59 protein-coding genes (1 of these 59 only partly in view) are annotated in these 54,027 nt (G+C 66.4%); 40 read left to right on the top strand and 19 right to left on the bottom strand.

Features of this window, described 5'->3' with window-relative positions; genetic code table 11:
• Positions 1 to 23: 23 nt before the first annotated feature.
• From AC5O77_RS02560 to AC5O77_RS02545, 4 genes are read right to left on the bottom strand one after another with little or no spacing between them, the layout of a single operon-like run.
• Complete coding sequence (locus AC5O77_RS02560) at positions 24 to 452, bottom strand: DUF2894 domain-containing protein (protein WP_478058336.1); 429 nt, start codon at positions 450 to 452, stop codon at positions 24 to 26.
• Complete coding sequence (locus AC5O77_RS02555; protein WP_014037471.1) at positions 382 to 1,020, bottom strand: OmpA family protein; 639 nt, start codon at positions 1,018 to 1,020, stop codon at positions 382 to 384. Before AC5O77_RS02555 ends, AC5O77_RS02560 begins: the two co-directional genes overlap by 71 nt.
• Positions 1,017 to 3,281: a DUF802 domain-containing protein gene (locus tag AC5O77_RS02550; protein WP_494506416.1), complete on the bottom strand. Its 2,265-nt coding sequence runs from the start codon at positions 3,279 to 3,281 to the stop codon at positions 1,017 to 1,019. The genes AC5O77_RS02555 and AC5O77_RS02550 overlap by 4 nt, the downstream gene beginning before the upstream one ends.
• A 10-nt stretch (positions 3,282 to 3,291) precedes the next feature.
• Positions 3,292 to 3,945, bottom strand: a complete 654-nt coding sequence (locus tag AC5O77_RS02545; RefSeq protein ID WP_478058334.1) for a DUF3348 family protein — start codon at positions 3,943 to 3,945, stop codon at positions 3,292 to 3,294.
• Between the two features lie 144 nt (positions 3,946 to 4,089).
• Between AC5O77_RS02545 and AC5O77_RS02540 the strand changes: the two genes are divergently transcribed.
• The 4 genes from AC5O77_RS02540 to AC5O77_RS02525 all read left to right on the top strand — a co-directional run bounded on the left by AC5O77_RS02540 (position 4,090) and on the right by AC5O77_RS02525 (position 7,049).
• On the top strand, positions 4,090 to 5,007 hold the full coding sequence (locus AC5O77_RS02540) for a M14 family metallopeptidase (protein ID WP_125895728.1): 918 nt from the start codon (positions 4,090 to 4,092) through the stop codon (positions 5,005 to 5,007).
• Between the two features lie 84 nt (positions 5,008 to 5,091).
• Positions 5,092 to 5,502 carry a hypothetical protein gene (locus AC5O77_RS02535; RefSeq protein ID WP_494506415.1) on the top strand — a complete coding sequence of 137 codons (411 nt, stop codon included), beginning with the start codon at positions 5,092 to 5,094 and terminating at the stop codon, positions 5,500 to 5,502.
• A gap of 2 nt (positions 5,503 to 5,504) precedes the next feature.
• Positions 5,505 to 6,197 (top strand): hypothetical protein, encoded by a 693-nt coding sequence (locus AC5O77_RS02530; protein ID WP_032129974.1) that lies wholly within the window; start codon positions 5,505 to 5,507, stop codon positions 6,195 to 6,197.
• Positions 6,198 to 6,293: 96 nt separating this feature from the next.
• The gene (locus AC5O77_RS02525; RefSeq protein ID WP_494506414.1) at positions 6,294 to 7,049 is read left to right on the top strand and encodes a DUF3307 domain-containing protein; all 756 of its coding nucleotides are present in this window, start codon (positions 6,294 to 6,296) and stop codon (positions 7,047 to 7,049) included.
• 49 nt (positions 7,050 to 7,098) lie between these two features.
• Here AC5O77_RS02525 and AC5O77_RS02520 read toward each other — a convergent pair whose 3' ends face one another.
• The 7 genes from AC5O77_RS02520 to AC5O77_RS02490 form a co-directional block, all read right to left on the bottom strand.
• Positions 7,099 to 7,491 (bottom strand): diacylglycerol kinase, encoded by a 393-nt coding sequence (locus tag AC5O77_RS02520; RefSeq protein WP_032129972.1) that lies wholly within the window; start codon positions 7,489 to 7,491, stop codon positions 7,099 to 7,101.
• A gap of 82 nt (positions 7,492 to 7,573) precedes the next feature.
• A complete protein-coding gene (locus tag AC5O77_RS02515; RefSeq protein WP_478058332.1) occupies positions 7,574 to 8,200 on the bottom strand; it encodes a hypothetical protein in 627 nt (208 codons plus the stop codon).
• A gap of 49 nt (positions 8,201 to 8,249) precedes the next feature.
• Positions 8,250 to 8,786, bottom strand: coding sequence for a Cif family virulence factor (locus AC5O77_RS02510; RefSeq protein WP_317217369.1), 537 nt, complete (start codon positions 8,784 to 8,786; stop codon positions 8,250 to 8,252).
• Positions 8,787 to 8,858: 72 nt separating this feature from the next.
• Positions 8,859 to 9,206: an RcnB family protein gene (locus AC5O77_RS02505; protein ID WP_049423027.1), complete on the bottom strand. Its 348-nt coding sequence runs from the start codon at positions 9,204 to 9,206 to the stop codon at positions 8,859 to 8,861.
• Between the two features lie 161 nt (positions 9,207 to 9,367).
• Positions 9,368 to 10,399 (bottom strand): ACR3 family arsenite efflux transporter, encoded by a 1,032-nt coding sequence (arsB, locus tag AC5O77_RS02500; protein WP_494506422.1) that lies wholly within the window; start codon positions 10,397 to 10,399, stop codon positions 9,368 to 9,370.
• Between the two features lie 14 nt (positions 10,400 to 10,413).
• Positions 10,414 to 10,917: an arsenate reductase ArsC gene (locus tag AC5O77_RS02495; RefSeq protein WP_478058331.1), complete on the bottom strand. Its 504-nt coding sequence runs from the start codon at positions 10,915 to 10,917 to the stop codon at positions 10,414 to 10,416.
• 15 nt (positions 10,918 to 10,932) lie between these two features.
• Entirely contained in the window at positions 10,933 to 11,262 is a 330-nt protein-coding gene (locus tag AC5O77_RS02490; RefSeq protein WP_478058330.1) for an ArsR/SmtB family transcription factor, read from the bottom strand.
• 17 nt (positions 11,263 to 11,279) lie between these two features.
• Between AC5O77_RS02490 and arsH the strand changes: the two genes are divergently transcribed.
• Positions 11,280 to 12,008, top strand: coding sequence for an arsenical resistance protein ArsH (gene arsH, locus AC5O77_RS02485; protein WP_478058329.1), 729 nt, complete (start codon positions 11,280 to 11,282; stop codon positions 12,006 to 12,008).
• A gap of 120 nt (positions 12,009 to 12,128) precedes the next feature.
• Here arsH and AC5O77_RS02480 read toward each other — a convergent pair whose 3' ends face one another.
• Positions 12,129 to 13,064, bottom strand: coding sequence for a pepsin/retropepsin-like aspartic protease family protein (locus tag AC5O77_RS02480; RefSeq protein ID WP_494506413.1), 936 nt, complete (start codon positions 13,062 to 13,064; stop codon positions 12,129 to 12,131).
• A gap of 307 nt (positions 13,065 to 13,371) precedes the next feature.
• On the opposite strand from AC5O77_RS02480, the gene AC5O77_RS02475 reads away from it, so the two are divergent.
• The 4 genes from AC5O77_RS02475 (at position 13,372) to AC5O77_RS02460 (ending at position 19,460) form a co-directional block, all read left to right on the top strand.
• Entirely contained in the window at positions 13,372 to 18,030 is a 4,659-nt protein-coding gene (locus AC5O77_RS02475; protein ID WP_494506412.1) for an RHS repeat-associated core domain-containing protein, read from the top strand.
• 94 nt (positions 18,031 to 18,124) lie between these two features.
• Positions 18,125 to 18,544: a hypothetical protein gene (locus tag AC5O77_RS02470; protein WP_125895737.1), complete on the top strand. Its 420-nt coding sequence runs from the start codon at positions 18,125 to 18,127 to the stop codon at positions 18,542 to 18,544.
• A gap of 180 nt (positions 18,545 to 18,724) precedes the next feature.
• On the top strand, positions 18,725 to 19,114 hold the full coding sequence (locus AC5O77_RS02465) for a hypothetical protein (protein WP_180838515.1): 390 nt from the start codon (positions 18,725 to 18,727) through the stop codon (positions 19,112 to 19,114).
• 10 nt (positions 19,115 to 19,124) lie between these two features.
• Positions 19,125 to 19,460 carry a DUF6984 family protein gene (locus AC5O77_RS02460; RefSeq protein WP_494506411.1) on the top strand — a complete coding sequence of 112 codons (336 nt, stop codon included), beginning with the start codon at positions 19,125 to 19,127 and terminating at the stop codon, positions 19,458 to 19,460.
• Positions 19,461 to 19,505: 45 nt separating this feature from the next.
• Here AC5O77_RS02460 and AC5O77_RS02455 read toward each other — a convergent pair whose 3' ends face one another.
• Positions 19,506 to 19,880, bottom strand: a complete 375-nt coding sequence (locus AC5O77_RS02455) for a hypothetical protein (protein WP_478058327.1) — start codon at positions 19,878 to 19,880, stop codon at positions 19,506 to 19,508.
• A gap of 566 nt (positions 19,881 to 20,446) precedes the next feature.
• Here AC5O77_RS02455 and AC5O77_RS02450 point away from each other — a divergent pair.
• A complete protein-coding gene (locus AC5O77_RS02450) occupies positions 20,447 to 20,776 on the top strand; it encodes a hypothetical protein (RefSeq protein WP_494506410.1) in 330 nt (109 codons plus the stop codon).
• Here the strand turns inward: AC5O77_RS02450 and AC5O77_RS02445 are convergent.
• On the bottom strand, positions 20,770 to 21,174 hold the full coding sequence (locus AC5O77_RS02445; RefSeq protein ID WP_494506421.1) for a ribonucleotide reductase subunit alpha: 405 nt from the start codon (positions 21,172 to 21,174) through the stop codon (positions 20,770 to 20,772). The genes AC5O77_RS02450 and AC5O77_RS02445 overlap by 7 nt on opposite strands.
• Positions 21,175 to 21,368: 194 nt before the next feature.
• Between AC5O77_RS02445 and moaA the strand changes: the two genes are divergently transcribed.
• From moaA to AC5O77_RS02350, 19 genes are all read left to right on the top strand, one after another.
• Entirely contained in the window at positions 21,369 to 22,349 is a 981-nt protein-coding gene (gene moaA / locus AC5O77_RS02440) for a GTP 3',8-cyclase MoaA (RefSeq protein ID WP_006371556.1), read from the top strand.
• 8 nt (positions 22,350 to 22,357) lie between these two features.
• Entirely contained in the window at positions 22,358 to 23,353 is a 996-nt protein-coding gene (gene moaCB, locus AC5O77_RS02435; RefSeq protein WP_494506409.1) for a bifunctional molybdenum cofactor biosynthesis protein MoaC/MoaB, read from the top strand.
• Complete coding sequence (locus AC5O77_RS02430; protein WP_494506408.1) at positions 23,353 to 24,606, top strand: molybdopterin molybdotransferase MoeA; 1,254 nt, start codon at positions 23,353 to 23,355, stop codon at positions 24,604 to 24,606. Before moaCB ends, AC5O77_RS02430 begins: the two co-directional genes overlap by 1 nt.
• Complete coding sequence (locus AC5O77_RS02425) at positions 24,606 to 24,866, top strand: MoaD/ThiS family protein (RefSeq protein ID WP_006371550.1); 261 nt, start codon at positions 24,606 to 24,608, stop codon at positions 24,864 to 24,866. Before AC5O77_RS02430 ends, AC5O77_RS02425 begins: the two co-directional genes overlap by 1 nt.
• Before the next feature lie 3 nt (positions 24,867 to 24,869).
• A complete protein-coding gene (locus tag AC5O77_RS02420; RefSeq protein WP_110712542.1) occupies positions 24,870 to 25,370 on the top strand; it encodes a molybdenum cofactor biosynthesis protein MoaE in 501 nt (166 codons plus the stop codon).
• Between the two features lie 138 nt (positions 25,371 to 25,508).
• A complete protein-coding gene (gene mobA, locus AC5O77_RS02415) occupies positions 25,509 to 26,057 on the top strand; it encodes a molybdenum cofactor guanylyltransferase (protein WP_180838509.1) in 549 nt (182 codons plus the stop codon).
• Positions 26,054 to 26,419 (top strand): hypothetical protein, encoded by a 366-nt coding sequence (locus AC5O77_RS02410; protein ID WP_012511276.1) that lies wholly within the window; start codon positions 26,054 to 26,056, stop codon positions 26,417 to 26,419. The genes mobA and AC5O77_RS02410 overlap by 4 nt, the downstream gene beginning before the upstream one ends.
• Before the next feature lie 145 nt (positions 26,420 to 26,564).
• Positions 26,565 to 27,983: a NarK family nitrate/nitrite MFS transporter gene (locus tag AC5O77_RS02405; protein WP_494506407.1), complete on the top strand. Its 1,419-nt coding sequence runs from the start codon at positions 26,565 to 26,567 to the stop codon at positions 27,981 to 27,983.
• Positions 27,984 to 28,055: 72 nt separating this feature from the next.
• A complete protein-coding gene (locus AC5O77_RS02400; protein WP_494506406.1) occupies positions 28,056 to 31,799 on the top strand; it encodes a nitrate reductase subunit alpha in 3,744 nt (1,247 codons plus the stop codon).
• Positions 31,799 to 33,343 carry a nitrate reductase subunit beta gene (gene narH / locus AC5O77_RS02395; protein ID WP_478058321.1) on the top strand — a complete coding sequence of 515 codons (1,545 nt, stop codon included), beginning with the start codon at positions 31,799 to 31,801 and terminating at the stop codon, positions 33,341 to 33,343. The genes AC5O77_RS02400 and narH overlap by 1 nt, the downstream gene beginning before the upstream one ends.
• On the top strand, positions 33,343 to 34,023 hold the full coding sequence (gene narJ, locus AC5O77_RS02390; protein ID WP_049423010.1) for a nitrate reductase molybdenum cofactor assembly chaperone: 681 nt from the start codon (positions 33,343 to 33,345) through the stop codon (positions 34,021 to 34,023). The genes narH and narJ overlap by 1 nt, the downstream gene beginning before the upstream one ends.
• The gene (narI, locus tag AC5O77_RS02385; RefSeq protein WP_494506405.1) at positions 34,020 to 34,727 is read left to right on the top strand and encodes a respiratory nitrate reductase subunit gamma; all 708 of its coding nucleotides are present in this window, start codon (positions 34,020 to 34,022) and stop codon (positions 34,725 to 34,727) included. Before narJ ends, narI begins: the two co-directional genes overlap by 4 nt.
• 3 nt (positions 34,728 to 34,730) lie before the next feature.
• Entirely contained in the window at positions 34,731 to 35,630 is a 900-nt protein-coding gene (locus AC5O77_RS02380; protein ID WP_494506404.1) for a peptidylprolyl isomerase, read from the top strand.
• Positions 35,631 to 35,653: 23 nt separating this feature from the next.
• The gene (locus tag AC5O77_RS02375) at positions 35,654 to 36,985 is read left to right on the top strand and encodes an MFS transporter (RefSeq protein ID WP_494506403.1); all 1,332 of its coding nucleotides are present in this window, start codon (positions 35,654 to 35,656) and stop codon (positions 36,983 to 36,985) included.
• Positions 36,986 to 37,127: 142 nt separating this feature from the next.
• Entirely contained in the window at positions 37,128 to 38,342 is a 1,215-nt protein-coding gene (locus AC5O77_RS02370; protein WP_478058318.1) for a coproporphyrinogen III oxidase, read from the top strand.
• 11 nt (positions 38,343 to 38,353) lie between these two features.
• Positions 38,354 to 39,130, top strand: coding sequence for a helix-turn-helix domain-containing protein (locus tag AC5O77_RS02365; RefSeq protein ID WP_478058317.1), 777 nt, complete (start codon positions 38,354 to 38,356; stop codon positions 39,128 to 39,130).
• A 19-nt stretch (positions 39,131 to 39,149) separates the two neighbouring features.
• Positions 39,150 to 39,893: a molybdate ABC transporter substrate-binding protein gene (gene modA / locus AC5O77_RS02360; RefSeq protein ID WP_049423005.1), complete on the top strand. Its 744-nt coding sequence runs from the start codon at positions 39,150 to 39,152 to the stop codon at positions 39,891 to 39,893.
• Positions 39,894 to 39,896: 3 nt separating this feature from the next.
• Complete coding sequence (gene modB / locus AC5O77_RS02355) at positions 39,897 to 40,580, top strand: molybdate ABC transporter permease subunit (protein WP_006371078.1); 684 nt, start codon at positions 39,897 to 39,899, stop codon at positions 40,578 to 40,580.
• Positions 40,570 to 41,238 carry an ATP-binding cassette domain-containing protein gene (locus AC5O77_RS02350; RefSeq protein ID WP_478058316.1) on the top strand — a complete coding sequence of 223 codons (669 nt, stop codon included), beginning with the start codon at positions 40,570 to 40,572 and terminating at the stop codon, positions 41,236 to 41,238. Before modB ends, AC5O77_RS02350 begins: the two co-directional genes overlap by 11 nt.
• Positions 41,239 to 41,599: 361 nt before the next feature.
• Here the strand turns inward: AC5O77_RS02350 and AC5O77_RS02345 are convergent, their stop codons facing one another.
• The 5 genes from AC5O77_RS02345 to AC5O77_RS02325 form a co-directional block, all read right to left on the bottom strand.
• Positions 41,600 to 43,129 carry a diflavin oxidoreductase gene (locus AC5O77_RS02345; RefSeq protein WP_478058315.1) on the bottom strand — a complete coding sequence of 510 codons (1,530 nt, stop codon included), beginning with the start codon at positions 43,127 to 43,129 and terminating at the stop codon, positions 41,600 to 41,602.
• Entirely contained in the window at positions 43,126 to 43,554 is a 429-nt protein-coding gene (locus AC5O77_RS02340) for a PAS domain-containing protein (protein ID WP_005409905.1), read from the bottom strand. The genes AC5O77_RS02345 and AC5O77_RS02340 overlap by 4 nt, the downstream gene beginning before the upstream one ends.
• Before the next feature lie 134 nt (positions 43,555 to 43,688).
• Positions 43,689 to 44,162 carry a hypothetical protein gene (locus AC5O77_RS02335; protein ID WP_494506402.1) on the bottom strand — a complete coding sequence of 158 codons (474 nt, stop codon included), beginning with the start codon at positions 44,160 to 44,162 and terminating at the stop codon, positions 43,689 to 43,691.
• 672 nt (positions 44,163 to 44,834) lie between these two features.
• Positions 44,835 to 45,149 (bottom strand): AzlD family protein, encoded by a 315-nt coding sequence (locus tag AC5O77_RS02330; RefSeq protein ID WP_494506401.1) that lies wholly within the window; start codon positions 45,147 to 45,149, stop codon positions 44,835 to 44,837.
• Positions 45,146 to 45,877 carry an AzlC family ABC transporter permease gene (locus AC5O77_RS02325; protein ID WP_014037422.1) on the bottom strand — a complete coding sequence of 244 codons (732 nt, stop codon included), beginning with the start codon at positions 45,875 to 45,877 and terminating at the stop codon, positions 45,146 to 45,148. Before AC5O77_RS02325 ends, AC5O77_RS02330 begins: the two co-directional genes overlap by 4 nt.
• Positions 45,878 to 46,004: 127 nt before the next feature.
• Here AC5O77_RS02325 and AC5O77_RS02320 point away from each other — a divergent pair, with 127 nt between their 5' ends.
• The 11 genes from AC5O77_RS02320 to gspD form a co-directional block, all read left to right on the top strand.
• Positions 46,005 to 46,469 (top strand): Lrp/AsnC family transcriptional regulator, encoded by a 465-nt coding sequence (locus AC5O77_RS02320; RefSeq protein ID WP_478058313.1) that lies wholly within the window; start codon positions 46,005 to 46,007, stop codon positions 46,467 to 46,469.
• A gap of 476 nt (positions 46,470 to 46,945) precedes the next feature.
• Positions 46,946 to 47,626 carry an STN domain-containing protein gene (locus AC5O77_RS02315; protein ID WP_478058312.1) on the top strand — a complete coding sequence of 227 codons (681 nt, stop codon included), beginning with the start codon at positions 46,946 to 46,948 and terminating at the stop codon, positions 47,624 to 47,626.
• Positions 47,627 to 47,642: 16 nt separating this feature from the next.
• Positions 47,643 to 48,173, top strand: coding sequence for an RNA polymerase sigma factor (locus AC5O77_RS02310; RefSeq protein WP_032128154.1), 531 nt, complete (start codon positions 47,643 to 47,645; stop codon positions 48,171 to 48,173).
• 69 nt (positions 48,174 to 48,242) lie between these two features.
• A complete protein-coding gene (locus tag AC5O77_RS02305; protein WP_317217346.1) occupies positions 48,243 to 49,223 on the top strand; it encodes a FecR family protein in 981 nt (326 codons plus the stop codon).
• Positions 49,224 to 49,281: 58 nt separating this feature from the next.
• Positions 49,282 to 49,833 (top strand): hypothetical protein, encoded by a 552-nt coding sequence (locus AC5O77_RS02300; protein ID WP_132810256.1) that lies wholly within the window; start codon positions 49,282 to 49,284, stop codon positions 49,831 to 49,833.
• 144 nt (positions 49,834 to 49,977) lie between these two features.
• Positions 49,978 to 50,538, top strand: a complete 561-nt coding sequence (locus AC5O77_RS02295; protein WP_478058311.1) for a hypothetical protein — start codon at positions 49,978 to 49,980, stop codon at positions 50,536 to 50,538.
• A 57-nt stretch (positions 50,539 to 50,595) separates the two neighbouring features.
• Positions 50,596 to 51,033: a type II secretion system major pseudopilin GspG gene (gspG, locus tag AC5O77_RS02290; protein WP_032128123.1), complete on the top strand. Its 438-nt coding sequence runs from the start codon at positions 50,596 to 50,598 to the stop codon at positions 51,031 to 51,033.
• A gap of 9 nt (positions 51,034 to 51,042) precedes the next feature.
• On the top strand, positions 51,043 to 51,948 hold the full coding sequence (gene gspK, locus AC5O77_RS02285) for a type II secretion system minor pseudopilin GspK (protein WP_478058310.1): 906 nt from the start codon (positions 51,043 to 51,045) through the stop codon (positions 51,946 to 51,948).
• The gene (gene gspL / locus AC5O77_RS02280) at positions 51,945 to 53,108 is read left to right on the top strand and encodes a type II secretion system protein GspL (protein WP_494506400.1); all 1,164 of its coding nucleotides are present in this window, start codon (positions 51,945 to 51,947) and stop codon (positions 53,106 to 53,108) included. Before gspK ends, gspL begins: the two co-directional genes overlap by 4 nt.
• Positions 53,105 to 53,632, top strand: coding sequence for a type II secretion system protein M (locus AC5O77_RS02275; protein ID WP_032128120.1), 528 nt, complete (start codon positions 53,105 to 53,107; stop codon positions 53,630 to 53,632). The genes gspL and AC5O77_RS02275 overlap by 4 nt, the downstream gene beginning before the upstream one ends.
• Positions 53,629 to 54,027: the 5' portion of a type II secretion system secretin GspD gene (gene gspD, locus AC5O77_RS02270; protein ID WP_478058308.1), read on the top strand. The gene runs 1,983 nt beyond the window's last position; only the first 399 of its 2,382 coding nucleotides appear in the window; the start codon lies at positions 53,629 to 53,631; its stop codon lies off the right edge, out of view. The genes AC5O77_RS02275 and gspD overlap by 4 nt, the downstream gene beginning before the upstream one ends.

The following is a 54,027-nucleotide window of genomic DNA, read 5'->3' as shown; positions in this document are numbered from 1 at the left end:
AGATGTGTATAAGAGACAGGTGTTCAGCGCGGCTTGCGCGTGCGCTTCGGCTTCGCGGTGTCGCCACCGCTGGCGGCGCCATCCTGCAGCGCCTGCAGCCAGGACAGGGTGTCCACGTAGTCGATGAAATGCCGCAGGTAGCCAGGGCTGGTCGCCTGCATCGTGTCCAGCATGCGCTGCACCAGCACCGCCGAATTCAGCGGGCCGCCATCGGCGGGGGCCTCGGTGCGCAGCGAACGGCGCACCTGCAGTTCGCTGCGCAGTTCCGACCACTCGCGCTGCACCTGCTGCAGCATCGGCACCTGCGGGTAATGCGGCAGCGAGCGCGACCCCGCATCGAGGTCGCGCACCAGTGCGCGCAGGCCCTCCAGTGCGGGCGGCTTACTTTGCATCCGGGGCCTTGGGCTTGGGAATCGGCGCGATCTCCACGCGGCGGTTGCGCGCGCGGCCATCTTCGCTGGCATTGGAGCTGACCGGCTGCTCGCTGCCGAACGCGGCGGCAAACACCGCATCGGCCGGTACGCCATCGGCGATCAGGGTGCGGGTCACGGTCAGCGATCGCTGCGCGGACAGCTCCCAGTTGTCGGCGAAACGCCGGTTGCCTTCGCGCACCGGCGCGTCATCGGTGAAGCCGCTGACCATCAGGATCTCTTCGCGCGTCCCCAGATAGGCGGCCAGCGGTGCGGCCAGGCTGCGCAGCAGCTCTTGGCCTTCCGGTTGCAGCTGGTCGGAGTTCAGCGCGAACAGCACGCTGCCACTGATGCCGATGCGGCCATCCACCAGCGTCACGCGACCGGCGGCGAGCGGGCCGGCCAGCGCCTGTTCCAGGGTCTGCAGGCGCTTGGCTTCGGCCTGGCGCTGCTTCACTTCCTGGTCCAGCCGCTGCGACAGCTCCAGCTGCACGGCGACCACGCCAACCAGGATCAGCACGAACGCGCCCAGCAGCACCGACATCAGGTCGCCGAAGGCGGCCCAGATCGGGGCGTGTGAGCCGCCGTCGACCTCCAGCTCGTCGCTCATGCGCTGCCGGCCTTGCCGCGGCGCGCGGCCAGCTGCTGCAGTTCTTCCATCACCTGCTTCTGCGACAGCAGACTGAGGTCGACCACCTCGCGTGCCTGCGCCACGTAGTAGGCCAGTTGCTCGTCGCTGCGGGCCAGCGAGGCATCCAGTGCGCCGCCGATCTGTTCCAGGCGGCCGGACAACTCGGTGGAGGCGCTGCCGAACTGCGCAACCGCATCGCCGAAGGCGCCAGCCAGCTGGCCGACGTCACCGGCGCTGCCGCTGAGCGCTGCGGCAATGCCATCCAGCTTGCCGGTCTCGGCGGCGATATGGTCGGTGAAGCGGTTGCCGACGCGTTCCAGCAGCTCGGCCGAACCACCGACCAGCGCGTCCACCGCGGTGCGCTGCTCGTGCGAAGCATGGTTGATCGCATCCAGCAGGGTCTGCACGGTGGCCAGCAGGCGGCCGCGCTCTTCCAGCATCGCGTTGTCGCGCACCAGGCTCTCGGAGAGCGTGCTGCGCAGCTCGTTGATGACGTCGGCGGCGGCCTTCGGCGCAGCGGCGGCGGTCTGCAGCAGGGTGGACACTTCCGCCAGCGTGGCGCTGGCCTGGACGCGACCGTTCTCGCCGATCTGCTGCGCGGTTGCCGCCAGCGTGTCGCAGACCTGCTGCTGCTGGGTGGCCAGGCGTTCGCCGTTGGCCTGCAGGCGCTCGGCCAGATCGGTGGAAACATGCTGCAGGGCATCGCTCCAGCGCTGCAGGCGCTGTTCGTCGCCGGCCTGCAGCTGGGCCTGCAGCGCGGCGTGGGCCTGCTGCAGTTCGGCACTGACCGCATCCCAGCGCGCCTGGCGCTGCTGCTCGCGGCTGTCCAGGCTGGCCTGCAGTTCGGCGTGCGCGGTGGCGGTGGCGGCCTGCGCGGCCTGCCACTGCTGCGAACGCTGCAGTTCGTGATCCTGCAGCAGCGCCTGGCTGGCGCTGTGGTGCTGTTCCAGTGCCTGCAGCAGCGCCTGCGCACGCGCGTCCAGATGCTCGCTGGCGTCCAGCAACGCCTGCTGCTGGCGTTCGACCAGCGCGGTATTCAATGCCTGCTGCTGTTCGGCGGCGGCGCGCCAGGCCTCGGCATTGCCGCTGGCATCGGCTTGCAGGCGCTCGCCAATGCGCGCGACCAGTGCTTCGGCCTGCGTGCCCTGGCCATCGCTGAAGGCCTGCAGGTGCTGGCGCAGATCACTCACCAGCGCCTGTTGTGCCTGGGTCTGCTCGCTCACCACCTTGGCCCAGCTGGCTTCGGTAGCGACGCGGCTGCGCTCGAAACCGTCGCTCAGGCCAGTCAGCTGCTGCTGCACCGCCTGCTCGACACGCGCATGCAGCGCCTCACCATGGTGGGCCAGGCCGGCCAGCGTGGTCTCGGCCATCGGCTGCAGCGCGCCACCGATGGCGGCGGCGCTGGCCTCGGCACCTTCGCGTAGCGACTGCTGCAGCGAGACCGCCAGGCGTTCCTGCAGCGCCTGGCTCTGGGTCAGGAACTCGGCCTGGCCGGCCAGCAGGCGCTCATTGGCGGCCGCACTGTGCTGTTCGAAGGTGCTGGTCATCGCCTGCAGGCGGTCGACCAGCGCCGGCAGCGCGGCGGACTGTGCCTGCAGCAGTCGCAGCGACTCGGCGCGCTGCCAGGCCTGCGAGTACGGGTGCAGGTCGCCGGCAATGGCACGGTCCAGCTGCTGCACGGCCTGCAGGCGGTCACGGCGCAGCAGCGCCGCCAGCAGGCCGAGCATGGCCGAACTGGCAACACCGGCGATCGAGGTGCCGAACGCCACCGCCAAGCCCTGCACCGGCGAGGCCAGCGAGCCGCGGATGGCGGCCATGTCGGTCGCGCTCTGCAGGGCCAGGCCAGTGCCGCGCAGCGTGTCCATCATGCCCAGCAGGGTGCCGAGCATGCCCAGCAGCACCAGCAGGCCAACCAGGTACGGGGTCAGTACCGGCGCGGGCAGGGCGGTGCGCTCGCCTTCCACGCGCAGGCGCACGGCGTTGCGCAGGCCCAACGGCACGCGCTCCAGCCAGGGGGCCAGGCTTTCCTTCGCGCTGGACAGGTCACTCAGCGCGCTGCGCAGGCCGTTGCTGGCCTGGCGGTAACGGTACAGCTCCACGCCACCAGCGATGTAGCAGGCCGCGATGATCGCCGCCACCGCTGCACCCAGCGGATGCTCCGAAACGTAGCCAATGCCGATCCAGCACACGGCCAGCAGGCCGACAAGGAAAACAACGACATGGAAAGCAGTTCTGGACATGGTGTTCCGGTCAGTGGGAGCGCAGGGCGTCTTGCAGCCCTTCGATCGGGTGGAAGCGCAGCTGCAGCTCGGCAAGCAGCAGGGTGCGCATGTCATGGCGGAAGGCCGCGCGCCAGCCGGGCTGGCCGTGCACGCGTTCAAAACGGGCGCCGAGCACTGCCGGCGCAGTGGCCAGCAGGCTGTGCTCGCGCGGGGTGAGGGTCTGTTCCATCACCGCATCGACCTCGGCCAGCCGTGCCAGCTCGGGTGAAACCTGCACCAGCTGCTCGCGCAGGCGGCCGCGCAGGCGCCCGGTGGCGGTCTGGATGGCCTGCTGCAGCACCCGGTAGCGCTGGCGCAGCGAGGCGAAATTGGGTGCGGCGGCGGCTTCGGCCAGGTCGAGCAGGCGCTCTGCCTCGGCATCCTCGCTGATCGAGGCCAGCAGGCTGGCATGGGCCTGGGAGCAGTCGTCCAGCACATCCCCGGCCGCTTCGGCGGCCTCGCCCGGCTCGGGCAGGCGTCCGCCGAGCGCCCCGGACAGGGCCACGGCACGGCTCCAGTCCACCCACTGGCCGAGGCGATCGGTCAGGGCGGGACTGCTGGCCGGCATCGCGCCGTCGCTGAGACGGGCGAGCAGGCGGAGGAATTCCGGTCCACCCAGGACCGGCTGCGCTGCGTTCGCCATCAAGGGGTGAGGGGCCAAAAACCGTTGATTTTACAACCAGATGACCCGGCCTGGATGAAGGTGGTGCCGGGGTGGGGCGCCCGCAGGCGCGACAGGGCTTAGAATGTCCGGCTGCACCCATCCGTTCGACCCCTGGAGTCCCCAATGACTGTTGCGCAGTTCTACCCGATCGGCACCCCCGGACAGCCCTGGGGCGACGCGGAACGCGCACAGTGGCGGGCCCGCCAGCAGCGCCAGCGCAGCTACCACGACGACGTGGTGGCCGCCCTTGAACGCCTGGACGACAGTTTCGACGTGATTCAGTACGGCCAGCTGGACTATGCGCCGGACCATTACCCGCTGTTCGCCGTGGTCAACCACGACTGGAACCCGGCGCTGCCGACCGCGTTGATCACCGGTGGCGTCCATGGCTACGAGACCAGCGGCGTGCATGGCGCCCTGCAGTTCCTGGAACAGCAGGCCGAGCGTTACCTGGGCCGGCTGAACCTGATCGTGGCGCCGTGCGTCAGCCCGTGGGGCTACGAGCGCATCCAGCGCTGGAACCCGGATGCCATCGACCCGAACCGCAGCTTCCGTGACGGTGGCCAGATCGAGGAAGCCGCCGCGCTGATGCGCTGGGTGGCCGAGCGCAAGCCGAACCTGCTGGTGCACCTGGACCTGCACGAGACCACCGACAGCGACCTGCACGAGTTCGATCCGGCGCGCTGCGCCCGCGACGGCAAGCCGTTCGAGCGCGACACCATTCCGGATGGCTTCTACGTGATCGGCAACAGCGAAGATCCGCAGGCCGAGTTCCAGAAGGCATTGATCACCGCCGTCGCCCCGGTCACCCACATCGCCCCGGCAGACGCCGAAGGCAACCTGGTCGGCCTGCCGCTGCAGTCGCCGGGCGTGGTCTGGGGTGAGTCGCGTTCGATCGGCGCCTGCGCCGGCTTCACCGACGCGCGCTTTGCCACCACCACCGAGGTCTACCCGGACAGCCCGCGTACCAACCCGCAGGAATGCAATGATGCGCAGGTGGCGGCGGTGTGCGCAGGCCTGGATTTCGCCCTGACGAAGTAAGGCACGTGGACGTGCAAGCGGACCCGGCAGGTTCCTGCACGATGCGCCGGGTCATAGGATCGATTGTCGGGTTACGATCGGGCGATGACCACGATCAAGATTCTGCTCCGGCCATCACTCGTGTCAGTCCTGGTGGCGACGACCGCACTCAGTGGATGCAAGCTGTCGGCGCTCGATCTGACGCCGCCGCGGGTGATCCAGCTGTCCTGCAGCAGCACAAGCGCCACGCCCCAGGCGCCGATGGTGTTGCTCCTGGACTCCGGCCAGGCATCGGTGGTCTGGGTCAACCGTCCGAGCGCGCGCGCGGGCAAGCTGGAGGTGGAGGCGAACCTGTATCGGCTGGATTTTCCGCAGGTCGCTGGCGCGGGCAGGCTGCAGGCGGTGATCAACCGCTACGACGGTAGAATGGCGTTGAGCGGGCCCGGCACAGATGTGGCCGGCGCTGCCCAGCCGCAGATGTCCTGTGAGGTACAGCCTGTGCAGCCCAAGGTATGAACATGCCCGATACATCGTCTGATCTGATTGCCGTGCTTACCGGCGACCTGGTCAAGTCCACGGAGATGGACGCGGCCACCATTGATGACGTCCGTGAAGTGATTTCCGTTGCCGTGGCCCAGGCCATGGAGTGGCCTTTGCCGGGCATTGTCGGCCCCGAGTTCTACCGGGGCGACGCCTGGCAGCTGGCGGTCACCCAGCCGCACGGTTTCCTGAGGTTGGCGACCTGGATCAAGGCCAAGCTTGCCGCGTCGGAATCGCGGGCGCGCACGCGGATCGCGATTGGACTGGGTACGGTAGAGGCATTGGACCGGAAGGCGGTGTCGCGTTCGCTGGGTGAGGCATTCGTGCTGTCCGGTCGGTTGCTTGAATCCATGGGGCGCACGCAGGACATGGACGTAGCCCTGCCAGTACAACGGGAGGATCTGTACTGGTTACCGGCAGTGGTGTCTGCCTGTGATGTTATTGTCGCGCGCTGGACACGCAGTCAGGCTGAGGTGGCGTCGTTGTTTCTGATCCCCGATGCCCCCTCGCAGTTGGAAGCTGCCAATGCGTTGAACCGGCACCGACAATCGGTGAACCGGGTCTATCACGATGCTGGCGTCTTTGCCTTGCTGGCGCTGATCACCGCGGCTGAACGTGCACTGATGCAGCCGTACGGGAGCGTTCACGGTTCTGGAAAAGCAACTAAATAGCGTTGCTTTGGCTTAAGCAACTAAATTTCGTTGCTTTGGGCGGCGACTTGGCTATCGCGACGCGAGCCACAGGAAGGACTCACTGGCAGAAAGAACATGCTTGAAACGCTGCTCGTACTGTTGACCGCTCACCTTGTCGCCGATTTCGTGCTGCAGACCACGAAGATGATCGCGCGCAAGCAGGAACTGCATGGCCTGCTGCTGCACGTAGCAGTGGTGCTGCTCGCCATCGCCGCGCTGACCGGTTCGACCAACCCGTGGGTCTATCTCATCATCGGTTTCAGCCATGCGGTGATGGACTGGATCAAGGTCCATTGGCTCCCCGATGGCGTGCACGCATTCGTCATTGACCAGTTGGTGCATTTCGCCTTCATCGTGTTGATCGCGTTGATGTTCCCTCACGTTGCCCGCAATGGCTGGTACGGGATGATCCCGACCCAGGTCCAACTGTTGATGTATCAGGGCATGTCGATCGCGAGCGGCTTGATCCTGGTGGTCAACGTCGGCGGCGTCCTGGTGGAGAAGCTGCTTGCGCCGTTCACGGCAGGACTCAAGATGGGAAGCGCCGAATCGGCGCCTACGACCGCAGCCGCGCAGAGCGACGATCACAAGGGCATGCAGACCGCAGGGCGCTATATCGGGCGGCTGGAAAGAGGCTTGATCTTCATGTTCCTGCTGCTGGGCCAGCCCGAAGGCGTGGGGTTGATGCTGGCCGCCAAATCGGTGCTGCGCTTCGCCGACCGGCAGGCGCGGGCACACACCGAATATGTGATCATCGGTACCATGCTCAGCTTCGGTTGGGCCATCGCCGCAACCATGTTGACCAAGCTCGCCATCTCGCATTGGCACTAGCGGCTGCGGCGTTGTGGCCCCGGGCCATGCCTGGTGGGTCGGGCGTGAGCTAGCCCAGCAGGATCACGCCCCACACCGTGCCGACCATCAGCAGTGCGGTGGTCTGGGCGGCGCTGCCCATGTCCTTGGCGTTCTTGGACAGTGGGTGGTGGTCAAGCGAGATGCGGTCGACCACCGCTTCGATGGCCGAGTTCAGCAGCTCCACCAGCAGGCTGATGAAGCAGACCGCCAGCACCACGGCGCGTTCGACCTGGCTGATGTCCAGCAGGAACGCGGTGGCGATCAGCAGCGCATGCAGCAGCAACAGCTGCCGGAAGGCGGCTTCGCCACGGAAGGTGGCGATGAAGCCGTCGCGCGAATGGATCAGCGTGTAGAAGATGCGGCGAAGGCCGGTCTTGCCATGCGGGTATTTACCGCTGTCCTTGGGGGAGGGTGGCTGCATGCCGGTCCTGCCATGAAGTGATCTCACGACAGGATGTGCAGGCGGGCGTCGGGAAAGCGTCGGACGCCCGTTGGATTTTCCTTCAGCCGGCCTGGCGCTGCGCCTGGATGGTCTGGTCGAGGGCATCCAGATCGTCGGTCGGCGAGGCCAGCCATGCCGGGTACGCCTCGGTCTCGACGAAGGCGGAGGATCGCAGCACATCATCGAATGCCGGATTGTCCTTCTCCGCATGGCGCAGCAGTCCGGACATCAGCCCGCAGATGCGGACGGCCGCCTGGAAGGCACCCTGCAGCGAACCGGCCGGCTCGGTGACCGTGTTGAGGAAGGCCGCATAGGCCGGGCCATCGAAGATGAAGTCCTCGCGCTGCTGGAAGGCTTCGCCGCTGAGATTGGTTTCGCCGGAGACGTGCCGGGAGAATCCCCAGGACCAGATGTCGAGGAAGCGCAGGTCATCCAGCATCCGGCGCGCATCGTCATTCAGTGGAACGGCGCCGGACAGCGCGTGCTCCAGCGTGGCCGCTGCGAACGGCTCGGTGCCCTGGTGGGCCAGGAAATCGCTCAGGCAGCGCAGTGCAGCGGGATGATGCGGGTCCAGTTGCAGCGCCCGGTAGATCACGCGGGCGCCTTCCACGTGACGGCCCTGGGCGATGAAGATGTTGAGCGCGTGGTGGGCGAGCTGGTCGGCGCTGAGGTCGGCAATCCGGGTCATCGGGTCTGGCTGGCATGGACGAACGGTGGGCACCAGTCTGACAGATCACTCATTCGGCCGGGCTGCGTGAATCGCGGATCGAATAGATCACCGAGAAGATCTTCCAGCCCTGTTCGGTACGGATCAGCTGCCACATTTCCTTGCCCCAGTTGGTCTTCACTCCATCGTCGTGGAAGCTGTAGTCAAACGACACCGAGGCCACATCGCCATCCGTTTCGATCTTCGTATTGGAGAATTTCTCCTCCTTCGGTTTCGGCGACGCAACGACGCCGTCGATCAGCGCGATGAAGTTGTTGGCGGGAATCTGCCGTGCCTTGATCGCATCGGGCTTGGCCTTGCGGATGTCCTGCAGGCGCACATCCTCGGAGACAAACTGCCAGCCGATGTCTTCCGGTTTGTCGGAGAAGAACAGGCCCATGTAGGTCGGCTTGTCCTTGTTGATCAGCGAGGTGCGGAATGATTCGACCACCTGTTCGATGGCTTTTTCATCGGCTGGACTGTGGGCTGGGCTGTTGTTGCCGGCATGGCCTGGCGACGCTGACAGCAGAAGCGCGAGGAGGGCGAGTGGTGCTCTTGATGTCTGCATCTGCAGCTTCCGGGGACAAGGGGATGCTGCCGGGACGTTTCGTCACATCGGTGCCCCGGCGCATCCCCTCATTCAACGATGCAGCGCGTCGATGATCAACCCGGTAGCAATCTCCACCAGCAGGTACTCGCTATCGGACTGCCGGACCCAACGCTGGTCGCGGCCCGGCTCGCGCAGGTGGTAGCGCGCATAGTCATCCACCCAGTAACGGCGGTCTACTTCCGCCCATGGCAGGCGCTCGCCGCGACGCCAGGCCTTCTTCTGCCAGCCTGGCGGCGGCGCATCACGATTGTGCGGGCCACCGGCGTGCGGCGGTGGCCCGTTGCCGCGCGCATGGTGCGGCGGATCGGCGAAGGCGGGTGCCGCGGCCAGCGCGGCAGCCGTGGTCAAAGCAATGGCGAACAAGCGTGCGGTGTTCATCGCAACCTCCGGGCCTTGCCGCTGCATGCGGCGTCGTGCCATGGAGTATGGATCAAGGAATGTGAACGGACTTTTGAGCTGTCACCGTAGCAGCAGGGCGCATTCCGCGGCGTTGCAACTGGCGGCTCGGGCACGACGCCACCGCCTCCGGCATGGCCACCTCAAGCGCGCTCGCGCGCCTCATACCAGTTGCGTGACCGGTTCACGATCTTCACCACCGAAAGCATCACGGGTACTTCAATCAGCACCCCCACCACCGTGGCCAGCGCCGCACCGGAGTGGACACCGAAAAGGCCCACGGCCGTCGCCACCGCCAGTTCGAAGAAGTTGCTGGCGCCGATCAGTGCCGACGGCCCGGCCACATAATGCGCCACACCCAGGCGCCGGTTGAGCAGGTAGGCCAGGCCGGAGGTGAAATAGACCTGGATCAGGATCGGGACCGCGATCAACGCAATCACCATCGGCTGCTGCACGATCTGCTGGCCCTGGAACCCGAACAGCAGCACCAGCGTCAGCAGCAGCGCCGACAGTGACAGTGGCCCCAGCTGGCGCAGCGCCGTCTGCAGCCCGGATTCGCCATGGCGCGACAGGATCCAGCGCCGCAGCAATGCGGCCACCAGTACCGGAACCACGATGTACAGGCCGACCGACAGCAGCAACGTATCCCACGGTACGGTGATGGCCGACAGCCCCAGCAGCAGCGCCACCACCGGCGCATAGGCCACCACCATGATCGCGTCGTTCAGTGCCACCTGGCTCAGCGTGAAGTTGGCATCGCCGCGGCACAGGTTGCTCCATACGAACACCATGGCCGTGCAGGGCGCGGCCGCCAGCAGGATCAGGCCGGCGATGTAGCTGTCGATCTGGCCGGCGGGCAGCCAGTCCGCAAAGACGTGGCGCAGGAAGAGCCAGCCCAGCAGCGCCATCGAGAATGGCTTCACCGCCCAGTTGATGAACAGCGTCACCCCGATGCCTTTCCAGTGCTGGCCCAGCTGGCGCATCGCACCGAAATCCACCCGCAGCAGCATCGGGATGATCATCAGCCAGATCAGCACCGCCACCGGCAGGTTGACTTTGGCCACTTCAGCCGCCGCCAGGGAGGCGAAAGCACCGGGCAGGAAGTGCCCGAGCAGCGTGCCGACGATGATGCACAGCGCGACCCAGAGCGTCAGGTGGCGCTCGAACAGGCCCATGGGTGCCGTTGTGCTCATGGCGTGCGCGCTGCCGGTAGCAGATGGCCGATCTGGTCCAGCGCCTGCTGCAGCATTCCGCGGTCCTGCCACACGTGCCCGGGCAGCGCCAGCAGGGCCTGCACGCGTGCCTTCACGATGGCATGCGCGTGGGCGAAGGCGGCAGCCTTGTCGGCATCGCTGCCCACTGCCTCGGCTGGGTCCGGCAGGCCCCAATGGCTGCGGATGAAATCACCAAACACCACCGGGCAGGCTTCCGCTGCCGCCGCATCGCAAACGGTGATCACCAGATCCATCGGAGCCGCGTCGGCGAACTCATCCCAGGATTTGCTGCGCAGTCCCGCGACCGGGATGCCTTCGGCGCGCAGCTGTGCAAGCGCGAATGGATTGACCTGGCCGGTCGGGTGGCTGCCGGCACTGAAGGCCGTGAAGCGGTCGCCGCCCCAAGCGCGCAGGGTGGCTTCGGCCAGCACGCTGCGGGCGCTGTTGCCGGTGCAGAGAAACAGGATGGAGCGGGACATGATGGCGTTTCCGTATCAGCAGTTGCAGGGATTGCCCGATGGCGTGCACTGTTCGCTGGGCGAACCGGCGCAGCAGTTGTGCGTGAGGTACTCGATCAGGCCGGTCATTGCGCTGAAGTTCGCGCGGTAGCAGACGTGGCGGCCCTGGCTCTCGCTCTCGACCAGGCCGGCCTGTACCAGTTCCTTCAGGTGGAAGCTGAGGGTGGCGGGCGGAACCTGGAGGGCTGTGGCGATGTCGCCGGCCATGCGGCCGGCCGGGCCGGCTTCGACCAGCAGGCGGAAGGCTGCCAGGCGGGTGGCGTGGCCGAGCGCGGTGAGCGCAGCGATTGCATTTGACGTTTCCATATTTCTAGAATAGTCGAATGAATAAGCCGATCACAAGTCCTTCGCTGCCTCATCTGAGGCAAGCCTCGCTTCCCCAGCCTGATCACCAGCGGTTGGCCGCCGAACGCCAGGGGCCACCACGCATCCTGCTGCTGTACGGCTCGCTGCGGCCGCAATCGTTCAGCCGCAAGCTGGCACTGGAGGCCGAACGCCTGCTGCAGCATCTGGGCTGCGACACGCGCGTGTTCGATCCACATGCCCTGCCGCTGCTGGACAGCGTGGACAAGGGGCATCCGGAAGTGCAGCGGCTGCGCGAGTGGTCGCACTGGTCGGAAGGGCAGGTGTGGGTCAGCCCGGAGCGGCACGGCACGGTGACCGGCGTGTTCAAGAACCAGATCGACTGGCTGCCACTGGAAGATGGCAGCGTGCGGCCGACCCAGGGCAGGACGCTGGCGGTGATGCAGGTCTGCGGCGGCTCGCAGTCGTTCAACACGGTCAATACGCTGCGGGTGCTGGGCCGCTGGATGCGCATGCTGACCATTCCCAACCAGTCGTCGGTGGCCAAGGCCTGGCAGGAGTTCGACGAAGACGGGCGGATGAAGCCCTCGCCCTATTACGATCGTGTGGTGGATGTGGTCGAAGAACTGGTGAAGTTCACGCTGCTGACCCGTGGCCGCGCCGACTACCTCGTGGACCGTTACAGCGAGCGCAAGGGCGATGCGTTGGCGGCGGAGCTGGCGCGGGCGGCGGGCGCGACCGGCATCTGAGGGGGGGGCTGGTGGCCGCAGGTGGCGTGGAAATGACCGGGCGCGGCTGGCCGGATACTGTCGTCGGCGCAGTGATCGCCGAAGCGTGGCCGGCATGGCGGGCAGCACGCCGCCAGTGACTCAGTTGCGATGGGGCCTGCTTGGGCAGATTGCCACACGTTGGCTGCGCTGATCGATCAGCACCACTGCGTCCTGCAGCGCATGGGCACCCACCACCGCTTCGGGATAGCGGTCGGACACCCGTACGTGCAGCCCCTGCAGCGCCAGGCCACCGATCAACACGGGAACATCCAGCCGTGCACGTCCGCCATCGACCTCGCCGTGGCTGAGGGTCAGTCGATCCCCGGTGGTCGCTGCGGTACCGGCTGCCCGCCGGAAGAGTGCCGTGGGCAGCACCATCGCGACGTTGGCGCCGGTGTCCAGCTGCGCCTCTGTGGTCACTGCTCCAATCTTCACTGGGATGCGGAAGGCGCGTGAGTGGGCGAGCGTGTCCGGTTGCGCGGGCAGGAGGTCGATGCCGCGGCGGAACTGCAGGCGCCGTTGGGGGTAATCGATGATCAGCACGCCATCAGCGAAGAATCCGCGCGCAAGGATGCCGTCGAACACTGCGTCTTTGGATTGCCGTGCGTTGTAGTCGCGGGTGAGCGCGGTCACGTCGCTGTGGCGCAGCCCGTCGAGGGCGTTGATGCGCACCGTATCGGCCCAGGCTGTCCGCACGCCGTCGGAGTGGCGGGTGCTGGCGTCCGCGGGTAGCGCCGGTTTCCGCACCAGACGGCTGTCCGCGCGGGCCATGCCGCTGGCGCCGGTATCGATGGCGAAGCGGTACGGGCCGCTGCCGTTGACCTGCACCTGCACATGGATGCGCCCGTCGATGACGTCAAAGGGAACGTCGATGATGCGCTCGCCCGGGCGTGCGGGGAGGGTACAGGTGCTATCCGCCACGGGTGAGGCGAGGGTGGCCACGGGAAGCGTCAGCAGAGTGAGGATGGCGATGGCAGTGCTGCGCCAACGGCGAGTGCCGAGTGCGGTACGGCGATGCGGGGGAATGCGCCTCATGATCCTGTTCCATGGGTGTCCAGGATCTTCTGATGCGTGAGGGATGCAGGCGGTTGCAGGTGTTTCCTGCCCGCAGGCTGCTCCGAAAGCTGTCGCGGTAATCGGCTGGATCTGGAATCCGCGCGGGTGGAAATGTGACGGATGTCGCGGGCCTTGACTTGAGTATGTCACCGTCTTCAACGATAAAGGCGGCATGTGGCACTGCCGCATTCCGGACCAGGGACGATCCGAAGCATGACGTGATGGGGCTCTACCCCCGCGTTCTCGTTCCCGCCGGCGCTGTGTTCGTCCAGGAAGGAGAACAGGGATGTTGGAACGACTGAAGACCCTCTCGCGTGCCGTGCTGGCGATTGTTGCCGTCGGCTTCGTCGCCCCTGCTGTGGCACAGGCGCAGGAAAGCAAGATCACCTGGCGTATTTCGCAGCCCGGCGGCGATGCGACCCAATACAAGACCCAGCAGGCGGCGGTGGCCGCCATCAAGAATCTGCCGGCGCCCAGCCCGTTCCCGCCGGAGTTCCAGTTCGGCTGGCAATCTGTCGACAAGATCAAGTCGAAAGTCGTGGACTTGAACGGAAACACGTCGATCACCTACTGGATGGGGAAGACGCAGCCCTCCGACCCGGACTGGTCCTACATCGGGCGTGACATATTCCCGACGGAAGAGGCGATGGTGGCCGATTTTCTTGCGGACCAACAAGCCAGCAATCCCGTGTGCCCCGGGGCGGCGGTCACTCCGTCTGGCGATTGGTTTGCGGCTTCGCCCGATCAGGAAGGTGTCATCGAGTCGCGCTACTACGATCTGACTTCAATGGCTGGCAACAATACGGCTGAATCGCCCTGCACCCCGTACACCGGGACGGTTGCGGTCGCGCGTACCCGGCGCTTGAATTGCCCGGTTCCGCTCACGCAGTGGTCCAACAAGCACAGCGCCTGCGTCAGCGAAGAGTTCGTTGCGACCATCACCTCGAAGTCGCAAAAGTGCGACAAGGACGGCGGCAACGGTAGCTGCCCCATGTCCCGCAACGATACAGCTGCGAACATGAGTCCGATTCCCGACAATGACCCGGCCTCCAACGGCGGTACCTGCGACGGCAATGTCGGCAACCCATGTGATGTTAAAACGGGCGAGAAGTATGAGATTGCGCCGGACTTCGATCTTGGCTGGATCGCACTGACGCGTTTCTATCACTCCGGCATTTCCACGTCCTCCGGTGGCTTCGGTTATGGCTGGACCCATTCGCTGGGCGCCCACCTGGCACTGGATGGCGCTGACAGTGTGGGCATCATTGAAAGCACCGGTTTCCAACGGGCATTCAAGAAGATCGGCCAAGCCTATGAGGCGGACGACGACAGTGGCGATCGCCTCGTCCAGAACGGTAACTGGACGCTGTATTCGGCGGGCTCCATCTCGACCTTCGGCCCGGACGGGCGTCTGGTCGCCAAGCGCTTTCCGGATGGCACGTCGCTGACCTATATCTACGATGACAGCGATCGCCTTGCGGCCGTCACCCACAGCAGTGGCCGCACGCTGGAGTTCGTTTACCAGTCCAACGACTACGAGGCGCTGATCAGTTCGGTGCTGGTCGAAGGCATTCCGCTGGCCACCTATACCTACACGCCTCAGAACCAGGTCGCCACGGTGACCTATGCGGGTGGCGGGGTGCGCACGTATCACTACGAGAACCAGGACTTCCCCCAGCACCTGACCGGCATCACCGCCGAGGACGGTCGCCGCTACAGCACCTTTACCTACGATTCCATCGGTCGTGTGATCTCCAGTCAGCACGCTGGCGGTGCCGATGGCGTGACGCTCGCCTACAGCCCCAACGGCGGTGCAGTCGTGACTGATGCGCTTGGGCGGCAGACCGACTACACCCTGACACCCGGCGGCGACACCGCGCCGTCGCGCAAGGTAACCGGCCTGAGTGATGCGCAGGGAACCGTCAGCCGGACCTACTACGACCAGAGTGTCGACTTCCGCCGGCGCCTGGATACCTACACTGATCGTCGCGGCATCCAGACCAAGCACACCTATGCGCAGGGTACCGATGCGGTGAGCGGCCGCACCGTCAGCATCCATACCGTGACCGAAGCGGTCGGCCTGCCCGAACAGCGGGTGGTGGCCACGGCGCGCGACGTCGAAACCAATGCGGTACTGACCACTCGCATCGGCAATCGTGAAACCCGAACGTCCTTCAATACCCGGCGTCAGCCGACAACCAACACGGTGACCGACATCGCGTCAGGTCAGACGCGCATCACCAGCTACACGTATTGCGAAGCCGCGGACGTGGCTGCGGCAGGGAGCTGCCCTGTGGAAGGGCTGCTGAAGAGCGTGGATGGTCCGCGCACGGATGTGGTTGATGCCGTTACCTACGCCTACTACCCGGCGGATGATGCGGGTTGCGCGACCAACGCTACCTGTGGCTACCGGAAGGGCGACCTGCGCAGCGTGACCAATGCGCTGGGCCAGACGGTCGAGACCTTGGCCTACGACGCGTTCGGGCGGCCGTTGTCGGTCAAGGACGCCAACGGCGTGGTCACCGATTACACGTACCATGCTCGCGGCTGGCCGACCTCGATCACCGTACGCGGCGCGACCACTGCCGAGGATCGGGTCACCCAGCTGAGCTATTGGCCGACGGGCCAGGTGCAGAAGATCACCGAGCCGGATGGCAGCAGCGTTTCCTACGTCTACGATGCTGCGCTGCGCTTGACCGACATCGAGGACAACGCAGGCAACACGATTCACTACACACTGGACAATGCCGGCAACCGCCTCAAGGAAGACGCGCTGGACACCGGTGGCACGCTGCGCCGTACCCTGGCACGCACGTTCAACACGCTCGGCCAGCTGACCGCGCTGAAGGACGCAGGCAATCACGCTACCGGCTTTGCCTACGATGCCAACGGCAACCTGCAGACGGTGACCGACGCACTGCAGCGCGTGACCAGCCAGCAGTACGACCCGCTGAACCGCCTGGCCCAGACCCTGCAGGACGTGGGCGGCGTCGCGGCGGAGATCCGCAGCCAGTACAACGCGCTGGACCAGGTCACCCAGATCACCGATCCGAAGGGACTGCACACCACCTACGCCTACAACGGGTTCGGTGACCTGACCGGCCAGGTCAGCCCGGACAGTGGCGCCAGCAGCTACACCGTGGACGCGGCAGGCAATCGCAAGACCGCTACCGACGCGCGCGGCGTCACCGCCACCTATCACTACGATGCGCTGAACCGTTTGATCGGAGTCGCCTATCCGGACCCCAATCTGGACGTAGGCTACAGCTATGACGTGGCGCCAGCGGCCTGCGCCGCCGACGAGCGCTTCGCCAAGGGGCGGCTGGGGCAGGTGCTGCATGCCAACGGCAGCACCCAGTACTGCCATGACCGCTTCGGTCAGGTCACCCGCAAGGTGCAGACCGTCAATGGTGTGGCCAGCACGCTGCGCTACGCCTACAGCAAGTCGGGCCGTCTGACTGCGTTGACCTACCCCGACGGCAGCGTGGCCGACTACGTGCGTGATATCCAGGGCCGCATTAGCCAGATCGGCCTGACCCGGCCCGGCCAGGCGCGCCAGATCGTGGTGAACAACGTGAGCTATGCAGCCTTCGGTCCGGCGACCGGCTGGACCTACGGCAATGGCCGCCAGCTGCAGCGTCCGCTGGATCTGGACTACCGCCCGCAGGCGGTACATGACCCGGCCGCAGGTGGCCTGTCGCTGGGCTACGGCTATGATCCGGTCGGTTCGATCACCGAGCTGAAGAACGGCACTGGCTCGACGGTACTGGCCAAGTACGCCTACGACGCGCTGGGTCGCCTGACCCAGACCCAGGACGGTGCGACCGGCACGCCGATTGAAACCTATGCCTACGACGCCACCGGCAATCGCACCGCGCTGACCACCTCGGCAGGTACCGCCAGCTACACCTATCCCGCAACCAGCCACCGCCTGACTGCGGTGGATGGCGAGGCGCGCACCCATGACGCAGCGGGCAACACCACCAGCATCGGCAGCAAGACGTTCACCTACAACGATGCCAATCGCATGAACGCGGTGAAGCAGGGTAACGCCACATTGGAGAGCTACGGCTACAACCATCGTGGCGAGCGCGTGTTGCGTACCCCGGCCGGTGGCGCAGCGCAGATCACCCTGTATGACGAGGCAGGGCAGTGGCTGGGCAACTACTCGGCCACGGGCCAGGCGCAGCAGCAGGCCATCTGGCTGGACAACTATCCGGTGGCGCTGATCAATGTGCCGGGCACCGGCGTGCCGGAGTTAGCCTACGTCCAGCCGGATCATCTGGGCACACCGCGCGTGGTGATCGACCCGGTGCGCGATGTGGCGATCTGGGAGTGGAGCAACAAGAGCGAAGTGTTCGGTAATCAGATTCCGAGTGCCGACCCGGATGGTGATGGTGTGGCATTCGAGCTGGCGCTGCGCTTCCCGGGCCAGCAGGCGACGGATGCGAGTGGGTTGTTCTACAACAATCAGCGGGAGTATGACCCGGTAGTTGGGCGGTACTCGCAGAGTGATCCAATTGGGTTGGAAGGCGGAATCAGTACATTTGCCTATTCCGAATCTGATCCCGTGCTGAACATCGATCCATTCGGTGAGATGTCGGGACGTCGCGGGGAACGAAATCAGACGCGCTCGCCGGATGGGACCAACAATCCTGGAAAAAAGTGGAAGGATGATCCCAAACGCCCTGGATGGGGATGGCAGAAGGACTCCAATACGGGAAAGTCAACCTATAAGAGGAAGCCGTCGTTCCTGCTTCCACCCAAGGCAATCGGACCCACGCTCGCACTCAGAGTTGCTCTTCAGGTTGCTTGCGAGAATGGAGATGTTAACGCGTGCAAGACCCTGTGTAGTCTCTTTCCAGAGGTTTGCGGGGCGGTAGACTTCACAGAGCCGAATGTAGCAATGTGCCCTACGGATGGTTCGACGTCACTGCTCTTCTAGATGAACTGCAAGATGGGCTATGTTTCATTTGGAAAGGGCCGGGAAGATCTTCGCTTGCTGGCAGGGATGCTGGCGCTGACTTGAGGCTTACTAGGTGAAGAGGTTGCATGCGCGTGCGGTCAAGGAAATGGAGGTAGTCACTCCTGCCGGGATGAGGAAGATGGTGCTGGGCCTGTTTCATCGTCGGCATGATTACGGCGACTTTGACCTTTTGGAGGTTGTGGCTGAACTTCACAAGCTTGGGATATCAACACTGAAGCAGTTGAGGCTCCTTCTAAAAAGGCACCGTCGTTCAATTCTCCATGATGAGAAAAGGAAGATGTCTCGCGCCGAAACTGTGCACCTTCTTTCGCAATTCGATTCGCGAGGTATCGACTCGCACACTAACACTGCCTGGTTTGCGGTTCCTGGTGTTGTGCGAGAGGCCCTTGAAAAGGAGTTTGGCTGGGAAGTGGTGAAACAGTTCCATGAATACGAGCCGGAGGAGGGCTGCGATCAAGAAGGGACAGAGTGAGTTTGCGCACGTATCAATCTTCGCTGTTTTCGCTTCAATTCCATTTCGTTGGATGCGATGCGGCCTATGAATTCGGTTCTGATGAGGTTGGCGTGCCCAATAGCGTCCTTTTTGTGAGAATGGCTCTTGGCGAGGCTAGGCGCCAGGGGCTCCGTGGTTGTTTCCCCGGAGTTCCAGTCTATGAACCAAGATTTCAACTCCCTTGAATGGTGTGACGCCACGTTGCTGGCCATCAACATCAACAGAAGCAATCCTGGCGTATGCGACGAGGTAAGGGTGCGAGCGCGTTGGCCGGATGGCCGGCAGGCAACCGTTTGCTTCTCGGAAGCCTACGGGTGCTCGGCGCTCATGAACTTCGGCGTACTGGGTGACGAGGGAATTGAGTTTGCCATGGTGGATGATGACGAGCCGGGTCTCGCTGATCTTCTTGATCGTTGGAAGGCGGTCGGCTATCCGCTGTCCGGTCTGAAGTGTTTTCGTATCGAGACCAGCTCGACCGGAAGCGTCATTCTCATCTACGCCAGGACATGGCGGATCGAGAATCAGCCGATGGCGGACGCGGTGCCCTGAAGGACATCCCGTGCCCAGGTTCCTCACCCCCGACGAGGTCTCCCTCATCCACAGGCTGCTGCCGGAGACGACCGAGCTGTCCGAACGGTTGTTGAAGGATCTGGCGCTCGCTCAGGTGGAGGATGTGGGTGTCGTCGGATTCGGGGGCGTGGTGTTCCTGTCCAGCACGACCCGGCTTTTCGGCAGTGACATTGCTACGGCCATGCTTGCCGATGCTGACGGCGTGCCGGTGAGATTCACCCTGTGCCTGGATAATCACGATCAGCTCTTCGAGCTGGAGCTGTGGAAGGTGGACTTCTCGCCGATCATCGGCGTCGATCTGAGAAGCGCTTTCAGCGAGCATTGACGCCTGTTGAAAGCGGTCCTCGCTGAAGGCCGTTGCGCATGGCGTTCACCCTTCGGGCTGTAACCGGCCCACCGCCTGCGCGCACAACGACTGGCAGGCCATGACCAACCCCTCCATCACCCGGTCGCCCACGTACTGCCCGGATTCGCCGTTCTGCCGGGTGCGTTCCGCCGCCAGCAGCATCTCCAGCACCACCCGCAACCCGCTCAACGCGCAATCGGCGTCGGCCAGGGCCAGGCAGCGCCCGGGCAGTTGATGCCGCTCCGGCCAGGGTTGGCCATCGGCCGCCGCACCGGAGCCGATGCGGTGGAGATTGGTAATGAAGGTGGTCCTGTCCACCGCAGGCGCAGCCTGCGGCGGACCGTCGTCGTGGACGGTGCGGCGGTAGGCGTGCAGGTGGGGGAAGTCCGATTCGTTCATGGCAGAACTCCGTGCAGGGCAATCGGTAGCCGCCACCCGAAAGGTGGCGGGCGGTACGTGGTTCGAATCCGGGTTGGCTTCAAGCCGGCGGGCGCGAACGCCCCCAACGCACCGCCCGCCATAGCCGGCAGACGGATTGCCAGCCGGCGCCACGCATGGTGACGCCGGCTGGCAAGCGCACTTACTCAAAGCCAACACGGGATTCGAAGCCCGGCCACCCTTTTCCGGTGGCACGCCATCTGAGCCCCTGGCGCTGTGCAATGCCAATCAGAAGAGCTGCAAACATCACTCGATTGGAGACGCTTTCGGCATTCTCCCACGCTGTTAAGCACTGCCAGTGCTGGCTGGCGTGGTGATCCGTCCACACCGTGCAATCTGCGACAGGTGTCGAGGCTGGGGGAGGGAAGGGCACGGGTGGGGCGGGGCGATGGCGACAGGCTCCGCAGGGGCCTGAGTCGAGCGTCGCTGGCCCCCTCGGCGCCAAAGCGTGACGTGCGACTCGGGTTGACGTTCCCAGCCACCAAGCGCAGGCTGGTCCGGCACGTTTCCTAACCAGAAGGAGACTTATGACCGCGACCGCTTCGCTGCACCCAACCCCCGCCACCCAAGGCCGTTCGCGCCTCTGGAGTGTGTTCTGGCTGCAGGGCGTGATTCCCAGCAACATTCTGTGGGCGGTAGCCCTCTGGGCCCTGGCCAACCAGCGCACCACGCTGCTGCTGGGGGTATTTGCCGTGCTGCTGCTCTATACCGGCTGGATCATCCCGGCGGTGTGGCGGGCGGCGCCCACCGCGCACAACGCGAACCTGGGCGTGGCCGCGCGCGGGCTGACCGTGGCCTGGGGGCTGAACACCGTGCTGGTGATCTTCTTCCTGACCCTGCAGCTGGTGGCTCAATAGAACTGAACAGGCTCGCCGCCCCGGTCGAAGGCGGCGAAGCGGCCGATCTGACCGTCATGGATGGCGTTGACCATCAGCTTCAGCGGGCGGGCGGCCCCATCGCTGTTGGGAGCGAAACCGGCGCGGCCGTCCAACGCCGCCACGAAGACCAGGTCCCAGTCGATGCCGGTGGTGGTGGATTCGGTGGCCAGCGCCCGGAAGCTGGGCACCTCGGCTGGCAGCTTGTCCACGCACAGCACCGGCGACAGGGTGCCGCCCTCGCGGCGATCATGCCGGTCGCGCTGATCGCTGGTGGGCGATTCGGGCAGCTCGGCGCGCACGAATACGAACAGCAAGCGTTGCGGTTCAGCCTGCTGGCCTGCGGCGTGCAGCAACTGCTGGAAATCGTTCATCATCATGAGGGTTGTCACACGCCCGCTGCACCGAAAGCCGCATGCTGCCACAACGCCTGCCGCGCGGGGCCGAAGGCGATTGATTTAAGTCATGCCCATGGAACTGACTGCCGCGTACTCTGGCAATCGTTCCAGCAGACGAGGGTTTCCGGGCCGTTCCGGGCACAGGCAAGACGGTGGAGCAACTAGGTGGACCAGCCATGAGCCAACTCACCGACGGTTTTGGACGCAGCTTTCCATACCTGCGCCTGTCGTTGACCGAAGCCTGCAACTTCCGTTGCAGCTACTGCCTGCCCGACGGTTACCAGGCCGATGGCCGCCCGCGCTTCCTGCAGGTGGATGAAATCGCGCGCCTGGTGCGCGCGTTCGCCGCGCTGGGCATGAGCAAGATCCGCCTGACCGGTGGCGAGCCCAGCCTGCGCAAGGACCTGGACGAGATCATCGCCACCGTGGCGGCAGTGCCGGGCATCCGCAAGGTGGCCATCACCACCAATGGCACGCTGCTGCCGCGGCGCCTGCCGGGCTGGCACCGCGCCGGCCTGACTGCGCTGAACGTAAGCATGGACAGCCTGCAGCGCGAACGCTTCAGGACCATCACCGGGCACGACCGCCTGCCGGAGATCGAACAGGGCCTGGCCCTGGCACAGGCGCTGGGCCTGCCGGCCGTCAAGCTCAACGCGGTACTGCTGCGTGGCCTGAACGACGACGAGCTGCCGCAGTGGATGGACTACCTGCGTGACCGTCCTTTCAGCGTGCGCTTCATCGAGCTGATGCGCACCGGCGACAACGAAGCCTATTTCCAGCGCCACCACCTGCGCGCCGACGTGGTGATCGAGCAGCTGCTGGCCGCTGGCTGGCACGAGCGCCCGCGCGCGGCCGATGCCGGCCCGGCGCGTGAGTTCGGCCACCCCGACCATCGCGGCAGCATCGGCATCATCGCCCCGTATTCGCGTGACTTCTGCAAGGGCTGCAACCGCCTGCGGGTGACCGCCAAGGGTGATCTTCGGCTGTGCCTGTTCGGCGAGTTCGGCGTGCCGCTGCGCCCGCTGCTGCAGAGCGACGATGACCACGACGCGCTGCTGGCACGCATCACCACACAGCTTGGCCTGAAAGCGGCCGGGCATGGACTGCACCAGGGCCAGACCGGGCTGACCCCGCACCTGGCCTCCATCGGAGGATGAGCAACACGATGAGTGGGGAATTGAATGCGGCCTTCCATATGGCCGATGTCCGCGACAAGCGCATCACCCGCCGCCGTGCGGTGGCGGTGGGCGAGCTGCATGCCGGTCCGGTGGCCTATCCGCTGATCGTCGAGCGCCGCCTGCCCAAGGGCGATGCGCTGGTGATGGCCGAGATTGCCGGCCTGCAGGGCGCCAAGATGGCCTCGATGCTGATGCCGCTGTGCCACCCGCTGCCGCTGGAACTGGTGCAGGTGTTCTGCGCGCCGGTACCGGAGCGGCAGGCGATCCGCGTGTGGTGCGAGTGCGCCAGCGAGGCGCGCACCGGCGTGGAGATGGAGGCACTGGCCGGCGTCAACGCGGCGCTGCTGACCCTGTACGACCTGAGCAAGCCGGTGGAACCCGCGCTGCGCATCGAAGGCATCCGCCTGCTGTTCAAGGAGGGTGGCAAGCGCGGTGTCTGGCTACACCCGGATGGCATGGATGATGCCGAGCGCGCGCGCTTCAAGCCGCGTGCGCCGAAGGGTCTGGAGGGCGCGGCCTGCGCGGTGATCACGCTGAGCGATCGCGCCAGCGAGGGCACCTATGAAGATGTGTCTGGCCCGACCCTGGTGAGCGGCCTGAAAAAGCTGGGCGGCGAGGTTGTGGCCGCCGAGGTATTGCCGGATGGCATCGAGCCATTGGCGGGCCGCCTGCAGGCGCTGGTGGCCGAGGGTGTGCGCCTGTGCCTGTGTACCGGCGGTACGGGGCTGGGCCCGCGTGACCTGACCCCGGAGGCGCTGCGTTCCTTGAACGCGCGGCCGGTGCATGGCCTGGCGCAGATGGTGCGGGCACTGAGCGCACAGCACACGCCGATGGCCTGGCTGAGCCGCGCCGAGGTGGTGCAGCTGGGCAACATGCTGGTGTTCGCATTGCCAGGCAGCCCGAAGGCGGCGGCGCAGTGCCTCGATATTCTGGCGCCGGTACTTGGCCACGCCCTGGCGATGGTCGACGGTGGTGGCCACTGATGATTGCCTATAGCGAAGCCCTGCAGCACCTGCTGGATGCGGCCACGCGGCTGCCGGCCGAGCGCCTGCCGCTGCATGAGGTCGGCGGCCGCACTCTGGCCAGTGACATCATCAGTGAGCAGTCGCTGCCGCCGTTCGACAATTCGGCAATGGACGGCTTCGCGCTGCGCGCCAACGGCGCTGCGTTCGAAGCCGGTACCGAATTCGCGGTGCAGGGCTGGCAGGCCGCCGGCGATGCCGGTGCCGAGGGCGGCGAGGGTGCCTGGGAAATCATGACCGGTGCGCGCATGCCGGTTGGGCTGGATACGGTTGTACCTGTCGAGAACGTGGAGATCCTTACCAGCGAGGACGGCCGCCCGACCCGCATCGCATTGAAGGGCACGGTGAAGCCGGGCCAGAACGTGCGCCTGCGCGGCCAGGATGTGAGCGACGGCGAACGTGTGCTGCAGGCCGGCCAGGTGCTGGACATCAATGCGCGCAGCCTGCTGCATGCCATCGGCGTGGGCGAGGTGGCGGTGGTGGCGCGGCCGAAGGCGGCGGTGATCGCCACCGGCAAGGAGCTGGTGACCGAGGCGGCGCAGACGCTGGAATCCGGTCAGATTCGTGACAGCAACCGGCCGTACCTGGTCGGCCGCCTGCAGGCCGCCGGTGCCGAGGTGGTGTGGCAGGGCACGGTGGGTGATGACGTGGCCGCGTTCAACGCGGTGCTCGACGAAGCGCTGGCCGCAGGCGCGCAGCTGCTGATCAGCACCGGCGCGGTGTCGGCCGGCCGCTACGATTTCGTTCCCGATGCGCTGCGTGGACGTGGTGCGCGCATCGTGTTCCACAAGGTGGCGATCCGCCCGGGCAAGCCGCTGCTGTTTGCGGTGCTGCCCAATGGCGCGCTGTATTTCGGCCTGCCCGGCAACCCGGTCTCGGCCGCCGTGGGCCAGCGCTTCTTCGTGGAGCCGGTGCTGCGGCGCCTGCTGGGGCTGGCACCGGAAACCGTGTTGCAGCTGCCGCTGCAGGCCGATGTGCGCAAGCCGCCGGGCCTGCGCTTCCACGCGCGTGCGCGGGTGGAAGTGGACGCGCAGGGGCGCCTGAGTGCGCGCGTGCTGTCCGGGCAGGAATCGTTCCGTTTGATGTCCATGCTGCAGGCCAACGCCTGGGTGGTGCTGGAGGCCGAGGGCGACTTGGCCACCGCTGGCACGCCGGTGCGCGTACAGGGCTGGGGTCACCATGACCCGGTGCAGCTGGCGAGCCAGGAGTCATGATGAAACAGGTGAATCTGCAGTTGTTTGGTGCCTTTTCCGATCTGGATGCCAGCCGCGAGATCGCGGTGGAGGTGGCCGGTGGCACCGTGGCCGACCTGCGCCAGGCGCTGCGCGAGCTGCTGCCTGCGCGCTGGCCGGGGTTCCGCGCGGGCCTGCTGGACTACTCGGCGTTTGCCGACCAGCAACGCGTACTGCGTGACCACGAGGCGCTGCCCGACGATGGCCGGGTGGCGATCCTGCCGCCGGTAAGCGGGGGCTGAGCGATGAGCGAAAAGATCATCGCCAAGGTGGTGGACCGCGCGCAGGCGGCGATTGATCCGGCCGAGGGCATCGCTGCGGTGTCCGATCCGGGCTTCGGTGGCATCGACGTATTCATCGGCAAGGTGCGTGATGTCAATATCGGCCGGCCGGTGACCGGGATCACCTACGACCTGTTCGAGCCGCTGGTGCTGAACGAGTTCAAGCGGTTGGCGGCCGAGGTCGAGGCCACGTTCGGTCCGAAGCTGAAGCTGTATGTAGCCCATGCCAAGGGCCGGTTGGGCATTGGCGATGTGGCGGTGGTGGTGGCTGCGGGCAGCCCGCACCGTGACGAGGCGTTCCGGGCCTGCCGGCAGTTGATCGAGGTGGTGAAGCACCAGTGCCCGATCTGGAAGCAGGAGCATTACGAGGACGGCGACAGCGAGTGGAGCGAGGGCTGCAGCCTGTGCCACGCGGACAGCGAACCCGCACACGCCCATGACCATGCGCACGACCACCACCATTGAGTCCGCTGCAGCCACGCATGGCGTGGCTCTACCACCGAATGTCTGGATGGCCGTGGGGTTCAGTAGATCCACGCCATGCGTGGATGGGGCCGTTCCCGCGTATCCAACCGGCGCAGCCACGCATGGTGTGGCTCTACCATGAATGGAACCATCAACGGCATCGTGCTGGCCGGCGGCCTGTCCAGCCGGATGGGGCGCGACAAGGCGCTGCTGCCGTGGCAGGGGCGCACGCTGCTGGAACACATGCGTGGCCTGCTGCTGCAGGCCGGCGCCGAACGGGTGTGGGTGAGCGGCGACTATCCGGCCTTCGGCGGCATCCCCGATCAGGTGGCGCGCTGCGGTCCCCTCGGTGGACTGCACAGCGTGATGCAGCAGATGCCCGATAGCCTAGCCTGGGTGGTAGCGGTGGACACGCCGTTGCTGGCACCGCGGCTGCTGCAACGGTTGGCCGCCGAGGGGCGGGGCGCATGTACGATCTTTGACGGGCATCCCTTTCCCATGCGGTTGAATGTGGACAATGCCACTCGTAGCGTGCTGGCCGCGATGTTGGATGATGCGGACGGGCCGCGCTCGGTACAGGCCTTCCAGCGCCGCCTGCAGATGCACGCGCTGCTGCTGGAAAGCGTTGACGAAGCCTGCCTGGTCAACTGCAATACCCCCGAACAATGGGAGGATGTTGCGTCATGAAAGTGCAGTTGCAGGATCAATCAGTACGGCTTCGCCTGGACGAGGCAGAACTGGCGCGCCTGCTGGCCGGTGAATCGGTCGAGAACATGACCCGCTTTGGCGGCATCGAGGGCTGGGGCATGGCGGTGTCGCTGCATGGCGGCGATCAACCGGTGCTGCTCGATGGCGGCACCTTCTGCCGCCTGGTACTGCCGCGCCCGGCAGTCGAGGCCTTGGCGGCGCGGCTGCCGTGCCGGGATGGGCTGCCATTCGACATTGCCCTGGAAGATGGCGGCCAGCTTCAGCTGCAGTTCGATGTGGACGTGCGCGACAGCGTGCGCCAGCGCGGGGTGACCCGCCGCAACACCGCTTCACCGGTTTGACATTTGTCAGGGGCACGGCGGAAACCGGCCCCTGATTGATCCAGATCAACCCCGTCGTTGTTGCTGCGCGGCCTAATGGCTGCATGACGACGGGTCACAACTTGAAACGCAGTACCCACGTCATTCCACAGCCTTGGAGCCATGTATGACCGTCGGTAGCGATCCTGTTGTCCGCAGCACTGCCCGTCCGGGTCGCGTCATCAGCGACTGGACGCCGGAAGATCCCGGCTACTGGGAGCGCACCGGCAAGCGGGTCGCCACCCGCAACCTGGTCATCTCGATCCCCTCGCTGCTGCTGGCCTTCTCGGTCTGGGTGCTGTTCTCGGCGGTGTCGATCAGCCTGCCGAAGATCGGTTTCAACTTCAGCACCGACCAGCTGTTCTGGCTGGTGGCGCTGCCCAGCCTGTCCGGCGCCACGCTGCGCATCTTCTATTCGTTCGTGATCCCGATCTTCGGCGGCCGCCGCTGGACCGCGCTGTCCACGGCCTCGCTGCTGGCGCCGACGCTCTGGCTCGGCTTTGCGGTACAGAACCCGGCCACGCCGTACGGGGTGTTCGTGGCCATCGCAATCCTGTGCGGCTTCGGTGGCGCGAACTTCTCCTCGTCGATGTCCAACATCTCCTTCTTCTACCCCAAGCAGAAGCAGGGCCTGGCGCTGGGCCTGAACGCCGGCCTGGGCAATGTGGGCGTGTCGGTGGCGCAGGCGGTGATCCCGCTGGTCATCACCGTGGGCGTGTTCGGTGCGCTGGGTGGTGCACCGCAGCCCACGGCGGAGGGCGGGGCGCCGTTGTTCCTGCAGAACGCCGGCTTCATCTGGGTGCCGGCCATCGCGCTGTGCGCCATCGCGGCCTGGTTCGGCATGAACGACCTGACCAGCGCCCGCTCGTCGTTCTCCGAGCAGGCGGTGATCTTCCGTCGCAAGCACAACTGGCTGATGTGCTGGTTGTACATCGGCACCTTCGGTTCCTACATCGGCTTCTCGGCCGGCTTCCCGATGCTGGTGAAGAGCCAGTTCCCGGACGTGAACCCGCTGGCCTACGCCTTCATCGGCCCGCTGCTGGGCGCATTGATGCGCTCGGTGGGTGGCAGCATGGCCGACCGCTGGGGCGGCGCACGCCTGACCTTCTGGGTGTTCGCGCTGATGATCGCGGCGGTGTTCGGCGTGCTGCACTTCCTGCCCAGCCACGGCCAGGGCGGCAACTTCCATGGCTTCCTGCTCAGCTTCATGGTGCTGTTCGTGCTCAGTGGCATCGGCAACGGCACTACGTTCCGCATGATTCCGGTGATCTTCCGCACCCTGCATGAGCGCTGGTCGGCCAACGACAACGCCGAGGGCAAGGCCACGGCCGCGCACCAGGCCAGCATCGAGTCGGCCGCGGTGGTCGGTTTCTCCGGTGCGATCGGTGCCTACGGCGGTTTCTTCATTCCCAAGAGCTACGGCTCGTCCATCACCTTGACCGGCAGCCCCGACATGGCGCTGTACGGATTCGTTGTTTTCTACGTCACCTGCCTGGCCGTGACCTGGTGGTGGTACTACCGGCGCGGTGCCGAGACACCCTGCTGACGACATGAAAACGCACCGCAGCCAGATGACACACACAGCCACGATGCCGATGTCCGCAAAGGGAGACCCCCGATGAGTTATTTCCTCGATCGCTTGCAGTTCTTCAAGCGTGACCCCCAGACCTTTGCCGATGGCCACGGATTCGCCAAGAGCGAGGGCCGCGACTGGGAAAACAGCTACCGCGCCCGCTGGCAGTACGACAAGATCGTGCGTTCCACCCACGGCGTGAACTGCACGGGTTCGTGCAGCTGGAAGATCTACGTCAAGAACGGCCTGGTCACCTGGGAAACCCAGCAGACCGACTACCCGCGTACGCGCCCGGACCTGCCCAACCATGAACCGCGTGGCTGCCCGCGTGGCGCCAGCTATTCCTGGTACCTGTACAGCGCCAACCGGCTGAAGTACCCGCTGATCCGCGGCACGCTGCTGCGCCTGTGGCGCGAGGCGCGCAAGAGCAAGGCCCCGGTCGATGCCTGGGCCAGCATCGTGGAGGACAAGGAGAAGGCGCGTTCGTACAAGACCCGCCGCGGCATGGGCGGCTTCGTGCGCCTGCAGTGGGAAGAGGCCAACGAGATCATCGCCGCCTCCAACCTGTACACGGTGAAGCAGTACGGCCCGGACCGCGTGGTCGGCTTCTCGCCGATTCCGGCGATGTCGATGGTGTCCTACGCCGCCGGCGCGCGTTACCTGTCGCTGCTGGGCGGCGCCTGCCTGTCCTTCTATGACTGGTACTGCGATCTGCCGCCGGCCTCGCCGCAGATCTGGGGCGAGCAGACCGACGTGCCCGAATCGGCCGACTGGTACAACAGCCGTTACATCATCGCCTGGGGCTCGAACGTGCCGCAGACGCGTACGCCCGATGCGCACTTCTTCACCGAGGCGCGCTACAACGGCACCAAGACGGTGGCGATCTGCCCGGACTATTCCGAGCTGGCCAAGCTGACCGATCACTGGCTGCACCCCAAGCAGGGCACCGACGCGGCACTGGCCTTTGCCTTCGGTCATGTGATCCTGCGCGAGTTCCATGTCGATTCGCCCTCGCAGTATTTCCAGGACTACTGCCGCCAGTACTCGGACATGCCGATGCTGGTGCGCCTGGAGCGTCGCGACGATGGCCGCCTGGTGGCGGGCCGCTTCCTGCGTGCCAGTGAGCTGGGCGGGCTGGGTGAAGCCAACAACCCGGACTGGAAGACCCTGGCCTACGACGAGAACAGTGGCCAGATCGTGGTGCCCAATGGCTCGATCGGTTTCCGCTGGGGTGAGAAGGGTCGCTGGAACATTGAAGAGAAGGCCAGCAACGGCGCCGACACGCGCCTGCGCCTGAGCTTGTCCGACGCCAACGACGGCATCGAGGCGGTCAGCTTCCCGTACTTCGGTGGCATCGAGTCGGAGGGCTGGACCGCTGCGCCGGCCGACGACGTGCTTGAGCGCAACATCCCGGTGCGTCGACTGGCCCTGGCCGAGGGTGGCGAGACCCTGGTGGCCACGGTCTACGACCTGCTGCTGGCCCAGTACGGCGTGGACCGTGGCTTTGGCGGCGGCAACGTGGCATCGAGCTTCGACGACATGGTGCCGGGCACCCCGGCCTGGCAGGAACGCATCACCGGCGTGTCGCGTGGTGAGGTGATCGAGATCGCCCGCGAGTTCGCGCGTACCGCCGACAAGACCCATGGCCGTTCGATGATCATCGTCGGCGCCGGCATGAACCATTGGTTCCACAACGATATGAACTACCGCGGCCTGATCAACATGCTGATCATGTGCGGTTGCGTGGGCCAGACCGGTGGCGGCTGGGCGCATTACGTGGGCCAGGAAAAGCTGCGCCCGCAGACCGGCTGGCAGCCGCTGGCCTTCGGCCTGGACTGGAGCCGGCCACCGCGCCACATGAACGGCACCTCGTTCTTCTACTTCAACACCGGGCAGTGGCGCTACGAGAAGCTGCAGGTGGATGAGCTGCTGTCGCCGCTGGCGGATGCGAGCAAGTACAGAGGCAGCCTGGCCGACCTGAACCTGCGCGCGGTGCGCATGGGCTGGCTGCCCTGTGCGCCGCAGCTGGACCGCAACCCGCTGCAGCTGGTACGCGAGGCCGAAGCGGCGGGTGTTGCCCCGGCCGACTACGCGCTGGGCAAGTTCAAGGACGGCTCGCTGGACTTCGCCTTCGCCGATCCGGACGCGCAGCAGAATCACCCGCGCATGATGTTCATCTGGCGCTCGAACCTGTTGGGTTCGTCGGGCAAGGGCCACGAGTACATGCTGCGGCACCTGCTCGGCACGCGCCATGGCCTGCAGGGCAAGGACCTGGGCGAGATGGGCGCGGTCAAGCCGGAGGAAGTGAAGTGGCGCGACGAAGCGCCGGAAGGAAAGCTCGACCTGCTGGTGACGCTCGACTTCCGCATGTGCACCACCGCGCTGTACTCGGACATCGTGCTGCCCACGGCCACCTGGTACGAGAAGGACGATCTCAACACGTCGGACATGCACCCGTTCATCCACCCGCTGTCGAAGGCGGTGGATCCTGCGTGGGAATCGCGCAGTGATTGGGAGATCTTCAAGGAAGTTGCCCGCACCGTAAGCGAGATGGCGCCCGGTGTGCTGGGCGTGGAGAAGGACCTGGTGCTGGTGCCGACCCTGCATGACACCCCCAACGAGCTGGGCATGCCGTTCGGCGTGGCCGACTGGAAGAAGGGCGAGTGCGAGGCCATTCCGGGCCAGACCATGCCCTCGATGACGGTGGTGGAGCGCGACTACCCCAACCTGTACCGCAAGTTCACCTCGCTGGGCCCGCTGCTGGACAAGCTGGGCAACGGCGGCAAGGGCATGAGCTGGGACACGAAGCACGAGGTCGAATTCCTCGGCAAGCTCAACCACACCGTGCACGACGCGGGCGTGAGCCAGGGTCGCCCGGCCATTTCGACCGCGATCGATGCGGCCGAGGTGATCCTGCACCTGGCGCCGGAGACCAATGGCCACGTCGCAGTGAAGGCTTGGGAATCGCTGGGGACCTTCACCGGCCGCGAGCACACCCACCTGGCGGTGGGCAAGGAGCACGAGGCGATCCGCTTCCGTGACATCCAGGCACAGCCGCGCAAGATCATCTCCTCGCCGATCTGGTCGGGCCTGGAAGACGACAACGTCAGCTACAACGCGGGCTATACCAACGTGCACGAGCTGATTCCGTGGCGCACGGTGACCGGTCGCCAGCAGTTCTACCAGGACCACGAGTGGATGATCGACTTCGGTGAGGCCTTCATGGGCTACCGGCCGCCGGTCAACACGCGCACGGTGGAGCCGCTGCTGAACCAGCGCCCGAACGGCAACAAGGAGATCGTGCTGAACTGGATCACCCCACATCAGAAGTGGGGTATCCACAGCACCTACAGCGACAACCTGATCATGCAGACGCTGTCACGCGGTGGCCCGATCGTGTGGATCAGCGAGGACGACGCACGCAGCGCCGGCATCGTCGACAACGACTGGATCGAGCTGTTCAACGTCAACGGTGCGATCGCCGCACGTGCGGTGGTCAGCCAGCGCGTGATGCCGGGCATGGCAATGATGTACCACGCCCAGGAACGCATCATCAACGTGCCGGGCTCGGAGATTTCCGGCACCCGTGGCGGCATCCACAACTCGGTGACCCGCATCGTGCTCAAGCCCACCCACATGATCGGCGGCTACGCGCAGCTGGCCTACGGTTTCAACTACTACGGCACCTGCGGCACCAACCGCGACGAGTTCGTGATCGTGCGCAAGATGGACAAGGTGGATTGGCTAGATGGCGAGGCCGTACCGGTCGCCGCCAAGGAGGTGGTGTGATGAAGGTCCGTGCACAGATCGCGATGGTGCTGAACCTGGACAAGTGCATCGGCTGCCATACCTGCTCGATCACCTGCAAGAACGTCTGGACCTCGCGCGAGGGCGTCGAGTACGCCTGGTTCAACAACGTGGAAACCAAGCCGGGCATCGGCTACCCGAAGGAATGGGAGAACCAGGACAAGTGGAACGGCGGCTGGGTGCGCACCCGCTCCGGCAAGCTGGTGCCGCGTGCCGGTGGCCGCTGGCGCATGCTGGCCAAGATCTTCGCCAACCCGGACCTGCCGCAGATCGACGACTACTACGAGCCGTTCGATTTCGACTACCAGAACCTGCACACCGCAAAGGACAGCCAGCACCAGCCCACCGCGCGGCCGCGCTCGCTGATCAGTGGCGAGCGCATGCAGAAGATCGAGTGGGGCCCGAACTGGGAGGAGATCCTGGGTTCGGAGTTCAGCAAGCGCTCGCGCGACTACAACTTCGACCAGGTGCAGAAGGAGATCTACGGCGCCTTCGAGAAGACCTTCATGATGTACCTGCCGCGCCTGTGCGAGCACTGCCTGAACCCGGCGTGCGTGTCGGCGTGCCCGTCGGGCGCGATCTACAAGCGCGAGGAAGATGGCATCGTGCTGATCGACCAGGACAAGTGCCGCGGCTGGCGCATGTGCGTGTCGGCCTGCCCGTACAAGAAGATCTACTACAACTGGAAGAGCGGCAAGTCGGAGAAGTGCATCTTCTGCTACCCGCGCATCGAGATGGGTGAGCCGACCGTGTGTTCGGAAACCTGCGTGGGCCGCATCCGCTACCTGGGCGTGATGCTGTACGACGCCGACCGCATCGCTGAGGCCGCCTCGGTGGCCGCCGAGAAGGACCTGTACCAGGCCCACCTGGATATCTTCCTGGACCCGAATGACCCGGCGGTGATCGCCGCCGCGCGCGCCGAGGGCATCCCGGACAGCTGGCTGGACGCGGCCAAGCAGTCGCCGGTGTACAAGCTGGCGATCGACTGGAAGCTGGCGCTGCCACTGCACCCGGAATACCGCACGCTGCCGATGGTCTGGTACGTACCGCCGCTGTCGCCGATCCAGTCCGCCGCCGAGCGTGGCCGCGTGGGCATGAGCGGCGAGCTGCCGGACGTGGCTTCGCTGCGTATTCCGATGCGCTACCTGGCCAACCTGCTGACGGCGGGTGACGAAGCGCCGGTGGTACGCGCACTGGAGCGTCTGATGGCGATGCGTGCCTGGCGCCGGGCCAAGAACGTGGATGGCGTGGAAGACACCGCGGTGCTGGAACAGACCGGGCTGAGCATCGCCCAGGTGGAAGAGATGTACCGCTACCTGGCCATTGCCAACTACGAGGACCGTTTCGTGATTCCGACCGGCCACCGCGAGTATGCCAACGATGCCTTCGGAGAGCGCGGCGGCTGCGGCTTCACCTTCGGCAACGGCTGCAACGGTGACAGCCCGGCCGACCTGTTCGGCCAGCGCAAGAGCACCACCTTCGTGGTGGACAAGGGCCCGAACCACCGCCGCAAGGAGGTGGTGTGATGAGCGTGCTCAAGTTGATTGGGGTGCTGCTGGATTACCCCCGCGAAGAACTGTGGCAGCACGGCGAGGAACTGCTCGCCGCCTGCGACGACCCGGCGCTGGGCGCCGCCCGCCGCCAGCAGCTGCGCATCTTCGTGCAGCAGCTGCTGGCTACCGATGCGCTGGATGCGCAGGCGGCGTGGCTGGCCAGTTTCGACCGCGGCCGCTCGATGAGCCTGCTGCTGTTCGAACACATCCATGGCGAGTCGCGCGACCGCGGCCAGGCCATGGTCGATCTGGTCGAGACCTACCGCCGCAACGGCTTCGAACTGGATGCGCGCGAGCTGCCGGACTACCTGCCGCTGCTGCTGGAGTTCCTGGCCCATCGCCCTGGCAGCGAGGCCCGCGAGTGGCTGCACCACATCGGCCATATCGCCGGGATGCTGGCGGCGCGTGCCGCCGAGCGTGAGCTGCCGCACCGGGTGCTGTTCGAGATCCTGGTCGAAGCCGGCGACGGCAAGGCCGATCTGCAGGCGCTGCGCCAGCGTGCCAGCGAGGAAGTCCGCGACGATACCGCCGAGGCCATGGACCGCTTGTGGGAGGAGGAGGCGGTGCGCTTCGGCGCCGAAGCCCCTGCCGAGGACTGCAAGCCGCCCGTGCGTTCGCCGGCCCGTCCTTCGCATCGAGAGGTCCAGCCATGAGTTACTCCCTGCATCAATTCGCCTTCCAGTACTACCCGTACATCGCCGTGGCGGTGCTGCTGATCGGCAGCTGGGCGCGCTACGACAAGGCCATGTACACCTGGCGCACCGGCTCCAGCCAGATGCTGTCAGACAAGGGCATGCGGATCGGCAGCAACTGCTTCCACATCGGCATCCTGGCCATCCTCGGTGGCCATCTGGTCGGTCTGCTGACCCCGCACGCGGTGTACGAGCACTTCATCACGTCGTCGCAGAAGCAGATGCTGGCGATGGTGGTTGGTGGTGTGTTCGGCGCACTGTGCTTCATCGGCATCAGCATCCTACTGGTTCGCCGCCTGTTCAATGCGCGCGTGCGTGCCACTGACAGCTTTGGCGACACCCTGGTGCTGGTGCTGCTGTTCGCCCAGCTGTGCCTGGGTCTGTACAGCATCCGCGTCTCGTCCGGCCACCTGGACGGTGGGGTGATGGTGCAGCTGGCCGAGTGGGCGCAGCACATCGTGACCTTCCGCGCCGGTGCCGCCGACTATATCGAGGGCGTCAGCTGGGTCTACAAGATGCACATTTTCCTGGGCCTGACCCTGTTCCTGATCGCGCCGTTCACCCGCCTGGTGCACGTGTGGAGCATTCCTGTCAGCTACCTGTGGCGGCCCTACCAGGTAGTACGCCGCCGCCAGGCCACGCTGCGCTACGGTCCGCGGGAGTAAGCCATGGGCAGCCTGCCGAAATTCCTGCCGATCACCGTGATCGACTCCAATGCCCCGGTTCCGGCCGAGGCCCATTCGCACCATCACGACGCGGCGGAGCAGGGACCGCGCTCGCTCGGGCAGCCGGCACCGTGCCGGTTGTTCGTGGACGAGACCGCGATCAGCGAGGCCGATATCGCCCGCGAGATGCAGCACCACCGGGCGATGCGCCCGGAACAGTCACGTGCCGAGGCGGCACGTGCACTGGTGGTGCGCGAGCTGCTGCGCCTGGAAGCGCAGCGGCTGGGCCTGCAGGCACCGGAGGGCAACCGGGTCAGCGACGAGGAAGTGCTGATCCAGCAACTGCTGGAAGACGCGATCGAAGACCGCGTGCCGACCGATGAGGACTGCCGCCGCTACTTCGAGCAGAACCCGGAGCGCTTCCGCTCGCCAGACCGCGTGCGCCTGCACCATATCCTGCTGGCTGCGCCGGCCGACGACGTGGCCGGTCGCTTCGCCGCACGCACCGAAGGCGAGCGGCTGGTCGGACTGCTGAAGGAATCGCCGCACCTGTTCGCCGATTTCGCCCTGCGCCATTCGCGCTGCCCGTCCAGCAGCGAGGGCGGCGACCTGGGCTGGCTGCAGCGCGGGCAGACCACGCCGGAGTTCGACCGCCAGGTGTTCCGCCTGCGCGAGGGCCTGGCGGGATTCCCGGTGGAATCGCGCTGGGGCTACCACGTGGTCTGCGTCGATGCCCGCGAGGAAGGCCAGCCACAGCCGTTCGAGACGGTGCTGCCGCAGCTGCGTGATTACCTGGAACTGCAGGTGCGCCAGCGCGAGGTGCAGGCCTACCTGCTGCAGCTGCAGGAACGCTACCCGGTGCGCGGGCTGGATGAGATCGAAGCCGAAGCGGATATCGGCTGAACCCCATTGAACGAGGAGACCCCATGAACCAGGCCCTTGCCCCCGCCAGTGTGGGGCAGCAGCAACGTGCGCTGTGGCTGAGCACGTTTGCCTTCACCGTGTGCTTCGCGGTGTGGATGATCTTTTCAATCATCGGCATCCAGATCAGCCAACAGCTCGGTTTGAACGACACCCAGTTCGGCCTGCTGATCGCCACGCCGGTGCTGACCGGTTCGGTCAGCCGCGTCTTCCTCGGCATCTGGTCCGATCAGTTCGGTGGCCGCAAGGTGATGGTACTGGTGATGTTGTGTGGCGCCGTGGCCACCTGGATGCTGACCTATGCGCAGACCTACACCCAGTTCCTGATCGCCGCGCTGTGCGTGGGCATCGCCGGCGGCAACTTCTCGGTGGGGGTGGCCTACGTGTCGAAGTGGTTCCCGGCCAGCAAGCAGGGCACTGCGCTGGGTATCTTCGGTGCCGGCAACATCGGCTCGGCAGTGACCAAACTGCTGGCACCGCTGGTGATGGTGGCCGCCGGTTGGACCATGGTCGCCAAGGTCTGGGCGGTCGCGCTGGCCGTCACGGCGGTGCTGTTCTTCCTCTTCAGCAAGGAAGATCCGTCACTGGAGCAGCGCCGCCGCGAAGGCGTGAAGCCGGTGCCGTTCGCCGAGCAGATGGCGCCGCTGAAGAACCTGCAGGTCTGGCGGTTCTCGCTGTACTACTTCTTCGTGTTCGGCGGTTTCGTGGCGCTGGCGTTGTGGCTGCCGCACTACCTGGTGGGCGCCTATGGCATGGACGTAGGCCACGCCGGCATGCTGGCGGCGTGCTATTCGATCCCGGCCAGCCTGTTCCGCGTGGTCGGTGGCTGGATGTCGGACCGGATGGGGGCGCGCCGGGTGATGTACTGGACCTTCGGCGTGTCGGCCATCTGCACCTTCCTGCTGGCCTACCCGGATACCGAGTACGTGGTGAAGGGCATCCATGGCCCGATCCACTTCCATCTGGCGATCGGCGTGGTGATGTTTACCGTGCTGGTGTTCGTGCTGGGCTTCTTCATGTCGCTGGGCAAGGCCGCGGTCTACAAGCACATTCCGGTGTACTACCCGCAGCACGTGGGTGCGGTGGGCGGTGTGGTCGGCATGATCGGCGGCCTGGGTGGCTTCATCCTGCCGATCGTGTTTGGCGCACTGAACGATGCCGTGGGCATCTGGAGCAGCTGTTTCATGCTGCTGTTCGTGCTGGTGGCGACTGCACTGGCGTGGATGCACTTTGCTATTCGCCGCATGGAGCGCCGTCACTTCCCGCAGATCGACCGCGAGACCGACCTGCCCGAAGCCATCGATGCGGCCGCCGCCGAGCGGGTGCGCGGTAGGTGAACGGGGTTGCCGGCCAGCGGCCGGCACTACCGGGTAGCGGGCGAAAGGGTAGTGCCGGCCGCTGGCCGGCATGAACCGACCGATGCGCCACGCTTGATTTCAATCAGGGCCACGCGAAGAGGAACGCCCGAAGATGTGTGCCATGAGCTTCCACGTCGATGAGAGTGAGGACACTGCGCTGCAGGCGGCATTGCTGCGGCAGCCCCGGCATGTGCTGTTCCCGGCGGCTGACCAGTTCAGCACCGGGTTTGGCGAAAGCGGCTGGCGTGCCGCCGTGCGTGCCAGCAACGAGCACCTGATCCCGCGTGGCTTGACGCTCGGCTTCCAGGCCGGTCGTGGCGGGCGCGATGTGCCGCCACAGGCGTATCTGGACACCTTGCTGCTGGCCCTGCAGCTGCAGGCCGATGCCCTGGCCGAGGACCGCGAAGTCGTGGCGATGGTGCTGCAGCTGGGCTTGGCCGAGACCTTGCCGCCATCCCAGCTGGGCCAGCTGCTGGATGCGGTGCCGCAGCACCTGCGCACGGTGGCGCGCCCGCAGGTGGAGGTGCGGCTGGACGCCGGCAGCGCGCTGTCACCGGCGCAGCTGCGCGCGGTGGGTTGCACCCGCCTGAACGTGATCGACCGTGCCGATGCGCCGGGGCCGACCCTGCTGGCACAGGCGCGGCAGGTCGGCTTCACCGCGCGCTACTACCAGCTGCGCGTGCCCGCCTGTGAGGACACCGGTTTCATCGAACGTCTGCATGAGGTGCTGGCCGAAGCACCCGAGCGCATCCTGTTGCCAGCGCCGTGCGCATTGCCCCGGGATCCCTCGGCGGCCCACTGGCTGCAGGCCTGGCGCCTGCTGCGCGCGGCCGGTTACGAACCGATCGGCGGTGACCACTACCAGCGCGGCGACCTGCCCAACCCGCATGGCCCGGGCGATGGCCAGCGCCATTGCGACCTGGCGGGTGTGCCACGGCGTGACCGCAGTGATTTCATCGGGCTTGGCCTGTCCGCCTGCAGCCAGATCGGCGAAGTGTTCTACCGGCTGGAGGACGAGCTGGGCGAATGGCGGGCGCGATTGCAGTCCGGTCACATGGGCGTGGCCGCGGGACTGATCCTGTCCGAGGACGAGCGGATGGCGGCCGAGGTGGCACAGAGCATCGCCTGCGACCATGCCCTGGATGCCGCGGCCTTCGAGTGGCGTAATGATGAACCGTTCGAAGAATGCTTCACCGAACAGCTGCCGGCGCTGTCGCCGTTGCTGGCGCGCGGCTGGGCGCAGTGGGATGCACGCGTGCTGCGGCTGGCCGAAGAAGGGCGGTTGCTGTGGCGTATGATGGCCTCATGCTTCCGGCCGGCGGCCGCCATCGCTTGAGTCCTGCCCCGATGTCTTCAACTCCGCCTTCCCAGGGTCGCCTCGGCCGGTCCACGCCGAACCCCGCCGCCGCCGATGATGGCGACGCGCTGCACTTCTGCAGTACCTGTGCATTTTCCGATGCCTGCATGTCGCAGGGTTATGACAAGACCGCGCTGGGCGATCTGCACGTCCTGGTCGACCACGTCGGTCCGTTCCATGCGGGTGACTACATCTTCCGCGCTGGCGAATCGTTCGATTCGATCGCCGCGGTACGCGCCGGCATGGTCAAGACCTTCGTCGATGACAGCCAGGGCAACGAGCAGGTGCTGGGCTTCAGCCTGCCGGGCGAAGTGATCGGCCTCAATGCGATCCACGGTTCGCGCTTCCCCTGCAATGCGGTGGCGCTGGACACCGTGCACCTGTGCCGCATCTCGTTCCCCAAGCTGAGCCTGCTGGCCACACGCATGCCGGGGCTGCAGGCCAAGCTGTTCAGCCTGCTCAGTGCGGAGATCGGCAAGGTCGCCACGCTGGCCGCGAATCACCGTACCGAAGAGCGCATGGCCGCGTTCCTGCTCGACATGTCCGAGCGTTACGCGCGGCGCGGTTTTTCCGCCACGCGCTTCAACCTGACGATGGCGCGTACCGAGATCGCCAACTACCTGCGGATGGCGCCGGAAACCGCCAGCCGCGTGCTGCGCCGCCTGAGCGATGATGGGATCATCGCGGTGAAGCAGCGCGAGATCCTGCTGCTGCAGCCCGAGCGCCTGGCGGCGCTGGCGGTGGCCGACGAATCCGATCCGAACTGAACCTGGCCGGGAGCCGACGATGAAACGCGCTGGACTGTTGTTGCTGGGACTGCTGGCCACGCTGCCGGCCTGGGCCGCCGAGCTGACGGTGTCGGCGGCATCGAGCCTGACCGAGAGCTTCCGTGAACTCGGCACCGCCTATGAGAAGGCACACCCGGGAACCAAGGTCGATTTCAACTTCGCCGCGTCCGGCGTACTGCTGCAGCAGATCAGCCGTGGCGCGCCGGTGGATGTGTTCGCGTCGGCCGATGAAACCACGATGGATCAGGCCCAACAGCAGGATCTGCTGGCCGCAGGTACCCGCGAGGTGTTCGCGGTGAACGCGCTGTGGGTGGTGGTGCCGCCGCAGGCCAAGGCCGCGCCGCGTACCTTGAAGGACCTGGCCGGTGCCGGTGTGCAGCGCATCGCACTGGGCAACCCGGACAGCGTGCCGGTCGGCCGCTATGCCAAGGGCGCGCTGGAAGCAGCGGGCCTGTGGCCGTCGGTGCAGGGAAAGACCATCACCACGCAGAACGTGCGCCAGTCGCTGGATTACGTGGCGCGCGGTGAAGTGGACGCCGGCTTCGTCTATGCCACCGATGCGCAGGCAATGCCCGACCGCGTGCGCCGCGCTTTCGCGGTGCCTGTGGCGGGGCGCATTGCCTATCCGCTGGCGGTGACCAAGGCCAGTACGCAACCGGCTGAAGCCAAGCGCTTCACCGCCTTCGTGCGTTCGGCACAGGGCCAGGCGATCCTGGCCAGGCACGGGTTCGGCAAGCCCTGAGGCATGGATCTCGACTGGAGCGCACTGGGGTTGTCGCTGAAGGTGGCCGGTTGGGCCACCGCGATCAATCTGGTGCTGGGCGTGGCACTGGGCGCGCTGCTGGCGCGTCGGCGCTTTCCCGGCCGTGAGCTGCTGGATTCGCTGCTGACCCTGCCAATGGTGTTGCCGCCGACGGTGCTGGGCTATTACCTGCTGGTGCTGATCGGCCGTAACGGACCGATCGGTGCGTGGTTGCAGTCGTGGTTCGGCATCAACCTGGTGTTTACCTGGCAGGCGGCGGTGATCGCTGCGGCGGTGGCCTCGCTGCCGCTGGTGTTCAAGCCGGCACGCGCCGCGTTCGAGGAAGTGGACGGACAGCTGGAGCAGGCGGCACGCACGCTCGGTGTGTCCGAAGCGGCGGTGTTCTTCCGCATCACGCTGCCGCTGGCCTGGCGTGGCATCCTCGCCGGCCTGCTGCTGGCGTTTGCACGTGCGATGGGCGAGTTCGGCGCCACTTTGATGGTGGCTGGCAGCATTCCGGGCCGCACGCAGACATTGTCGATCGCCATCTACGAAGCGGTGCAGGCCGGTCAGGACGGCAAGGCCAATGCGCTGGTGATCCTGACCTCGGTGGTGTGCATCGTGATCCTGCTGCTGGCCGCACGGCTGGTGGGCGGGCGTCGCCGGGAGCTGCGCGATGTGGCTTGATCTGCAGGTGCAGCGCCGACTGCAGGCGGCCGGCCAGAGTTTCGTGCTGGACGTAGCTTTGCAGTGCACGCAGCGGCAGGTGGTGCTGTTCGGGCCCTCGGGGGCTGGCAAGAGCCTGACGCTGAAGGCGGTGGCCGGGCTACTGCGGCCGGGCCAGGGCCACGTGCGCCTGCAGGGGCAGACCTTGTTTGACGCGGCGGCCGGCGTGGACCTGCCGCCGCAGCGCCGCCGGCTGGGCTACGTGTTCCAGGATTACGCGCTGTTCCCGCACCTGAGCGTGCGCCAGAACGTGGCGTTCGGTCTGCAGAAGGGCTGGTTGAATCCGCGGGCTGGCCAGCGCTTCGATGCGGTGGAGCAGTGGCTGCACGCATTCCGCATCGACACGGTCGGTGATCTTCTACCGTCGCAGGTCTCCGGTGGCCAGCGCCAGCGCACTGCACTGGCACGCGCCCTGGTGACGCAGCCGCAGGCGCTGCTGCTGGATGAGCCGTTCTCCGCGCTGGATCATGATCTGCGCCAGCACCTGCGCCAGGAGCTTGAGACCGTGCTGGACAAGACTGGTATTCCGTTGCTGTTGATCAGCCACGACCCGCAGGATGTAGCCATGTTCGGCCAGCAGGTAGCACGCGTGGTGGATGGTCGCATCGTCGGCAGTTGACCCGCGATGGACGCACTGGCGATGAATGGCTACATCTGATGGTAGTGCCGGCCGCTGGCCGGCAACCATGGAATCCGGAGCAGCCGGCCAGCGGCCGGCTCTACCGGTTCAGGGGTTCCGCGACGCTCAGGCGATGAATGGTTGCATCTGATGGTAGTGCCGGTCGCTGGCCGGCAACCATGGAATCCGGAGCAGCCGGCCAGCGGCCGGCTCTACCGGTTCAGGGGTTTCGCGACGCACGGGCGATGGTTGACTACAGCTGATGGTAGTGCCGGCCGCTGGCCGGCAACCATGGAATCCGGAGTAGCCGGCCAGCGGCCGGCTCTACCAGTCCAGCGTTCGCGCAATCCAGTGGAATGGATCAATACAACTCGCAGTGCGTGCGGCCTTCGCCCCGCAGCGCGTCCCAGTGCCCTTCGCCACTGATCGCATCGATGGCCTCGCGCACCGCGCTTTCCAGGTGGCTCTTGTTGCCGCACAGGTATAGATGCCCGCCGCGGGCCAGCACATCGCGCACTTCGTCGGCGCGCTGCTGCAGCACATGCTGCACATAGACTTTCTCGGCGCCGTCGCGCGAGAACGCGGTATGCAGGCCGGCCAGCACACCGCGCGCGTGCCAGTCCTGCAGCTGTTCGCGGTACAGGTAATCGTGCTGGCTGTGCTTCTCGCCGAACACCAGGTGCACCTCGCGTTCGCAGGCGTTGGCCTGCAGTTCCTGCATCAGGCCCATCAACGGTGCGATGCCGGTGCCGGTGCCGACCAGCAGCAGCGGTGCATCGCCCGCGTCGGGCAGACGGAAGCCGGGATTGGAACGGCAGTACACCCGAGCGGTATCGCCGCCGTGCAGCAGACTGCCGGTGGCAGTGCCGAAGCGCTCGCGACCGCGCAGGGCGTAGCGCACTTCGCGCACGCACAGGCTCAGCTGGTCGTGGTACGGGTGCGAGGCGATCGAATAGGAACGCGGCAGGCGTGGTGACAGCAGCTCGCGAAGGCGGGCCAGCGGGATGCTGTCCGGGGTGGCGTGGTCCTGCAGTATGTCCAGCAGGTCCAGGCCGTGCAGGTAGGCTTCCAGCTCGCGCTTCTGGCTGACCTTCAACAGGCTCTTTAGAACGTCGCTGCCACCGAGCTTGGCCAGTTCGCGCAACACGCCCTTGCTCAGCAGGCGCAGCTCCCGATCATGCAGCGCAGCCACAGCGACGGTGTCGCCGTACCAGGTGGCCAATGCCTGCAGCAGGGCAGGGTCGTTCTCGGGTACCACGTGCAGGGTGTCGCCGGCGCGGTAGGCCATGCCACTGCCGGCAATGTCCAGTTGCAGGTGCCAGGCAGCCGGGTCGCTGCTGTTCAAGCGGCGGCGTTCGAGAATGGGGGCGGCAAAGGCATTGTCTTCGCCATAGGCAGTGACCTGCAGGTGCAGGTCCTGGCCAGCGTTCGCGTCGCCATCCAGCACCTGGCCCAGCACCGGCTGCCATTGCTGGAAGAACTGCTCGTAGCCCAGGTCGGCATCGACGCGATGCAGCAATGGCTGCGCCTGGCGCTCGCTCAGCGCCGCATCCAGTGCCTTGGTGAAGCCGCAGAAGCTGGGGTAGCCGGTGTCGCCGAGGCCGAACACTGCATAGCGCAGGCCGCTCAGTGTCGGAGTCTGGCGCAGGGTTTCAAAGAACTGTTCGCCGTTGGCCGGCGGTTCGCCGTCACCGAAGGAACTGGAGATCGCCAGCAGCACATCGCCGTGGCCGAGGCTGGCCACGTCGATATCGTTGAACGGAAGCACCTGCGGCGCGTGCGGCTGCAGGTCCGCGCCCAGGCGCTGGGCCAGGGCGCGGGCATTGCCCGACTCGGACGCGAAGCCCACCAGCAGGCGGCTGAAGGGCGTACTGGTCGGGAGGGCGTTCACGCGGCCTCGTAGAAGTCGTCGAACTTTTCCTTGCTGAACTCGACCAGGTCGTAGTTCTGCATCAGGTCGTTCACCACGCGGCGGATGCTGATGTACGAGGTGATGTTGCCGTCGGCGTCGAACAGCGGCTGCACGGTGGTGTCCACCACGTAGAGCACGCCACCCTTGCCAAGGTTGGGCACGATGCCGGTCCAGGTCTTGCCGGCCTTGATGGTGTCCCACATGTCCTTGTAGACCGCCTTGGGCACATCAGGATGGCGCACGATGCTGTGCGGCTGGCCGATCAGCTCCTCGCGCGCGAACCCGGTGAGCGTGCAGAACAGGTCGTTGGCGTAGGTGATGTTGCCCTGCAGGTCGGTGGTCGAGATCACCATGACGTTCTGCATGGCATTCAGCAGCTGGGCGTTGTCGGGGGTGTAGCTCATCGCAGGTCCTTTGGATGCCGGTGACGCCGGCGTATTGGGTTCCTGCATAGAGATACGCCCGCACGGCGGCGGGCGGATTGACATTGATCAAGCGGGTGGCTGGATCGGCTGCGACCGGGTGTCGCAGGGTGCGTTCACTGCTGCAGGGGAAAGCCGATCGTCTCGTGGCAATGCCGCATCAGGTGGCGGCCTCCCTCATTGATGTGCAAGGTGTCCGCGTCACCGAAGAACCGCAGCAGCGCTCCCCCGGTCGTACTGCCTGCATGCGCGGAGCGCCTGGCTGCCGATGGCAGAAACGGATCAGCTCGCGGATCGTGTCCGCCAGGCAGATCCGCACGTGCAACGGCGCCTTCGATCATCAGCTGGGCACATGCGCCTGCCAGATAGGCGTCTGGTTCGCGCTGCCCGCCGCGCGGAGGCTGTCCTGCCAATGCGGTGGCGATATGCTGGAACTCATGGGCGGTGGTGGCGATCACGCGCCTGCGCAGCGAGTCGGTGTCGGGGCCGGAGGGAAACCAGAAGCTGACCATCTGACCCGGCGGCTCTGGTCCCGGCAGCTGTCGCCAGATGCCGCCTCCGTCACTTACGATCGTCAACTGATAGCGCATAGGCGTCCGTTCCTGCCCATTGGCCTGGAGCGGCAGTCCAGCGGATCGTGCGGCGGCCTCGCAGAGCCGTGACGCCTGCATGGCCGAAAGCGCTCGATCTGCCCAGAGAACTCGAGTTGCGACGGATGACCACCCGCACTCGATGGATCGATTGGGGAACTCCGAGCTTTCCGGGCCGGGAAGCATCGACACTGTGCTGATCTTCAGATGTGAGGAAGGGCCTCGCAGCAGGGTGGCATACCCTCCATCGGGACTGACCAGGTTCCGGGGAGGCAGCTGGATGGATTGGCACGCACTTGTGGCCAGAAGGATTGCCGCCAGCCCAGCATAGAGCCCGAGGGGGAGGCCCGGTTGGGCACGCCTGGACTGACGGCGCTGCATCAGGGGGGCAGCCCGCGAGTAGATGTGAGGGTGATACCGATTGCTGCCACGATAACTCGCAGATTGCTCATTGGTACTCTCCACGTTGGACGTCGATTGACCGATCAGCTCAACCCGCTGATTCGGCAGTCGATCCGTACCGGCTCAGGCTCGATCAGGCAATCGGAATTTTTTCAAACACCTCCAGTAGGTGGCTCCGGGCCACGTTTGAGGCGGCACGCAAATGTGCAGGTCGAGCTGATAGCGACCTTCGCGCCTCCAGTCACACCACGTGGGGACCTCGCGCGTGCGTCAGCCCATCAGATAGCGCAGCACACCGGCCGATACCACGCCGATCAGCACCGTCGGCAGCATCGACAGCCGCGTGGCGGCCAGCAGGGTGATCGCCAGCGCGGCGAGGTCGGCGGGCTTGTCGGCGACGAAGTCGGGCGCGATCACCGAGATCAGCACGCAGCCCGGCGCGGCTTCCATCACCGTCACTGCGCGCTTGCTCATCGTGCGGTTGCGCAGCGCGAGGAAGCCGATGATGCGGGTCAGGTAGGTGGCAGCGGCCATCAGCACGATGGTCAGCACCGAGGTCCAGTGGATCAGTCCGTTGAAGATCATGCCGCGTCCTCCGCCAGCAGCCAGGCTGCGGCCAGGCCGGCCAGCGCGCCGCTGGCCACGTACCAGGCGCCGGGAACCAGCAGGTAGGTGGCCGCGGCCACCACCAGGCTGACCAGCCACGGACGCGCTGCTTTCATGCCCTGCCACATGCCGCGCAGCAGCACCAGGAACACGGCCGGGAAGGCCATGTCGAAACCATAGGCGTGGATGTCGCCCAGCATCGGCCCAACGATCGCGCCCAGCGCGGTGCAGGCCACCCAGACCGTGTACAGGCCTGCCGACACGCCCAGGTAATAGGCCAGGCTGAAGCCGAGCGCACGGCGGCGCGCGTCGGCCACGCCCATCGCCCAGCTCTCGTCGCACATGAAGAACAGCGCCGGCAGCACGCGGCGGCGCGGCAGGTGCTGCAGCAGCGGGGCCAGACTGGCGCCCATCAGCAGGTGGCGGCTGTTGACCAGCGCGGTGATCGCCACGATCAGCGCGATATGCGGCGGCGAGGTCCACAGTTCGACAGCGGCGAACTCCGAGCCGCCGGCGAAGTTGAGGCCGGTCATCAGCGGCACTTCCAGGGCGCTGAGACCTTTCTGGGCGGCCTGGGCGCCGAGCACCAGGGCGAAGGGAATGAAGCCGATCATCACCGGTACGGCGGCGCGCAGGCCGCGCAGGAATTCGGCGCGCGGGGCGGTATCGCAGGTGTCGGGCAGGGGGAGGGTGGTACGGGCGTCCATGGAACGGCACAACGAGGTGGGGGTGGCCCATGCTAGCGGTCCGATCGCGAAATCGGGTTGCGTTGATGCCATTCAATTCGGGAATATTGAGATTCCATGCGACCAAGGTCGCCAACGGTGAAATCCCATGCAGTATCAGCTCGACAACCTCGATCGCCGCATCCTCGATGCCCTGCAGCGTGACGGTCGCCTGCAGAACCTGGAGCTGGCCCGGCTGGTGGGCCTTTCGCCCTCGGCCTGCCTGCGCCGGGTGCGGTTGCTGGAGGAGGGCGGCTACATCGACCGCTATGTGGCCTTGTTGAACGAGGCGAAGGTGGGCCGCGGCTTCACGGTGTTCGTGCGCGTCTGGCTGCGCGGGCAGGACGAGGACACCACCAATCACTTCATCAACAGCATCAAGTCTTTCCCGGAAGTGCTTGAATGCCATCTGATGGCGGGCGACTGCGATTTCCTGCTGCGGGTGGCGGTGGCGGATCTTGATGCCTACCGGCGGTTCCAGATGCAGCACCTGAACCGGATCGCCGGAGTGCAGAACACGAAGACCGAGATTCCGATGCAGCGGATCAAGCAGACGACCCAGTTGCCGCTTTGAGGATTGGGGGGCCGGCCGGTTTGCACCCGGCACCCGCGGTAGTGCCGGCCGCTGGCCGGCAACCTCAGGAGCAACAGCAACCGCAACGGCGATGTTCCCAGGGCGGCGGGGCGGTGTGGCCAGGCAGGACACGCCGTAGACCCATCCATGGGGGCTCGATGGCGCCATCCATGGCGCCAACGGTCCTGCCTGCCCACACCGCCCCGCGCCTGACAGTTCCCCGCGACCTGTTGGGGTCGGATCCCGTTGCTGTGCAACGGGCTCTGACCCCGGGAGCAGATGGACATGTCTGTTCGATTCATTGATTCCTGATGCGTGACTGGGTTCACGGAGCCTGGCTCAACGCCGGGCGTAGGCAGCGGTCATCGCAATGACATCTGGCCCCGGTACGGTTTGAGCCTGCTTGCTGGTCGCGCGGGCCGGGTCTCCGGTTGTGGCGCGCGTCCACTGCAGCTGCTGTCGCTGCCGAGGGTCATGTGTTCTACGTCAGGGGGCTGAATGGACACCATGCGGTCAGAACTTGGAAGGTGGCCATCGCCGCATGGCTGCTGCTGTCCTTTGCCGCTGCCGCGCAGGACGGTGTTCATGCCTACGACATCCCTGCGCAGCCGCTGGAACAGGCGGTCGAGCGCTTCAGTGTCATCAGCGGGTGGTCGGTGATGTACCCGGGCGATCTTGCCGCCGGCCGTAGCAGCCATGCGCTGCGCGCCAGCCTTGCGCCGCTGCCTGCCTTGCAGATGCTGCTGCAGGATTCCGGTATTGAGGCCGAGGTGATCGGCGAGCAGCGCGTGGTGCTGCGCCGGGGCACGCCCGCGGCAGCCGAACCCGGTATTGGCGCCGAGCTCCCGGATGCCGAGCGTCGGCGCCGATATGGCGGCCTGCAGCAGCGGCTGCGTGCGGCGTTCTGTGACGACCCCGAGATCGCGCCCGGCCGCTATGCCGCAACGCTGCGCTTCCGCGTCGACGGCGAGGGCCGGGTGCAGCAGCCCGAGCTGCTGTCGGGCAGCGGAAGTGCCCGCCGCGATGCGCGCCTGCTTCACGCGCTGCACGGCCTGGTACTGGCGCCCGATGCCGCCGCGCTGCCGCAGCCGGTGACCCTGCAGATCCGACCTTCCGGCACCGACCACGACTGTGGCCGGCGCGCGCCCCTTCCATGACTTCAAGGATTCGAACATGAGCAACGGTACGGCTGGGGCAGTTGACCTGATGGACCACCTTCTGGGGGCCTACGACGAGCTGAAGCGCCGCCTGGTGCGCAAGCTGGGCTCGGAGGAGCTGGCCGGCGATGCGCTGCAGGACACCTGGATGCGCCTGAGTGCGCGCCGTGACCGCCTGGATGCCGTGCAGAACCCCGCGGCCTACCTGTTGCGCATGGCGATGAACACGGTGATCGACCGCCAGCGTGCCGACCACCGCCTGCTGAGCCTGGAAGAGGTGGATACGCTGATGGAGATGGCCGACCCTGCACCGGGCCCGGCGCAGGCGGCCGAACTGGATTTCGCGCTGGAGGACATGGTCGGCCTGCTGCAGCGCATGCCCGAGCGCCGACGCCGCATCCTGCTGGCGATCCGCGTCGATGGCCTGCAGCAGCGCGACGTCGCCGACCAGCTGGGCGTGTCGCTGCGGCTTGTGCAGCGCGAGCTGAAAGCGGCCCAGGACTACCTGGCCGAGCGCAGCGGGCAGGGGCGTCAGGTGCGGTTCTGAGCGGCGGCATCCGTCTACACTTTGACGCCGAGCAGAACCCCGCAGCGTGCGGGTCCGGCATGAGCCCCCATGGATCCTGACGATCGCCCGCAACGCCCGCTGGATGCCGTCGAGCGTCAGGCCCACGCGTGGGTGGTGCGGCTGACCTCGGGCGAGGCGACCGCCGTTGATGGGCGCAGGTTCCGTGAGTGGTGCGAGGCTGATCCGCGTCATCGCGAAGCATTCGGCCGTGCGCGCCGGCAATGGGAGCAGGTACGCCTGGCCGGCGAACAGCTGCCCGCCGCTGCGCGCCAGCCGGTCGCGCCGACGCCGTCCCAGCGCTGGAGCCGGCGCGCCTTCCTGGGCGCCGCGATTGCCGCACCGGCCAGCCTGGTGGTGGTGGCGGCGATCCGCCCGCCGCTGGGGCTGTGGCCCTCGGTGACGGCGATGGCGGCCGATTTCCACACCGGCACCGGTGAGCGACTGCAGATCGCGCCCTTGCCGCTGCTGAAGATCGAACTGGATACGCAGAGCAGCCTGCGCCGTCGTTCGGACACACAGGGCGAAGGCTTCGAGCTGGTGCAGGGCCAGGCCGCGATCGAAACCCAGGCAGGCCTGCGCCTCGCCCTGTTCGCGGGGCCGGGCTGCGTGATTGCCGATGAAGGTGCGGTGCGCCTGGACGTCCGCAACACCCACGGCCAGGTACGGGTGACCTGCCTGCAGGGCAGCGCCCGCATCGAGCACCCGCAGGGCCGCCTGCAGCTGCAGGCGGGCCAGCAGACCCAATACGACGAGCGCCTCAGTGGCGTGGTGGCCGAAGCCCTGGCCTCGGAAGTGAGCGCCTGGACCGAGGGCATGCTGGTGTTCCGTCGCGCTCCATTGCGCGAGGTGGTGGATGAAATCAACCGCTACCGCCGTGGCAAGGTGCTGCTGGGCGAATCGGCATTGGCGCGGGCCCCGGTCAGCGGCCGCTTCCGCATCGATGATCCGGACGCGGCGCTGGAGCAGCTGCGACTGACGATGTCGCTGGATCTGCGTCGCTTTCCGGGTGGCATTGCCGTCCTTGGTTAGATGAAGACGCTGGCCGTGCGCGCCGTGCAGGGCTGTTGCAAGCAAGGAGACGCCAAGGATGCGCAACGAGACCATCGGTGTGCTGGATCTGCGCCGCAATCTGTCAGCGCTGCTGGAAACCACGCAGCGACGGCCCTTGATGGTGCATCGCTACGGCTCGCCATGGGTGTGCGTGGTGTCCGACGCGCAGTGGCAGCAACAGGCCGTGCTGCTGGACTTCGATCCGCAGTCGCACCCGTTGGCGATGCTGCTGCGGCTGCAGCAGCAGGTGCTGCCCCTCGCTGAGGCCGGCACGCTGCCGCCTGCGGCGATGGCGCGCGTGCTGCTGCTGATGGGCATGCACGGCATCGACGATCTCGTGCAACTGCACGAGCAGGTACAGCATCATCGTCTTTGGCACTGGTTCGTGGCCGGCACCCATGGCGTGATGGATGGCTGGCAGCTGCCAGCGCTGCGTGTTGCGATGGCGTCATGGCTGGATGACGTGGACATGTCCGACGCGCTGGCGGCGTTCGCGCAGCGTAGTGAGGTGGCGATTCTTGCGCGGCGCTGCGGCGGCGACGTGCCGCGACTGGAGCGCGAAGCCTGCAGGCAGATGACGCTGCGATGACGTTGCTGATGAAGCGCCACGCAGCGCACAGAGATGCATTCGCGTTGTCGCTTCACCTGCCTTGCTGACGTCTTCTGCAGAGTACGACGCACCACGCGTCGCGGAGCACGGGCGGCGCCGATGGCAGACAGTCGCAGGATCAGCATGCTGGAGCTGGATCGTCACCTGAGCCAGTCGCTGGAACAGGCACGGCATACGCCCGTGAACGTGCAGCGCTATGGGCACTCGTGGGTCTGGGTACTGTCCAGTGACGCCTGGGCAGATGCGGCGCGCTGGGCGGCACTGGACAGCAGCGCGCATCCGCTGGCGGCGTTGCGGCGCGCCCTCGATCTGCAGCTGCGGCCCTGGCCCGAAGCGGCCATGAACGCGCTGCCGCTTGATGCAGGCGATGTGCGGCTGCTGCAACGTGCGGCGCTGCTGGTGGTCGTGCGTGATCTCAACAGTGCGCAGCGCGTGTACGACGATCTGCGCTACCACCAGGCCTACCGGATGTTCATCGGCCTCGACCATGGCACCGCGTGGTCGCCGATGCAGTGCGTGCGCCTGCTGCAGGCCTGCGCGCACCCGTTGCTGCGCGGCTGCATCGACAATGCGCTGGCCAGCGTGCCGCAGCACCTGTTCGAGTCTGCATGTGCCCCGGCTACACGTGTTGCGCCTGCACAGGCACGCGCGCAGCGAATAGCAGGCGGATGTTTATCGTACTGACACATGCACCGCTGACCATGGCGCAGCGGTCTCTTCCAGGATGACGAGGGCGGAACAATGGCAAGGCAGGTGGGTAGTCGCAGGGCTCGGCAGCAGGGTTTCAGCCTGATCGAAATCATGGTGGTGGTGGTGATCATCGGCATTCTTGCCGCGTTGATCGTGCCGCGGTTGATGGACCGTCCCGACCAGGCGCGCGTGGTGGCGGCGCGCCAGGACATCGCGGCGCTGATGCAGGCATTGAAGTTGTTCAAGCTGGACAACGGTCGCTATCCCAGCGCCGAACAGGGCCTGCAGGCGCTGGTGAAGCCGCCGCAGGGCAGCGGTGCGATGCCGGTGACACCGTATCTGGATCGCCTGCCGAATGACCCCTGGGGCCATCCGTACCAGTACCAGATTCCCGGAACCCACGGCGACATCGATGTGTTCTCGCTGGGTGCGGACAGCAAGCCCGGTGGCGACGCCGGGAACGCGGACATCGGCTCCTGGCAGCTGTGAGGCGTGCAGATGACAGCCCGGACGCGTTCGGTCCCGTGCACCCGCCAGCGCGGCATGGCGGTGATCGTCGCCCTGCTGGTGGTGGCATTGGTGGCGGTGATTGCCACTGCACTGCTGACCCGGCAGTCGGCACAGCTGCGTGCGCTGCGTGGCGACCAGCTGCGTGCGCAGGTGCGCATGGCGGTCGATGCCACCCTGGAGCGCGCGGCGCAGCAGCTGCGTGAGGATGTAAAGGAGCAGCTGACCACGGTGCGCGGCGGCCGTTGGGCGCGTCCGCTGACGCTGCAGTTGCCGCTGCCGGTGCAGTTGCAGCTGGTCGATGCACAGTCCATGTTCAACCTGCGCAACCTGCTGGCGCATGGACGGCCGGACCCCGAGGCGCGACGCGCGTTCATCGCGTTGTGTGCCGGGCAGGGGCTGGGGCAGGGTGCCTGTGCATCTGCTGCCGACCACATCCAGGCGCGGCTGCGTGATGGCGACCTGCAGGCGCAGGCGCCGTTGCCGCGTGAATCGCTGATCGAGCAGGCCCTGGCGGGCGCCGACCCAGTGGCGGTGCAGGCACTCGCTGGGCGCACCGTGGTGCTGCCGGCCCAGACCCTGGTCAATGCCAACACCAGTGACATCAGCGTGTTGCAGGCGGTCACTCCCGGCGTGGAGCCGGGGCGCCTGCAGGCGCTGCTCGGTGAGCGCGACGGTGGCCATTGGCTGCTCAACCGCGGTGATATCGCCAATCGACTGCAACTGAGCAGCGCGCAGATGGCCGTGGTGCCGCTTGGCATTCATAGCGAGTGGTTCCTTGCCGTCGGCCAGGTACAGGCCGATGGCAATGCGGTCGACTTCCGGGCCCTGATCTGGCGCGAGTATCGCGATGACAGTGTGCGCGTGCAGCGTGTGTGGACGAGGATTGGAGCATGAGCGTGCAGCTGAGGGTGCGCCTGCCGGCGCTGGAACACCTGCGCGCCGACAGTACGGTCGAGTGGGCGCAGATGCACAAGGGTGGGGTGCTGGCCCATGGCCGCGAGGGCTTGGCCGTGCTCGGGCAACGTCATCCGCAGGGCGAGGTGCTGGCCTGTCTCGATCCGCAGGACCTGATCCTGCTGGAACTGCAGCTGCCGCCACTGTCTGGCCGCAGGCTGCAGGCCGCACTGCAGGGCGAAGTAGAGGCGATGCTGCTGGATGACCTGCAGGAGGTCGCGTTGGCACACGGTGCGCAGGCGGCGGACGGCACGGTTCCGGTGGCCTGGCTCGGCCAGCAGGCAGTCCTGCAGGCGCAACAGCTGCTGGCTTCATGTGCACTGCAGCTGCAGGCACTGTATCCGACGCCGCTGCTGCTGCCGTGGCAGAACGGCCAGGCAACGCTGCAGACTGACGGTGAGCATCTGCTGGTGCGCTGCGGGCGCGATCGTGGCTTTGTGCAGTGGTGCGGTGGGCGCGACACGGCGGCGGTGCTGCAGTCGCTCGCGACGCGTCTTCAGCAATCCGGGGTGCAGGCCGTGCAGTGGATCGACAGCGTGCCGTTGGCGTGGCCGGAGAACCTGCCGGCCACCGTGGTCGCGCATGAACGGCAGGCCAGCGGACCCGTGCCAGCGTGGTCGTTGCCACTGCCGGGTCGCAGCAGGCAGGCACCACGCGTGGCGATCGGCCTCGCATTGGCGGCGGTGTTGCTGGCTGCGCTTGGGCTGCAGCTGCAGGTCTCGCGCTGGCGCAGCGAGGGCGAGGCGTTGCAGCAGGACATGGCGCGGCAGTTCAGCTCGCACTTTCCGGAGATCACCGATGTGGTGGACCCGGTGCTGCAGGCGCGGCGCGCGCTGGCCGTGCCGTTGCCGGCGCCGCCGTTGCCACCGGTGCAGCGGCAGGTCGCAACGACGCTGCAGGCAATACCGGAGTTGGGCGGCCAGGTGCGCGGCCTGCACTATCAACCCGGCCAGCTGGAACTGGAGCTGGACGCCGATGCGCAGGCGGTAGCCGATGACGCGCAGCGGCTGGAGCAGTGGCAGCAGGCGGCGCAGGCGCAGGGCCTGCAGATGGCGCGCGAGGCCGGTGGACGCCTGCGCGTGAGCGGGGGCGGACAGTGACCGCCAGAGCCGTGCGCCTGGGCGAGGGTGTGGCCGGTCTGCAGCGACGCTGGCAGCACCTGCCGCCGCGCGACCGCTGGATGTTGTGGGTGATGGTGCTGGCGCTGCTGGCAGCGGGGCTGTGGTCATTCTGGCTGGAGCCGCTGCTGAAACAGCGTGCGCACTGGCAGGCTGAGCTGCCGCGGCTGCAGGCGCAGGCGCGCGCACTGGCGCCGCTGCTGCGTGCACGCGAACGCCAGCAGCAGGTGCAGGGGCAGCGCCCGACGCTGGCCGCGCTGCGTAATGGAATCAAGTCCGCCGGCCTCGCCGATGGACTGCATGTCGAAGCACGCGACGGGCGTTGGCACCTGCAGGTGCAGGCCGTACCTGCTGACGCACTGTGGAACTGGCTGCTGCCCGTGCTGGCCGATCCGGCCATCGAACTGCAGCAGCTGCAACTGACACGCACAGGGGATGCGAACATGCCGGCGGCACGGATATCCGGAAACATCGTGATGGCACTCACTGCGGGTGGCCATTCATGAGGGCGATGCGCAGCCTTGCCTGCAGTACTGTACTGGCCCTGATCGTGGGTGGCGCTCACGTTGTTGCACCGGCACAGGCGCAGGACGCCCCCGATGAACCGGTGCAGTTGAACCTGGTGGATACCGATATCGGCGGCGTACTGCGCATGGCGGCGCGCTTCACCGGTCGCCAGTTCCTGGTCGACCCGCGGGTGACCGGCAAGATGACCGTGGTCTCTGATGGCCCGGTCAGCCGTACCCAGGCGTACCAGTTGCTGCTGGGCGCACTGCGCATGCGTGGCTTTGCCGTGGTCGAGAACGGCGGTGTCAGCCGGGTGGTGCCGCAGGCCGAGGCCAAGCTGCTCGGTGGCCGTGTGGGCGCGGGCGGGGCCGGCGGCGAGGTGGCCACGCGCACC

It is taken from the genome of Stenotrophomonas sp. INTA L402-1, assembly GCF_059295135.1.
This window is presented reverse-complemented; position numbering and strand designations above follow the sequence as displayed.

Excerpts from the sequence above, each read along its gene's own strand:
- arsH (WP_478058329.1), top strand. The coding sequence starts at position 11,280 with ATGAATAAGCCGATCACAAGTCCTTCGCTGCCTCATCTGAGGCAAGCC.
- AC5O77_RS02425 (WP_006371550.1), top strand. The coding sequence starts at position 24,606 with ATGAAACAGGTGAATCTGCAGTTGTTTGGTGCCTTTTCCGATCTGGAT.
- AC5O77_RS02505 (WP_049423027.1), bottom strand. The coding sequence starts at position 9,206 with ATGAACACCGCACGCTTGTTCGCCATTGCTTTGACCACGGCTGCCGCG.
- mobA (WP_180838509.1), top strand. The coding sequence starts at position 25,509 with ATGAATGGAACCATCAACGGCATCGTGCTGGCCGGCGGCCTGTCCAGC.
- AC5O77_RS02515 (WP_478058332.1), bottom strand. The coding sequence starts at position 8,200 with ATGACCCGGATTGCCGACCTCAGCGCCGACCAGCTCGCCCACCACGCG.
- AC5O77_RS02410 (WP_012511276.1), top strand. The coding sequence starts at position 26,054 with ATGAAAGTGCAGTTGCAGGATCAATCAGTACGGCTTCGCCTGGACGAG.
- AC5O77_RS02455 (WP_478058327.1), bottom strand. The coding sequence starts at position 19,880 with ATGAACGAATCGGACTTCCCCCACCTGCACGCCTACCGCCGCACCGTC.
- modB (WP_006371078.1), top strand. The coding sequence starts at position 39,897 with ATGGATCTCGACTGGAGCGCACTGGGGTTGTCGCTGAAGGTGGCCGGT.
- AC5O77_RS02545 (WP_478058334.1), bottom strand. The coding sequence starts at position 3,945 with ATGGCGAACGCAGCGCAGCCGGTCCTGGGTGGACCGGAATTCCTCCGC.
- AC5O77_RS02340 (WP_005409905.1), bottom strand. The coding sequence starts at position 43,554 with ATGAGCTACACCCCCGACAACGCCCAGCTGCTGAATGCCATGCAGAAC.
- moaCB (WP_494506409.1), top strand. The coding sequence starts at position 22,358 with ATGAGTGGGGAATTGAATGCGGCCTTCCATATGGCCGATGTCCGCGAC.
- gspK (WP_478058310.1), top strand. The coding sequence starts at position 51,043 with ATGACAGCCCGGACGCGTTCGGTCCCGTGCACCCGCCAGCGCGGCATG.
- AC5O77_RS02445 (WP_494506421.1), bottom strand. The coding sequence starts at position 21,174 with ATGATGATGAACGATTTCCAGCAGTTGCTGCACGCCGCAGGCCAGCAG.
- AC5O77_RS02540 (WP_125895728.1), top strand. The coding sequence starts at position 4,090 with ATGACTGTTGCGCAGTTCTACCCGATCGGCACCCCCGGACAGCCCTGG.
- AC5O77_RS02520 (WP_032129972.1), bottom strand. The coding sequence starts at position 7,491 with ATGCAGCCACCCTCCCCCAAGGACAGCGGTAAATACCCGCATGGCAAG.
- AC5O77_RS02370 (WP_478058318.1), top strand. The coding sequence starts at position 37,128 with ATGAGCTTCCACGTCGATGAGAGTGAGGACACTGCGCTGCAGGCGGCA.
- AC5O77_RS02295 (WP_478058311.1), top strand. The coding sequence starts at position 49,978 with ATGCTGGAGCTGGATCGTCACCTGAGCCAGTCGCTGGAACAGGCACGG.
- AC5O77_RS02420 (WP_110712542.1), top strand. The coding sequence starts at position 24,870 with ATGAGCGAAAAGATCATCGCCAAGGTGGTGGACCGCGCGCAGGCGGCG.
- AC5O77_RS02310 (WP_032128154.1), top strand. The coding sequence starts at position 47,643 with ATGAGCAACGGTACGGCTGGGGCAGTTGACCTGATGGACCACCTTCTG.
- AC5O77_RS02430 (WP_494506408.1), top strand. The coding sequence starts at position 23,353 with ATGATTGCCTATAGCGAAGCCCTGCAGCACCTGCTGGATGCGGCCACG.
- AC5O77_RS02335 (WP_494506402.1), bottom strand. The coding sequence starts at position 44,162 with ATGCGCTATCAGTTGACGATCGTAAGTGACGGAGGCGGCATCTGGCGA.
- gspL (WP_494506400.1), top strand. The coding sequence starts at position 51,945 with ATGAGCGTGCAGCTGAGGGTGCGCCTGCCGGCGCTGGAACACCTGCGC.
- narI (WP_494506405.1), top strand. The coding sequence starts at position 34,020 with ATGAGTTACTCCCTGCATCAATTCGCCTTCCAGTACTACCCGTACATC.
- AC5O77_RS02475 (WP_494506412.1), top strand. The coding sequence starts at position 13,372 with ATGTTGGAACGACTGAAGACCCTCTCGCGTGCCGTGCTGGCGATTGTT.
- AC5O77_RS02465 (WP_180838515.1), top strand. The coding sequence starts at position 18,725 with ATGAACCAAGATTTCAACTCCCTTGAATGGTGTGACGCCACGTTGCTG.
- AC5O77_RS02305 (WP_317217346.1), top strand. The coding sequence starts at position 48,243 with ATGGATCCTGACGATCGCCCGCAACGCCCGCTGGATGCCGTCGAGCGT.
- AC5O77_RS02320 (WP_478058313.1), top strand. The coding sequence starts at position 46,005 with ATGCAGTATCAGCTCGACAACCTCGATCGCCGCATCCTCGATGCCCTG.
- AC5O77_RS02400 (WP_494506406.1), top strand. The coding sequence starts at position 28,056 with ATGAGTTATTTCCTCGATCGCTTGCAGTTCTTCAAGCGTGACCCCCAG.
- gspG (WP_032128123.1), top strand. The coding sequence starts at position 50,596 with ATGGCAAGGCAGGTGGGTAGTCGCAGGGCTCGGCAGCAGGGTTTCAGC.
- arsB (WP_494506422.1), bottom strand. The coding sequence starts at position 10,399 with ATGGGCCTGTTCGAGCGCCACCTGACGCTCTGGGTCGCGCTGTGCATC.
- AC5O77_RS02530 (WP_032129974.1), top strand. The coding sequence starts at position 5,505 with ATGCCCGATACATCGTCTGATCTGATTGCCGTGCTTACCGGCGACCTG.
- AC5O77_RS02405 (WP_494506407.1), top strand. The coding sequence starts at position 26,565 with ATGACCGTCGGTAGCGATCCTGTTGTCCGCAGCACTGCCCGTCCGGGT.
- modA (WP_049423005.1), top strand. The coding sequence starts at position 39,150 with ATGAAACGCGCTGGACTGTTGTTGCTGGGACTGCTGGCCACGCTGCCG.
- AC5O77_RS02365 (WP_478058317.1), top strand. The coding sequence starts at position 38,354 with ATGTCTTCAACTCCGCCTTCCCAGGGTCGCCTCGGCCGGTCCACGCCG.
- AC5O77_RS02555 (WP_014037471.1), bottom strand. The coding sequence starts at position 1,020 with ATGAGCGACGAGCTGGAGGTCGACGGCGGCTCACACGCCCCGATCTGG.
- AC5O77_RS02525 (WP_494506414.1), top strand. The coding sequence starts at position 6,294 with ATGCTTGAAACGCTGCTCGTACTGTTGACCGCTCACCTTGTCGCCGAT.
- AC5O77_RS02380 (WP_494506404.1), top strand. The coding sequence starts at position 34,731 with ATGGGCAGCCTGCCGAAATTCCTGCCGATCACCGTGATCGACTCCAAT.
- AC5O77_RS02560 (WP_478058336.1), bottom strand. The coding sequence starts at position 452 with ATGGCCGCGCGCGCAACCGCCGCGTGGAGATCGCGCCGATTCCCAAGC.
- moaA (WP_006371556.1), top strand. The coding sequence starts at position 21,369 with ATGAGCCAACTCACCGACGGTTTTGGACGCAGCTTTCCATACCTGCGC.
- narJ (WP_049423010.1), top strand. The coding sequence starts at position 33,343 with ATGAGCGTGCTCAAGTTGATTGGGGTGCTGCTGGATTACCCCCGCGAA.
- AC5O77_RS02550 (WP_494506416.1), bottom strand. The coding sequence starts at position 3,281 with ATGTCCAGAACTGCTTTCCATGTCGTTGTTTTCCTTGTCGGCCTGCTG.
- AC5O77_RS02375 (WP_494506403.1), top strand. The coding sequence starts at position 35,654 with ATGAACCAGGCCCTTGCCCCCGCCAGTGTGGGGCAGCAGCAACGTGCG.
- AC5O77_RS02350 (WP_478058316.1), top strand. The coding sequence starts at position 40,570 with ATGTGGCTTGATCTGCAGGTGCAGCGCCGACTGCAGGCGGCCGGCCAG.
- AC5O77_RS02490 (WP_478058330.1), bottom strand. The coding sequence starts at position 11,262 with ATGGAAACGTCAAATGCAATCGCTGCGCTCACCGCGCTCGGCCACGCC.
- AC5O77_RS02325 (WP_014037422.1), bottom strand. The coding sequence starts at position 45,877 with ATGGACGCCCGTACCACCCTCCCCCTGCCCGACACCTGCGATACCGCC.
- AC5O77_RS02510 (WP_317217369.1), bottom strand. The coding sequence starts at position 8,786 with ATGCAGACATCAAGAGCACCACTCGCCCTCCTCGCGCTTCTGCTGTCA.
- AC5O77_RS02495 (WP_478058331.1), bottom strand. The coding sequence starts at position 10,917 with ATGTCCCGCTCCATCCTGTTTCTCTGCACCGGCAACAGCGCCCGCAGC.
- AC5O77_RS02450 (WP_494506410.1), top strand. The coding sequence starts at position 20,447 with ATGACCGCGACCGCTTCGCTGCACCCAACCCCCGCCACCCAAGGCCGT.
- AC5O77_RS02535 (WP_494506415.1), top strand. The coding sequence starts at position 5,092 with ATGACCACGATCAAGATTCTGCTCCGGCCATCACTCGTGTCAGTCCTG.
- AC5O77_RS02330 (WP_494506401.1), bottom strand. The coding sequence starts at position 45,149 with ATGATCTTCAACGGACTGATCCACTGGACCTCGGTGCTGACCATCGTG.
- narH (WP_478058321.1), top strand. The coding sequence starts at position 31,799 with ATGAAGGTCCGTGCACAGATCGCGATGGTGCTGAACCTGGACAAGTGC.
- AC5O77_RS02300 (WP_132810256.1), top strand. The coding sequence starts at position 49,282 with ATGCGCAACGAGACCATCGGTGTGCTGGATCTGCGCCGCAATCTGTCA.
- AC5O77_RS02480 (WP_494506413.1), bottom strand. The coding sequence starts at position 13,064 with ATGAGGCGCATTCCCCCGCATCGCCGTACCGCACTCGGCACTCGCCGT.